The following is a 55,597-nucleotide window of genomic DNA, read 5'->3' as shown; positions in this document are numbered from 1 at the left end:
CCGGCGGGCGATCACGGCGACCGGCGCGCCGAACTCGGCCAGCCGCAGTGTCTCCAGTTCGCGGGGCGTCAGCGGGCACGCCGGCAGCGTCAACGCGTCGGCGGCCAGGGACGGGTCGACGTACCGGCCGCCGGCATGTACCCGGCGGATCACGTCGGCGAGCGCGCCACCGGGCGAGCCCTTGGGCAGGAAGCCCCGGGCACCGGCGGTCAGCGCCTGCCGCAGGTGACCGGGCCGGCCGTGTCCGGTGAGAAGCACCACGGCGCACTCGGGCCGGACGCGGGACAGCTCGGCGGCCACCGCGATGCCGTCCAGGCCGGGCATCTCCAGGTCGACCACGGCCACGTCCGGGCGGTGGGCGAGCGTCGCGGTGACCGCTGTCGGCCCATCGGGGGCGTGTGCCACCACCTCGATGTCCGGCTCCAGGTCGAGCAGCGCGCCGACCGCGACGCGGATGAGATCCTCGTCGTCGGCGAGCAGGACGCGGATCACGTCGGCACCGGCACGGTGGCCTCGAGGGTGAAAACGGTGTCCTCGCGGCGTACCCGCAGTTCGCCTCCGGCAGCGGCGAGCCGGTCGGCCAGGCCGCGCAGGCCATGGCTGTGCGCGTCCGGGCCCCGGTCGTCGGCACCGTCGTTGACCACCGTCATCCTGGCCACGTCGCCCTCTCGGCCGATACGGATCCGGCACCAGTCGGCCCGGCTGTGCCGCAGCACGTTCGTGCCGGCCTCGCGCAGCACCGCCGCCAGTTCGGTGGCGACGGACTGCGGCAGGTCCGCCGGCGGCGGCAGGACGGTGCACCGTACGCCGCAGGACCGCAGCACCCCCACGATCGCGGTGAGCTGTTCGTCGAGGTCGACGACGCGGTAGCCGTGCACGGTCTCGCGTACCTCGGTCAGCGCGGACGCGGCGAGTCGCTGGGCCTCGGCGGCCTCCCGACCGGCCCGCTCCGGGTCGATCGGGGCGAGGCGGGCGGCGAGTTCGGCCTTCAGGGCGATCACCGTGAGGCGGTGTCCCAGGACGTCGTGCACGTCGCGGGCGAAGCGCAGCCGTTCCTCGGCGGCGGCCAGCCGGGCCTGGGCGGCCTGGCCCTGCCGCGCGTCCACCAGGAGATCCCAGAACCAGACCTGGAAGCCGTTGAGAGCGGCGATGCCCACCCCGACCCCACCGGTCACCGCGAGGTGGCGCGCGACTGAACCGCCGGTCCATTCGGCGACGGCCACCGACACCAGCAGGACGGCGGCGGCCACCGCGAACGCGGCCCGCGGCCGGACGAGCAGCGGCGCCATACCGATCAGCGCCGCCCCGAGCCAGGCCCACGTCGGCCAGGCGCCGGCCGCCACCGGCCCCACCAGCGGAACGGTCAGCACGGCCGCCCCGGCCAGAGCCAGGTGGAAGCGGCGACGCCGGCGCGGGTCGAGCCACGGTGTCACGGCCGCGTACAGCACCGCGGTCTGGGCGAACACGAAGGCGAGGACGCCGGCCGCGCCGAGCGCCGCCCGACCCGGATCGGGCTCACGGGCGAGGCCGACCGCGGGCAGCAGGACACTCGCCCAGACGCCGGTGACGAGCGACAGCAGCGTCGCCCGGCGGGCACGGCGCAGCCGGCGGTCCGCCCGGACTGTGTCTGCCTCGCTCACCACGCGTCGATCCTAGGACCGCCCCGCGCACGGTCCACCCCTGCGAGATGTCACGGTCGGACCGTGCGGCCCGCACGAACTTCCGGTGACGGACACACCTGCCCCCTGCGCCGCGCCGACGGCAGGGTCGAGGCATGGAAGAGACACAGATGTACGCGAACACCGCACCCGTCGTACCGCTGCCCGAGCCGCTGCCGGCCACCCCGCCGGCGCCCCCGGTCCCGACGGCGACCGGGGGCGGCCGGGGATGGCTGTGGCACCTCGGCGAGATGGCGGTCGCCATGTTCGTCGGGATGCTGCTGCTCGGCCCGCTCTGGGACGCGGCCGGCACCGTGCTCGGGATCGGCGCGACGCTGGGCCGCCCGGAGGTCGCCGCGCTGGTGATGGCCACCAACATGACCATCGGCATGACCGTGTGGATGCGCTACCGAGGACACCACTGGCCCGCATGCGTCGAGATGGCCGCCGCGATGTACGTCCCGTTCCTGCTGCTGTTCGTCCCCTTCTGGACCGGTCTGCTGGACGGTGACGCACTGATGCGCGGCGGACACCTGCTGATGGTGCCGGCCATGGTGCTGGTGGCGCTGCGCCACCAGCACCACACACCGACGGCGGTACGCCACCACCCGGCCGTGGTGGCGCTCGCCCGACGCTGGCCGGCCGGCCTCGCGCTGCTGGTGACCGTCGACATGTGGGTCGACCCGGGCGTGCTCAGCCCGTGGACGATGCTGGTGCTGCCCGGCGGGTACCTGCTGATCGGCCTGGCCCGGCGGACGCTGCGCGGGCCGGGTGTGCTCGCCACCCAACTGGCCGGCCTGGCCGTCTGGGTCGCGCTGACGCTGGCGGCGGTCGCCGTCGGGGGGCGGACCGCGGCGTGGCTCGTGGCGCTGGGGTGGCTGGCACACGCCGGCTGGGACGTCATCCACCACCGCACCGGGCGGGTGGTGCCACGGGGGTACGCCGAGTTCTGCGGGGTGCTCGACGTGGTGCTGGCCGGCGTCATGATCCTGGCCATCCTCACCACGGGTGCCTGACGCGCACGGGGCGCCGGGCGTGTTGTGCCGGTCGGCGCAGCGGCACCGACGGGGTGATGAAAGGCTTGGCACATGAGTTCCGCACCTGCACAGCACGACGCACCGACCGCCAGCGAGCCCGACGTGACCGCGTTCACGGACCTGGGGCTACGCGACGAACTGCTGGGCGCGTTGTCCGCCCTCGGCTACGAGGAGCCGACGCCCATCCAGCGGGAGGCCATCCCACCGCTGATCGAGGGTCGGGACCTGCTGGGTCAGGCCGCCACCGGCACCGGCAAGACGGCGGCGTTCGCGCTGCCGCTGCTGCACCGGATGCCGGCCCACCGCGACGGCGGGGACCCGGTGGCGCTGGTGCTGGTGCCGACCCGGGAACTGGCGGTGCAGGTGTCCGAGGCGTTCCACCGGTACGGCAAGGACCTGGGCGCACGGGTGCTGCCGATCTACGGCGGGCAGCCGATCGGCCGGCAGTTGCGGGCGCTCGACAGCGGCGTCGACGTGGTCGTGGCCACCCCCGGGCGCGCGCTGGACCACATCGCCCGGGGCACCCTGCGCCTGAGCGGCCTGGCCACCGTCGTGCTGGACGAAGCCGACGAGATGCTCGACATGGGCTTCGCCGAGGACATCGAGGCGATCCTGGAGCACGCACCCGCCGAGCGGCAGACGGTGCTCTTCTCGGCCACCATGCCGTCGCGGATCGACGGGATGGCGCGCCAGCACCTGACCGAGCCGGTACGCATCGAGATCGGCCGGGAGCAGCCGGTGGCGGGCGAGGCGCCCCGGGTCCGGCAGAGCGCGTACATCGTGACCCGCGCGCACAAGCCGGCCGCGCTGGGCCGGGTCCTCGACGTGGAGTCGCCCACGGCGGCGATCGTGTTCTGCCGCAGCCGCGAGGAGGTGGACCGGCTCACCGAGACGATGAACGGCCGGGGTTACCGCTCCGAGGCGCTGCACGGTGGGATGAGCCAGGAACAGCGGGACCGGGTGATGGGCCGGCTGCGGGCCGGCACGGCGGATCTGCTGGTGGCGACCGACGTGGCGGCCCGTGGGCTGGACGTCGAACAGCTCACCCACGTGGTCAACTACGACGTGCCGTCGGCGCCCGAGTCGTACGTGCACCGCATCGGTCGGGTGGGTCGGGCCGGACGCGAGGGCGTGGCGATCACCCTCGCCGAGCCGCGCGAGCACCGGATGCTCAAGACCATCGAGCGGGTGACCGGCCAGCGGATCACCATCGACAAGATCCCGACCGTGGCGGACATGCGGACCCGCCGGCTGGAGCTGACGCAGGCGGCGCTGCGCGAGAGCCTGCTGGAGGACGACCTCGACCCGTACCGGGTGATCGTGGAGACGCTGACCGACGAGTTCGACCTGATGGAGGTCGCCCTCGCCGCCGTGAAGCTGGCCCACGAGGTGACGTCGCCGGGCTCCGACGACGAGGAGGAGATTCCGCAGGTTCCGGTCCGCGCCCCGCGCGAGGGTCGCCCGGAGTTCGGTGGGCGGGGCGGCGATCGGCGCGGTGGCGGCCGGCCGCGCGTCGGCGGCAACACCGTCCAGGTCTTCGTCGGCCTGGGCCGGCGGGCCGGCGTACGCCCCCAGGACCTGGTCGGCGCCATCACCGGCGAGACCGGCATCCGGGGCCGGGACATCGGCTCGATCGAGATCGCGGACCGGTTCTCCCTGGTCGAGGTGCCGCAGGGCGTCGCCGATGAGGTGATCTCCGGGTTGCGCCAGAGCACGATCAAGGGCCGCAAGGCGACCGTGCGCCGCGACCGCGGACGCGACGAGCGCTGAGCTGAGCCGTCGGCGACCGCCTGGGTACGGCGGTCGCCGACGGGCCCTCACAAGGAGTACGGGCCGAAGCGTCCCCACGCCACCACGGCGGCGAGGACGAGCAGCACCGCGCAGGTGATCGCGCCCTGGATCTCCAGCCGACGCTCGGCCGCCGTGTCGCGCTTCTTCCGGTCGCGCAGGTGCACGAGGATGCCGCCGATCATGACGATGACCAGCCCGACGGCGGCCAGCGGCGTGAGGACGGTGGCGATGCCGGTGAACGCGGGCAGCACGAGCCCGAGGGCGGCGGCCACCTCGACCGCGCCGAGGGCCTTGACCTGCGACGGCGGGACCGGGTCCACCCACCGCATCATCTCGCGCAGCTTGTCCTTCGGTTGGGTCAGCTTGGCCAGGCCGGCGCCGGCGAAGACGACAGCGAGCAGGATCTGGATGATCCCGAGCACGAGATTCACGGGGTTACCTCCGGGGGCACCGCCTCGCGGCGGAGAGGTGGTCGACGCTTCGAGCGGAACACTAGCCTTCGATGCGTGGACGCCGATGACCCCCGCCGTCGACGGACGGCGGGGGTCACCGTGGTGGACTGTCAGACCGTGAAGAGCGCCGGTCCGTCCAGCGCCTGGACGTCGGCCGGGCGCAGCGCCAGCGCGAGCACGTCGGCCACGTCGGCCAGGGTGTGCACGGTCAGCGCCTCGCGCACCTCGGCCGGCAGGTCGTCCAGGTCCGGCTCGTTGCGCGCCGGGATGATCACCTCGGTGAGGCCGGCCCGGTGCGCGGCGAGCAGCTTCTGCTTCACCCCGCCGATCGGCAGCACCCGACCGGAGAGGGTCACCTCACCGGTCATCCCGAACTCGGGACGGACCGGGCGGCCGGTGACCAGCGACGCCAGGGCCGTCACCATGGTGATGCCGGCGCTCGGGCCGTCCTTGGGCACCGCGCCCGCCGGGAAGTGGACGTGGATCCGCCGCCCGGCCAGGGCGTTCGGGTCGATGCCGAGCCGTCGCCCGTTGGAGCGCAGGTACGACAGCGCGATCTGCGCCGACTCCTTCATCACGTCACCGAGTTGACCGGTCAGGGTCAGTCCCGGCTCGCCCTCCATGCTCGTCGCCTCGATGAAGAGGACGTCGCCGCCGGCGCCGGTCACCGCGAGCCCGGTGGCGACACCGGGAACCGCCGTACGCTCGGCCGACTCCGGGGTGAACTTCGGCCGCCCCAGATAGCCGCTGAGGTTGTCGGTGTCGACGCGTACCGGCGACGGGTCGGTCGCCAGCGTCACCGTCACCTTGCGCAGGATCTTGGCCAGGGCCCGTTCGAGCTGCCGGACACCGGCCTCGCGGGTGTACTCCCCCGCGATCAGCGCGAGCGCCGCGTCGGCGACGGTCACCTCGTCGTCGGTCAGCCCGGCCCGCTCCCGCTGCCGGGGCAGCAGGTGGTCGCGGGCGATGGAGACCTTCTCGTCCTCGGTGTACCCGTCCAGCATGACCAACTCCATCCGGTCCAGCAGCGGGCCGGGGATGGACTCCACCACGTTGGCGGTGGCGAGGAAGAGCACGTCGGACAGGTCCAGGTCGACTTCCAGGTAGTGGTCCCGGAAGGTGTGGTTCTGGGCCGGGTCGAGCACCTCCAGCAGGGCGGCGGCCGGATCACCGGCGTAGCCGGCGGCCAGCTTGTCCACCTCGTCGAGGAGCACGACCGGGTTCATCGAGCCGGCTTCGCGCAGGGCCCGGACGATCCGACCGGGCAGCGCGCCCACGTAGGTGCGCCGGTGACCGCGGATCTCCGCCTCGTCGCGGACGCCGCCGAGCGACACCCGGACGAAGTTACGCCCGAGGGCCCGCGCCACGGACTCGCCGAGGCTGGTCTTGCCGACCCCGGGAGGGCCGGCGAGGGCGAGCACCGCGCCGGAGCCTCGACCGCCGACCACGCCGAGGTTGCGCTCGGCACGCCGGTTCCGCACGGCCAGGTACTCCAGGATGCGGTCCTTCACGTCGGACAGACCGGCGTGGTCGGCGTCGAGCACCTCCCGGGCCGCGGCCAGGTCGGTGTTGTCCTGGGTACGCGTGCTCCACGGCATCTCGAGCACGGTGTCCAGCCAGGTACGGATCCAGCCCGCCTCCGGGGAGGCGTCACTGGCCCGCTCGAGCTTGCCGACCTCGCGCAGGGCCGCCTCGCGGACCTTGTCGGGCAGCTCGGCGCTCTCCACCCGGGAGCGGTAGTCGGCGGAGCCGTCCGGCTCGTCCTCGCCCAGTTCCTTGCGGATCGCGGCGAGCTGCTGGCGCAGCAGGAACTCCCGCTGCGACTTCTCCAGGCCCTCGCGGACGTCGCTGTTGATCTGCTCGGTGACCTCCTGCTCGGCCAGGTAGTCCTTCACCCAGCCGACCAGCAGCTCCAGCCGGGCGGTGACGTCCGGCGCGGCGAGCAGTTCGGTCTTCTGCTCCAGGGTCAACCACGGCGCGTAGCCCGCCGAGTCGGCCAGCTCGGAGAGGTCGGTCATCCGCTCCACGGCGTCGATGACCTGCCAGGCGCCCCGCTGCTGGAGCACGGAGGTGACCAGGGCGCGGTACTCGCGGGCGAGCTCACGTGCGCGGCCGGCGGGAGCGGGTTCGTCGAGTTCGGTCGCCTCGACCCAGAGCGCCGCGCCGGGACCGGGCACGCCGGAGCCGATGCGCGCGCGGGACAGGCCACGGACGACGGCGGCGGGCTCACCGTCGGGGAGCCGGCCGACCTTCTCGATGGTGGCGACCACGCCGATCGGGCCGTACTCGCCGTCGATCCGCGGGACGGCCAGCAGCTTGCGGTCGCCGGTTGTCCGCGCCGCGTCGATGGCGGCCTGGGTGGTCGGGTCGAGGGTCACCGGGATGACCATGCCGGGCAGCAGCACGGCGTCGGTCAGGGGCAGTACCGGAAGAGTTGCCATCGAACACCTGCTATCCATTGAGTTGAGCGTGTCTCACTCAAGTAACAAAGCGTTCCCCTTGTTCCGGCGTGTGACCCAGGCCACTGTCCGGAGCCCGGCGGCGAGCCGGCAGCAGCAGCTCGCGAACCGCCAGGCCGCCCCCGGCCAGCGCTACGGCCACGGGGATGGCCAGGCTGGTCAGCGCCAGCGCGAGGACCACCCGGGCAGGCAGTCCGACTCCGACGGCGAGCGCGGTCAGCACTGTGCAGACGGCCAACTTCACCCGGGTACGCGACAGCGGGACCGCTGCGGACTCGCGGGCGGGCGCGACGACAGACATGCGCTTCTCCTCGTCTTCTCCGGTGAGCGGGCGGTCTCGTCGGGCCGCCCGTGCGGGACCCGGACGACCCGACGGGACAAGCTCAGGTGAGCCTGCTCTTGACGGTGTTCACGACGCCGCCGGCCGGGTCCGGGTTGGTGCCGTAGAGCCGCGGGTCACCGGGCGGCAGCACCGGCTCGGGGGCGTTCGCGCGCGGGTTGTCGTCGTACCGGAACTCGCCCCTGCCGTCCGGCGCGGGCCCGGACGCCCACCGCCGCTGGGCGGCGTCGACGCCCGAGGAGAAGCCCAGGTAGGTGTAGCCGAACTCGTCGGTGAACTCCGCCGAGTCCGGAAAGGCCTCCGGCACCGGCATCTCCTCCAGGCCGTCCTCCTTGAGCTGCTCGATGGCCGCCAGCCAGATGTTCTGGTGCATGGTGTCGCGGGCCAGCAGGAAGCGCAGCATCTGCTTGACCCCGGGATCGTCGGTCATGTTGAACAGCCGGGCGACCTGCAACCGGCCCTGCGCCTCGGCGGTGACGTTGAGCTGGAAGTCGGCCAGGAGGTTGCCGCTCGCGGTGACGTACGAGCCGTTCCAGGGCACCCCGCTGGCGTCGACGGGCAGCGCCCCGCCCCCGCCGTGGATGAAGTGCGCCGGGTTTGACCCGGCGTAGACCGCCCCGCCCCCGGGGTTGTCCGCGACGGCCTCCGACAGCGCCAGCGGGGCGCTGTCCAGCAACCGGCTGATCATTGTCACGATCATCTCGACGTGGCCGACCTCCTCGGTGCCGACGTCGAGCAGCAGGTCCTTGTACTTACCGGGGAGTCGGCAGTTCCAGCCCTGGAAGAGGTACTGGTTGGCGACGGTCATCTCGCCCCACTTGCCACCCAGCACCTCCTGCAGACGGCGGGCGAACGCGGCGTCCGGAGCGTCCGGCTTGGCCTCGAACTGCAGGTCCTTGACGTGGCTGAACATCCGACCTCCTCGGCACCGGGTTGCTGGCGCCAAGGACGATTCCCATCCCGCTGACCCGGCCGGGCCAATGCGTGTCCCGCACGGGTCAGCGCAGCGGTCCGACCGCCGGCAGCAGCACCTCCAGCGCCACGCCCCGCGGGCGCAACCGGTGCGCCCGCAGCGCTCCCCCGTCGGCGGCCACCAGGTGCCGCACGATCCACAACCCCAGCCCGGACATGCCGACCACGGGGGCCGGACGGCGCAGCGCCACCAGCAGCCCGTCGTCCACCCGCCCCTCATTGGTGACCACGATGCTCAGGCCGGGGCCGCGCAGCGCGGCGTAGAGCCCGACCCGCCCGTTCGCCGGCCCGTGCCGCAGCGCGTTCTCCACCAGGTTTCCCAGCACCTGCCGGGTGCGGCCGGCCGGTACCGGCCAGCAGGCCGCCCGTCGGGTGGCGCGGACCCGACGCCGGCCCGCCGGCACGAACGCGGCCGCCTCACGCAGGAGGCCGGCCAGGGGCACGGTCGCTTCCGGTTGGGCCACCGGCGTCAGCGCGCCGGCGCCGGCCGTCGCGTCGCGGAGCAGGCCCTGCAGATGGACGGCCTGGTCGCGGGCCAGCGCGATGACCGCCCGCCGGTCCGCGCCGGTCAGCGGCCGGTGGTCATCGGCCAGCGCCCGGGTCAACGACGTCAGCGCGCTGACCGGGGTACGGAACTCGTGACACAACACCCGCAGCAGCAGGTCCGCGTCGACCTCCGGTGGGATGCCCGGTCCGGACCCGGCGCGTCGCAATCCTCGCAACCGGCCCTGCCACACCTGGCGTGCGCGCATCCATCCGACTCCCCCCGATCGGTGCATACCCGCATGATCGGTACCCGCTGGGGAACGGCCCAGACATGCCGGACGCCCCCAACCTCAGACTCGCTGTCGTGGACGATCACCCCCTGTTCGTCCGTGGCTTGGAGCTGCTGCTTCCGGTGACCACCGACGGACGCGCCGAGGTGGTCGGCTCGACCGGCGACGCCGCCGCGGCGGCGGGCATGATCAGTCGTTGCCATCCCGACCTCGCGCTGGTCGACCTGCACATGCCACCACCCGGCGGCGTCCGGGCGGTGGCCGCCATCCGGCGGACCACCCCCCGCGTACGGGTGGTCGCCATGTCCGGCTCGACCGACCCAGCGCCCGCACTGGAGGCGCTGCGGGCCGGCGCGGAGGGATTTCTGCCGAAGACCAGCGAACCGGAGGAGCTGCTACCCCCGCTGCTGGCCATCCTCGACGGCTGGGCAGTCCTGCCGGCGGAACTGCTGCGCGCCCTCCTCGGACCCGCCCGGACGGCGTCCGTCGACCTCGACGCCGAGGAGCGCCGTCTGCTGCGGGCGATCGCGATCGGGCGCAGCACCGTCGACATCGCCGAGGAACTGCACGTGTCGGAACGGACGGTGAAACGAATGACCGCCGCTCTGCTGCGCAAGCTGCGGGTCGCCAACCGGGCGGAGGCGGCGGCGGTCGCCGGCCACGCCGGTCTGCTCACCGATTGACACCGCACCGGGACCTGCGATTACGGCCAGTTCGCTGTTTTGTGGCCCACTCAATCGCGACGCGCCGAAATGAATGGCACGCACATTGTTGCGGATTCCCCGGGTGATAGGTCAGACTTTGGAAACATCCCGCCACACACAGGGAGTAATCGGCAATGGCGAGAAAAGTAATCACGGTGCTGACCGACGACCTCGACGGCGGGAAGGCCGATCGGACGGTCGAGTTCAGTCTCGACGGCGTCGCGTACACCATCGACGTCTCGGACGAGAATGCGGGTGTCCTGCGTAAGGCGCTGGACCCATACATCAATGCGGGCCGGCGGATCGGCCGAGGCCCGGCGGAGAACGCGCGGGCAGTTCGGCGGCCGGGGCGACCCACCGGCGCGGGAATGGACCGCGAACAAAACCGGGCGATCCGGGAATGGGCCGTCAAGAACGGCTACAAGATTTCCGAGCGGGGCCGGATCCCGGTCGAGGTCGTCGAGGCGTACAAGAACCGCTGACGCACGGCACAGCGACGGGGTCCCGCCAAAACGGCGGGACCCCGTCGCTGTGTGCGCGGCCGGCCACCCGGGGTGCTGTCCACCCGGGTGGCCGGCCGCTCATCGACCGGTCAGTTGACGGTGACGCGGATCGAGTCGAACGCCGGGGTCTGGTTGGCCCGCTCCATCATGGGCAGACGGTGCGAGCCGTCACCGGCCCAGACCGAGCACTGCGCGGTGCCCGACTCCGGCAGACCCGGGATCTGGATGGTCACCTCGTCCGGCTGGGCGCCACCGCGGCCGTCCTCGGTGGCGACGAAGAACGCCGGCACCTCCTGCGGCTCGGGCGGCGCGGTCAGGCTGTCCAGCATCCGGCAGGCGGTGTGGAAGTGACCCCGGACCAGGCCCTGGGCGTTGAGCAGCGAGCTCTCCACGTAGTAGCCACCCTGGCCGGCCGCCAGGAACCGGTCCCGGACCAGGTTCTTGGTGCTGACCCGCAGGGTGAAGGGCTGGTTGCGGCCGACCTGCTGCGGGAACTGGGTGATCAGCAGCGACGGGTTGTTGGCGGCGGCGCCGACCTCACCGAACTCGGTGCTCACGCAACGGTTGCCGAGCTGGAAACCGTTGTGCGGCTCCAACTTGCTCTCGTCGCAGTTGTTGGCCAGCACACCGAGGCCAGCGCCGGGAGCGTTGCCGCCGTTGTTGCCACCGCCGGTGTTCCCACCGCCGTTGTTCCCACCGCCGTTGTTGCCACCGCCGGTGTTCCCACCGTTGTTGGTACCGCCGCCGGTGTTCCCACCATTGTTGCCGCCACCGTTGTTGTTACCGGTCGGCTGCACCTGACACTGGGCGAGTTGCGCCAGGCCCTGCGGGCGGGGCCCGACCCGGTCGATGGCGGTCGTGATGCGGTCCAGCACCGCCTTACGCTTGTCGGCCAACGGCCGCAGAATCGCGTTGTCGATGAACGCCTTACCCTTGTTGCCCTCGGCGGCGAGCCGGCGGTCGGCCTCGGCGATCTGGGTCTGCAACTGCGCGAGGTTACGGTCGACCTCGGCACGCGCCCGCTCCGGCACCTGCGGCAGCTTGGACAGAACATCCGGACAGGCGATGGCCGAGCCGGTGCCGACCGTGCCGTCCTTACCGTCCTCGCACTCCGCGACCGACTCCTGACCGTCACCCCAGTGGTTGCGCACCCACCGACCGTTCTGCCACGTACGGCTGGTCGAGGTGCCGCTCGGCGCGGTCGAGCCGGGGCTCGGTTCCACGCATTGCCCGGCGACGGGCCGGGGCTTGTTCGTCCGCCGGTCCTGGGCCGACGAAATCTGGGTGACGGCGACTACTCCACCGAAGACCACCAGCGTGCCGACAACGGCCAGCAGACGCTTGCTCCGCGCGATGCCGGGTGACCGGCGCGCCCGAGTGGACCTGCGCATCGAATTGCTCTCCTTCTCGATCCGGTAGTGGATTCCTGCCCTCGGCGGACCGACGGATGTGAGATGGCACGCCACGGTGGCGGCCACCGCGACCTACCCGGTAACGTGTCGACGGCCGACGATGCCCTTTCCGCACCGTCGCCCGCGCCCGATCGACGCGGTTGGGGAGATCCTCTTCATTCGCGCAGGAGTACGGGACGGCGACGGGGAAGGTTCAACCACCCCACAGAAAAATGCTCGGCACCCGAACGGATCGGGAGCCGAGCGGTCTTGGGCAGCGGAGAGTCGCGGTCAGTCCACGCAGAGGTGATCGAAGGCGAAACCGCCCACCAGCTCGTCGCGGCGGCGGCTCAGCGCGGCGATCTCGGCGGTGAGGTCCGCACGCGCGAGCAGGCCCGGGTCCGCCGACCGGGCGACGCGCAGCCGCTCACCGATCGCGACGGCCGCCAGGTCCTCGGCCAGGCGGGCCTCGTCGACACCGCACGAGAATCGCTGCGCGGTGATCGACACTCGCTCGACGAGGCAGCCGTCCAGGCGCGGCTGGACCCAGCTCCATCCCTGCGCCGGACCCTCGATCCAGCGCACGTGCAGCCCGCGCACGATCGGGTCGGCGAGCTGCCCGGCCACGTACGCCTCGACGGCCGCCGCCCGGGTCAACGCGCCGAGGTCGTTCACCGGGCCGGTCCGCCCGTCGGGCAGCCGACCGAGGATGTCGCGGAAACCCACCGGGGCGGGCTCGTCCCCGGTGCCGCCCGCCGCGTAGGCGCGCGCGTCGAGCACGTACTCGATCAGACGCCGGCCATGCTCGGCGGCCCGCAACGTCGGCGAACCGATGCGCAGCACGGGCAGGCCGACGGCCGCGCCCACGGCGTCGGCGAGCCGCTCGGCGCGCTGCTCGGCCGACCCGGGCAGCGGGACCGGTCCGATCGTCACGGCGACGACCGGCCGCTGGGTGTCGGGCGCGCAGACCACGAGGTCGAACGCCGTTCGGCTGGCCGAGCCCCACTGGCTGCCGGTCACACCCGGCGGACGCCCCTGCACCAGTTCGCTGAGCCGACGCGTCCCGTACACCCGGTGGCCGGCGCGGCTGAACAGCGCGTCGCGTCCACCATCGGCGGGCAACGCCCGCAGCCAGCCGCGCTCGTCGGTGCTCGTCATCTGCCTGATCCATCCGCCGGTCGGTCGAACCGCGCCGAGTCTAGGCGGTCGATCACCCGTTCCGGTGGCGCGGCCCGCCGGCCGCCGCGCTAGCGGCAGACGGCCGTGACGACGACGGGCGCCTGCGGCAGGGTCGGCGGGTGGCAGCCCCCGGGCGTTGTCGGCCGCCACGCCGCCGCGACGTTGTAGAACCAGTCGTCCGGCACGTACGCGGCCCATTGGGACAGGTCGTTGCCGCCGTTCAGGCCACTGGCCAGCGCCACGCTCCGGGAACCGCTTCGGAGCGCGGCCAGCAACTGCTGCATGCCGACCGTCGGATAGCCGAGCGCGGCGCACGCCTGGTCGCCCGAGCGCCAGCACGTCCAGGCCAGTGCCGGGTCGGCGATGGCCCGATCCGGGTACGGGGCCGTGAACAGGTCGAACACCACCGTCTCATCGAAGATGGCCTGACCGACGCTCTGCCAGAACTCGATCGCGTACGCGGCGTCCGGCATCGGCTTGGCGCAGACGGCGCGTTCGTCCCGGCAGGTCGCCCCCGGCCCGGTGTAGCGGCCGTGGCTCCAGGCGAGCGCGACGATGGGCGTGATGCCGGCGGTCGTCAACCGTTGTGTGTACGCCACGATCTCCTGCCGGTACGGCTCCCCGCCGTAGCGGGGGTCGACGTACGACAGGCCCAGCCAACAGGCCTCGTTGAGGGGGATGTACACCGCCTGCACGCCGCGTGCGGCGAGCCCGGCCACGGCGGTGGCGTCGACCGGGCCGTCCCAGATGCCGCGCCCCTGCACGCAACGGGCCTCCGCTCCGGTGCGCGCGAGCGGCGTCAGGCGTCGGGGCGCCGCCGTGTCGATGACCGGGGAGATGCCCCAGAGCTGGTCGCGCACCACGCTGACGTACGGCGCCTGCCGCTCCTCGCCCGGTGTCAACACCCGTACGGAAACGCTCCTCTCGCTGCTCAGCGTCGCGCCCTGGTCGTCGTACACCTGGGCATTCACGGTGTAGAGGCCGGCCGGCAGATCACGCCACCGTGCGGTGTACGGCGCGGTGGTGTCGGTGCCGAGCGAGATCCTGTCCGACCAGCTGCCCCAGCCGAAGAACTCGACGCGGGTGATCCGTCGGCCGGGCGCGGCCGTGGCGGCGGCTTCCACGGTGATGGTGGCCGGGGCGAAGAAGTGGTCGCCCTCCTCGGGCTTGATGATCCGCACGGACGGACGGTTCGGGTCGGGGGTGGGGCTGGGCGACCCGCTCGGCCGCGGACTCGGCGAAGTCGGCGGTGGGCTCGACGGGGGCGGAGGCGCGGGCACGGAGGTCGTGCAGGTGACGCCGTTGAGCGTGAATTCCTGCGGCTGGCTGGTCCAGACCACCCCGTGCGTCATGGCATACGGAAAGGACACCGTCTTGTCGGCCGGCAGCGTGACACCGGGCAGGTTACGGATCGTGACCTGCGCGCCGTGCTGTTCCCAGAGCACGCCCTCGACGTTCTTGATCTGCTCGGTCGGGTAGCGCAGCGGGAACCGCAGCGTCCACTCCGCGAGCGGCCGACCGAAACTGTGCACCCTGAGTTCGCCACGCAGCATCGACGAGTACCGGGCGTAGACCAGGAGCTCCGCCGCGCACCCGCTGGCGGCGGAGGCCGGGAGAACCACGGCGAGAGCACCCGTGACGGCGACGAGCGCCACGACAGCCAGCGAGACAACCCGATTTCTCATCAACGACCCCCGTCATCGATATTCGTCACTGGAATCGTCGCCCCGGCCGGTGTCGGACGTCAAGGCGCGCAGGGCTGCGTCGCCACCCCGGGGAAGGGCGTCGACGCCCTTCCCCGCCGCTGGCCGCGCCCGGGTACACGCATGGCGGCCTCCTCAGACGCGTATTACAACCGGGTAGAAGCGCGTGAAGGGGACACGGACCACGCCACGTCGGCAGCCGACTGTGACCTGTATCACACTGCTGTCGCGTTCCAGTCGACCTGCCGGGGTGTATCCAGCGAGGTCGCCCGAAGCGGATCGGCTGGGAGGTCGGAGCATGTCGCGACAGCTGCGGTTCGGCGCCCTCGCCGCGAGCGGGCCGCGTCCCCGCCGACGCGAGGGGGAGCATCCGCGCCGGCCCCGGCACCCGCGACCGGCCGGCGAGCCGACCATCCGCCGTCGACCGACCACCGATCGGGCGGAACGACACCACCGGCTTCCCGGGCGGCCCACCTCCACCCGGGCCACGCCGGCCGGCGACGCGCTGCCTGGCGCCGAACCACCGCGCCGCGACACGGACGCGGCAGCGCAGGTCGGTCGGAGCGCCGTCGCCGCCGCCGGCCGGGTGCCGGGCATCCGCGACGTCCGCCCGGTCACCGTCCGCGTGGACGACCGGACCGTGGGCCTCGACCTCGACCTCATCACCGAGTACGGACACCACCTGCCCGCCGTCGCCGACGCGGTCCGGCGCGCGGTCGCCGACCGGGTGTACGCCGACACCGGCCACACCGTCGTCGCGGTGACGATCACGGTGCGGGATCTCGTGGTGCCCGGCTCGGACGAGGCCACTCTCCGCCCCTCGACCACGCGGGGAGAGCTGACCATGGCGACCGTCAACCGGGCGGCCTCATTCCTGCTCGGTGTGGTCCTGCTCGCCGGCGGCGCCCTGCTGGCCGCGCAGGCGCTGCTGGTGACGCTCGGTGTACCGACGCCGCTGCTCGTCCGCCCCGGCTGGCACGAGGCGCTGACCAGCACCCGCTGGGCCGATCCGGGCGTGCGGGTGGCGGCCGGTGCGGCCGTCCTGCTGGGCCTCGTCGTCCTGGCCGCTCAACTGCGTCGGTGGACGCCGGTCCGGCTGCGGGTCGACGAACGCGACGGCTGGCACCTGCGCCGACGGTGTGTGGAACGTCGACTGACCGAGGCGGTGGACACCGTGCCGGGCGTACGCCGGACGAGAGTGCGCGTCCGACGGCACGGCGACCGGTGGCGCCCCCGGCTGCACGCCACCGGCGACCCCGCGGCCCGCGCCGAGGTCGAGTTCGCCGTGCGCCAGGAGCTGCGCCGGCTCGCCCGCCCGCGCGTCGACCGAGTCGAGATCCGACTGCTGCCCTCCCGGGGACCGGCATGACCGACGCCGCACATCGCCTGCTGTGGACGATCGTCGCGCTGCTGCTGGTGGCCGGTGGGGCGACCGCGCTGACGATCGGCGCCGGCGCGCTGTCGGGCGGCGACCCGGTCCTGCTCGGCGGCGGCCTGGTCGACGCGTGGCGGCTGGCGACGCCCTGGAGCACCCTGGCCGCCGCGGTGGCCGGGCTGCTGACCGCCGTCGCCGGCCAGCGCCTGCTGCACCGGACGGTACGCCGACCCGACCGGCCCCTGCGGGGCATGCTGAGCCACGCCGGGAACCGTCCCGGTCGCACCCGGCTCGCCACCGAGGTGCTCGTACGCGCCCTGGAACGGGACCTGGTCCGGGCGGCCGGGGTACGCCGCGCCCGGGTCGTGCTCACCGGCCCGCCACCGCGACCCGACGTGTGGGTCCAGGTGGACCTGAGCAGCGACGCCCCCGCCGCGCGGGTCCGCGAGCACGTCCACGCCGCCGTCCGCCGGTTCGCCACGACGGCCGGCTGCGCACCCGCGCACCTCGACGTGACGGCCCGGATCGAGCCGGACCGGCCGTGAGCCGAGCGTCCGTACGGGTCAGCGCGCGGCCCGACGGCCGACCACCCCGCCGCGGTGCCACCCGGCCCAGCCGTCAGGGGTCCAAGGTCCCGGGCCGGTGCGGTCCGGTCGGCCCTGCCGCCCCGAGGGGCCGAGGGCGTCCACTGGAGGTGCCACCGGGAAGCGCGGTGCGAGGCTGAGAAGGGACGTGGACACCATGACCACGACGATCGACCGGACCACCGCCGGGACCCCCGCTGCGGCGACCGACACCACCCGAGCAAAGGCCGCCCGGTACGTCCTGGCGGGCACCCGGATGGCGCTCGGCTGGATCTTCCTCTGGGCATTCCTCGACAAGCTGTTCGGCCTCGGCCACGAGACCGAGTCGAAGAACGCCTGGATCAACGGGGGCAGCCCCACCAAGGGCTTCCTCACCTTCGGGGTCGCCGGTCCGTTCAAGGACATGTACACGAACATCGCCGGCGCCGCCTGGGCGGACTGGCTGTTCATGGTCGGCCTCGCCGGGATCGGCGTCGCGCTCCTGCTCGGTGTCGGCATGCGGGTCGCGGCCGTAGCCGGCGGACTGCTGCTGGTCCTCATGTGGACCGCCGTCCTGCCCCCGGAGAACAACCTCTTCATGGACGACCACCTGATCTACGCCGCGGTGCTGGCCGCCCTGGCGCTGGTCAACGCCGGCGACACCTGGGGCCTCGGGAAGGTGTGGGCGAAGCTGCCGATCGTCCGGCAGGCGCCCTGGCTCCGGTGAGCCCCTCCGACGCGGGCGTCACCCTCCGGGGTGACGCCCGCGAACGTGCGCGTGCGCCCGTGGGCCCGTGGGGAACCGTGTCGATCATCCGCAGTCGGTTCACGGGTGTGGCGTACATCGGCCGTCGGCGATCCGGCAGGATCGACGGTGACCGGACACATCACCGCAACACGGCAGGAGATCCCGCATGAACCAGGCAGCAGGCGCCCGATCGGGCAAGCCCGAGGTGGGTCCGATCGAGGGTGCGCCGCCGGCCGACCTCGTGATCGAGGACATCACCGTCGGCGACGGCCCGCAGGCCGAGCCCGGCCAGTTGGTGAGCGTCCACTACGTCGGCGTGTCGCACTCCACGGGCGGCGAGTTCGACTCGTCGTGGAACCGGGGCGAGGCGTTCGAGTTCCCGCTCGGCGGCGGTCAGGTCATCGCCGGCTGGGACCAGGGCGTGGCCGGCATGCGCGTCGGCGGCCGGCGGCGTCTCACCATCCCGCCGCACCTGGGGTACGGCGACCGTGGCGCCGCCGGCGTCATCAAGCCGGGCGAGACGCTGATCTTCATCGTCGACCTGCTCGGCGTGCGCTGACCGACACCTCGCGGGGGTCGTCCGGCTCGACGCCGGGCGGCCCCTTCGCACGTCAGACCCGGGCGACAGCAGGTCGGCGTCAGACGGCCCCGCTGCCTAGCACGTCAGCGCCCCCCGGCCTTCGGTCACGGCGTGTCCAGTCAGACGGCCCCGCGCCTCGGCACCTCAACGGCGCTCGGCCGCTCGGCGCTCGGCCAGGTCAGGGTCAGGGTCAGGCCGCCAGCACCAGGTCACCGGGCGCGGCCGGCGGACGGCGGACGGGCACGGCCAGATCGGCCGGCGCCGCACGACGGGCGGCCTCGACCACCCGGGCGGGCTCGAGGATCGGCATCACCCGGTGCAGGCCGGTGGCGCGCAATACGCGGGCCACCGCCGGCGTCGGATCGACCACGACCAGCTCGCCGCCCCGGGCCCGGACGCGCAGATGCGCGGCCAGCAGGGCCCGCACCCCGGCGGCGGAGAGCAACCGGAGCCCGGACAGCTCGAGCTGGACGACCGGACGCGCCGGCGCGGACCACAGCGCGGACCGGAACACGGCCACGGTGGCGATGTCGACCTCACCGGCCACCCGCACCTGGACCGCCTGGTCACCCACGCTGACCTGCACGTCGATCCGGTCGCTGCGCTCTTCCATGCCCTGAAATCTAGCCCCCACCACCGACAGTTTCGCCCGTCCGGGGAGTGATTCCGGGTACGTCCAGGGTCATCCCCCAGACTTCCCCTCATCCGCCCGAGGGTGGAGGCCAGGGGCGTCGGGGTCGGCCGAACGACCAGGTGGCGCGCCGTACCGGGCACGCCCCGCATCAGCGTCGGAGAATGGGGCGATGGTGATCCCCCGCCCCCGGCCGCCACGGTTGATCCGGCCCGTCCGCGAACCGGCCACCGTTCCGCCTCCGCTTCGCGGCGTGTGGGCGGCCACCGATCGCCGCCTCGACCAGGTCGACCTCCTGCCCCTTCCCGACGGCGCCGTCGGGCCCGAGGACGTGCTCGTGGACCCGTCCGGTCGGGTCGTCAGCGGCGACGAGGACGGCAACCTCTGGTGGTGGCCGGTCGACGCGCCGGCCGGCACCCGGGGACGGCTGCTGGCCGAGACCGGCGGCCGGCCGCTCGGCATCGAGCTGGACCCGTCCGGGGAGGCCCTGGTCGTCTGCGACGCGTACCGCGGGTTGCTACGGGTCACGCCGGACGGAACGGTCCGCGAGCTGACCGGGACGGCGCCGCCCGTGCACCTGGCCAACAACGCGACGGTGGCCCGCGACGGCACCGTCTACTTCACCGACTCGTCGGACCGGTTTCCGGTCTCGCACTGGAAACGGGACCTGCTGGAGCACCGCCCCAACGGCCGGGTGCTGGCCCACCACCCGGGCAGTGGGCGCACCGAGGTCGTGGCCGAGGGGCTGTACTTTCCCAACGGCATCGCCCTGACGCCCGACGAGTCGGCGCTGATGCTGGTGGAGACCACCACCCACCGGCTGCTGCGCGTCGAGCTGAGCGGCGGGGTGCGGGTGCTCGCCGACCTGCCCGCGTACCCGGACAATCTCTGCGCCGTGGGCGACGGCACGTACTGGATCGCCCTGCCCAGCCCCCGCGTGCCCCTCGCCGAACGGCTGCTGCCGCACCCACGGCTGCGCCAGCTCGCCGCGCTGCTGCCCGACGCCATGCAGCCGCAGCCACGCCGCTACGGGCTGGTCGCGCTCGTCGACGGCGAGGGCACGGTCCGTCGTACGCTGCACGGCCCGGCCGGGCACTACCCGATGATCACCGGGGTACGACAGCACGGCGACCACCTCTGGTTGGGCAGCCTCACCGGGTCCGGCGTGGCCCGCGTACCCCTGGGGTGACGAGCCTGGCCCGCGCCCGACGCCCCCGGGCGGCGGCCGGCCCCGACGGCGGCGGTCCCCGCCCCCGCGAAGGCGAGCGGGCCGGCCCACCGCGTGGGTGGACCGGCCCGAAGGGTGTCTGTCAGCGGCCGCTCACCGAGGGCGCCGGGGCGGGCGACCCGCCGGCGACCGCCCCCGGATGCGCCGGGGCGGCCGGCGCGGGCTTGAGCCCCGGAGGCACCGGCAACGCGCTGCCCCGGACGAACTCGTCCCAGCTCACGTTCCACGCCGTCCAGCCGTTGCCGGGCTGCAACTCGACCTCGGTGCCCTTGACGGTGACCAGGTCGCCGACCTGGGTCACGCCCATCAGCCAGTCGGCGGCGGTGGCGGAGACGTTCGCGCAGCCGTGCGAGGTGTTGGTGTAGCCCTGCTCGCCCTCCGACCAGGGCGCCGAGTGGATGAACTCGCCGCCCCAGGTGAGCCGCTGGGCGTCGTCGACGTCGACCACGTAGCCGCCGTTCGGCTCACCCCGGGTGTCGAAGGTGGTCCGCTCGTGCTTCTCCATGATCACCATCTTGCCGCTGGAACTCGGCGTACTCGGCTTGCCCAGGCTGACCGGGATCCGGCGGACCAGCTTGCCGTCGCGCAGCACCGACATCTGCTTCGTGGCGTTGTCGATCTCCAAGGAGACCTGCTTGCCGATCTTCGAGGTGGCGGTCCGCTCGGCGTCCCCCATCAGTTTCTTACCGATCGGCAGCCCCTGCAGACCGGCCCGGACGCTGATCGTCGTCCCGGGTCGCCAGAAATCGGGTGCCCGGTAATAGACCTGACTCCCGTCGTCCAGCCACGACCAGGTGCCCGGCTGCGGCGGATTCGTCTTCACGAACAACCGGCGCTGCACATCCGCCCTGGCCTCTTTCGGAATTGCCGGGTCGAACGCCACCGTTACCGGCATGGCAGTACCGTACGTCCGGTTGCCGACGAAATAGAGCGTGCTGGTCACCTGCGGCTTCGTCGACGTGGCCATCGTGGTGAACGTGGTGGTCCGCGTCGTCGTCGCACCCGAGTCGCCGGTCGCCGTCACCTCCGCGGTGTACGTGCGCCGGGGCTGCAGCGGCGCGCTCGGCACCCAACCCGAGCCATCCTCACGCGGCTCCGCCTTGACCTGCGCGCCCTTGTCGTCGGTGAGTCGGACAGCCGTGACCCGTCCGCCCTTGACCACCGTGCCGACCTCGGCGCTGACCGGGATCTCGCGGGTCTTGTCGCCCGGCGTGACGGTGAGTTCCGGCGGCGCGGCGTGCCGCTTGGCCGGCCCGGCCACCGGGTCCCGACCGATGGTGCACCCGCCCAACACGAGCGGTGCGGCCGCGACAGTTACCGCCAACAGCGTCAATCGCCGCCTAGACGTCATGTTCAGTCCCCCCGTTTTCGGCTTCCCTCACTCATATTCTGGCCGCCTCGACGGGAGCATTCAGGGCATTCGGAGATAATCGCGAGCGCATTTATCGACGCATTTTCCGCCACTGAGCCGCTTGCCGAGAAAGCGCACCACTGCCGGTTGTGGGTGCTCTCCGGCCGCCCGCATGCCCGCCGACCCCAACGTCCGGTCCGACCACGCCGCCGCCACTCCCGCCCCTATCGCCCTAGGTGCACGACTGCCGCAGCAGGCACACGACCGGCCGGACCGGTCTGGCCTGGGCTGGGCTGGGCTGGGCTGGGCTGGGCTGGGCTGGGCTGGGCTGGTCAAGATCCGCACAACTTCCCCGATGTTGCTGCCTCCGGCCGGCGGGAGGCAGCAAGATCCCCGATGTTGCGCGGATCTTGGCAGCCCCACAACTCATGAGCAGCAGCTGAGCCCGCCCGAGGGAGCAAGTCCCGCGCCCCACCCCACCCGGGCGCGCCGATCTTGCACTTTCGGTTGCCGTTATCGGCAGGCAAGTCCGGTATGTCGGCGCAGAAAGTGCAAGATCGGCGCGGCGGGTGCGGGGCGTGGAGTCTGGGGTCGCGCACCTGGTGGGCGGACTTTTGTCAGGTGGAGCGAAACTTCTGCTGATCGTGAGGGAGCTTTGCCTTTGTCCATGGTCAAGGGTAAGGTCGCTTTCCAGATAGAGGGTTGCCCATTCGTCGATCAGCCTGCCTGCCGCCCCTGCCGGGGTCGGCCGCGGTCCGCCCAGAGGGTCGCCGACCGCGGAATAACGCGTCGTCCACACCGTCCACGCCGGAGCACATCTCCGGCCGGTTCGGCGCGTCCCGGTACGGGCAGCCGGTTGACCGCTGCCGACGGCACGCCATCCGTCAGGAAGGAACCACCACCATGGATCACCAGGCCAACCGCTCGGAGTCGACCGGGGCGTCCGAGTCGGTCAGTCGGCGAGGGTTGCTCCGCGCCGCGACCGTCTCCGCCGCCGCTGTCGGCGCTGCCGGGCTTTTCGCCGGCCCGGCCAACGCGGCGCCCGCCGGTGACACCGCCGCCGCAGGTCAGTCCCACGGCCGGCGTCGGGTGCCGGTGGACCGCATCAGCATCCAGCTCTACACCCTGCGCGACCAGCTCGCCGCCGACCTGCCGGGCACCCTCGCCGCCCTGCGTCGCATCGGCTACCGACGGGTGGAGCACGCCGGCTTCGTCGGGCGTACGGCCGCGGAGTTCCGCGCCGCGCTCGACGCCGCCGGGTTGCGGGCCACCTCCGGGCACACCGGTATCCCGCAGCCGTTCGACGCCGCCACCTGGGAACGCGCCCTGGCCGACGCCAACACGCTGGGCTCCAAGAAGATCGTGCACCCGTACTTCGGTCGGGACGCCGAGGGCCGCCCGTACCGGGACCCGGCCATCTACCGGGCCCTGGCCCGGGACCTCAACCAGGCCGGCCGGCTCGCCGAGCGTGCGGGCCTCGACTTCGGCTACCACAACCACCAGTTGGAGTTCGTGCCGCTGACCGACGGCTCGACCGGCTTCGAGATCCTCACCGGGCAGACCGATCCCCGGCTGGTCCACTTCGAGCTGGACCTCTACTGGACCTGGCGGGGAGCGCACGACCCGGTCGACGTGATCCGGGAGAACCGGGGGCGGATCCGTCAGGTGCACGTCAAGGACCTGGACGTCGAGGGTGGCTTCGCCGATCTCGGCAACGGCGTCATCGACTTCGGTCGCATCTTCGCCCACGAGCGCGAGGCGGGCATCGAGGAGTACATCGTGGAGCGCGACGACGCGGGCACCTCGCCGCGGGTGCCGGCCGACGCCCTCGAGACCGCCCGGGTCGGCTTCGACTATCTCGCCTCGCTCCGGTACTGAGCACCGTGAAGGGCTATTTGATGAACAGAACCGCATTCGCGTCCGCCCTGCTCCTGGTGACCGCCGGCCTGGTCGCGCCGACGACGGCGGCGACCGCCGCGCCGGCTCCGCCACCGGACAGCAGCTTCCAGAAGGTGACGCTCAACGACTTCCCGGGCGAGCCGATGAGCCTCGCCGTCCTGCCCGACCTGCGGGTGCTGCACACCTCCCGGACCGGCGAGGTACGCATCCACGACCCGCGCACCGGGCTCAACACCCTCGCCGCCGACATCGACGTGTACCAGCACGACGAGGAGGGGTTGCAGGGCATCGCGATCGACCCGAACTTCGCCCAGAACAAGTGGGTGTACCTGTACTACTCACCACCCATGGACACCCCGGTGGACGACCCGGCCACGCCGGACGTCAACGAGGGGGACGCGCCGGAGGTCGGCACCGCGGCGGACTGGCAGCGGTTCAAGGGCGCGCTGCGGCTGTCCCGGTTCAAGCTGGAGGGGATGAAGCTCAACCTCGCCAGCGAGCAGCAGATCATCGACGTGCCGACCGACCGGGGGATCTGCTGCCACGTCGGCGGCCAGATCGACTTCGACAGCAAGGGCAACCTGTACCTGTCGACGGGTGACGACACCAACCCGTTCGCCTCCGACGGCTACGTCCCGATCGACGAGCGGGCCGACCGGAACCCGGCGTACGACGCCCAGCGCACCGCGGCCAACACCAACGACCTGCGCGGCAAGCTGCTGCGCATCAAGGTGAAGTCCGGTGGCGGGTACACGGTGCCGGCGGGCAACCTGTTCAAGCCGGGCACCGCGCAGACCCGACCGGAGATCTACGCGATGGGGCTGCGCAACGCGTTCCGCTTCGCGGTCGACCGGCGCACCGACGACGTGTACGTGGGCGACTACTCCCCCGACGCCTCCACGGCGAACCCGCAGCGCGGGCCGGCCGGGCACGGCCGGTGGATGGTGGTCGACAAGCCGGCGAACTACGGCTGGCCGTACTGCGTGACGCCGACCATCGCCTACCGCGACTACGACTTCGCCACCGGCGTGTCCGGTCCGAAGTTCAACTGCACGCGCCCGGTGAACGACTCACCGCACAACACGGGCAAGCGCGTGCTGCCGCCGGTCGAGGCCCCGCAGGTCTGGTACTCGGCGGCCGCCTCGGCCGAGTTCCCGCAGCTGGGCACCGGCGGCATCGCCCCGATGGGTGGCCCGGCGTACGACTACGACGGGACCAGCACGTCGCGTACCCGGTGGCCGGCCTACTACGACGGGGTGCCGCTGTTCTACGAGTGGACCCGGGACTACATCAAGGAGTTCCGCCTCGACGCCGACGGCGACGTCACGGACATCCGGCCGGTGGCGCCGTCGATCGTGGTGGACAACCCGATGGACATGGAGTTCGGTCCGGACGGCGCGCTCTACGTCCTGGAGTACGGCGACGGCTACTTCGCCGAGAACCCGGACGCGCAGTTGTCGCGGATCGACTTCGTCCGGGGCAACCGGACGCCGATCCCGAAGATCAGCGGTACCCCGACCGTCGGGCAGGCCCCGCTGACCGTCGCGTTCTCCAGCGCCGGCACCACCGACCCGGACGGCGACAAGCTGAGCTACGCGTGGGACTTCGACGCGGACGGTTCGGTGGACAGCACCGACCCCAATCCGTCGTGGACGTTCCAGGAGAACGGCTCGTACACGCCGACGCTGAAGGTGACCGACCGCACCGGACGCTCGGCCTCGGCGACCCTGCCGCTGGTGGTCGGGCCGACCGCGCCGGTCATCGAGTTCGTCGCCCCGGTGGCCGGGCAGCCCTTCCAGTTCGGGCAGACGGTCGCGTACGAGATCAAGGTCACCGACGACCTTCCGGTGGACTGCTCGCGGGTGAAGGTCACCTACGTGCTCGGCCACGATGAGCACGGGCATCCGCTCTCCACGGCGACCGGCTGCTCGGGCACCATCCCCACCTTCCTCGACGGTGGGCACAGCGGCGCGGACAACCTGACCGCGGTGTTCGTCGCGGAGTACACCGACGCGCCGACGGAGCCGGGCGTGCCGCCGCAGAGCGCCACGGCGACCGTGGTGCTCGATCCCACGCCGGTGGCCGGCCTGGCCGGCTGACCTGTCGACAGTGACGGCGGCGGCGACCGGAGACACTTCCGGTCGCCGCCGCCTCGCGTCGCGGCCCGGGGCCTGCCGGCCGGAGGGCACCTCGCTCCGGTCGACGCGAGCGCCGGTCAGCTCCAGTCGTTGTCGACGTGGTTGTCGCGCCAGCGTCCGCCCACCGGCGGGGTGTCCAGGCACATCCCGTCGTCGGCGTTGCCGGCCAGGTCGTTGTCCTCGACCCGGCAGTCCACGCAGCTCCCCCGACCGGTGATCCACAGGCCGTGGGTCTGGGTCCGGTCCTCGTGGTTGTCCCAGATCCGGTTACCGCGGATGGTGGCCGAGTCGAACGCCGCGTCGATGGTGATGCCGGCCCGCCGCTCGGGTGCGGCGGACAGCTCGTACCCGCACCCCGGAGGCGGGATGTCCCCGCTCCACGCGCTGATGCCGTCGGGACGCACCGGGGCGAGGGTGAGTTCGTCGCCGGTGTTCGCGGCGACCATCGCCACGGCCCGCCCCACCCGCAGGACCTTGCCGCGGTGACCGTCGTGCGGCCAGTTCGCGGACCGGTCCACCACGGACCGTTCGGCGTAGCGGACGGTCTCGCCGCTACCGCTGGCGGCCTGCGCGTACTGTCGGCCGTTGTTGCGGATCCGGTTGTTGAGCAGCACCGCGTCGGTCATCTGGTGGCCGATCCGGATGGCGTCCAGCCCGTTGCCCCAGAAGTCGTTGCTCTCGATCACCACGTCCCGCACCGGGCCCTGGTAGCCCCGCCCGAGGTCGTACGCGTGGTAGCCGTGCTGACCGTTGCCGCTGATCCGGTTGCCCCGGATGGTGTACGGGCCCGGGGTGTTGCCGACGCTGACCCCGTCGCGGATGTTGCCGTCGATGACGCAGTCGGCGACCAACCCACCCCGCCCGGCCACCCCGGCGGTGCCCTGGGCGGAGATGTCGAAGCCGGCCTCCAGGTTGCCGGCCATGGTGCAGGCGGAGACGATGAGACCGTCGGCGCCCCAGTCGGAGATGCCGAACCGGTTGCCCTGGCTGTGGCAGCCGATGATGCGGTAGCCACGCGGCGGCGTCCAGTAGTCCTTCTGCAGTTCGAGGAAGATGCCGTTGGTGCCGTTGGCGAGGGTGGTGCAGTTCGCGATGGTGAGGCGCTCCACCGAGCCCCACCCGCCGATGCCCACGCCGATCCCGGCGCCGCCGATCTGCTCGCCGTTGTCCAGTCGGCCGCAGCCGACCACGACCACGCCGTCGATCAGCGAGTCCTGCAGGAAGTCGCAGCCCAGCCCGGTGGCGGCGGTGTGGTGGATGTAGAGGTTGCGGAACACGCCGCGCACCACGTACTGCAGGCCCAACCCCTTGGCGAGGTAGTTGTACTCGGCCATCGCCACGCCCGAGCCGTCGATCTGGAAGTCGGCGAAGGTGCAGTCGGCGATGTGGCGGTCCCGGTCGGCGCCGTGCTGCACGGTGGTCCAGAACGCCAGTGGGGTCGGGTCGGCGCGGTTGCCCTCGTTGCTGAGCATGAACCGGGTCGCCGCCGGGCCGGCCCCGACCAGCGAGACGCCGCTGCGCCACACCGTTCCGGCGTCGCGGATCGAGTAGATGCCGGGCGGGCAGTAGATGACGCGGGCCCGACCGTCCGAGGCGTACCCCGCACCGAGGCGGTCCACGAGGGCGGCCAACGCCGGCTGGTCGTTGGTCGCGCCGTCACCGGTCAGGCCGTACTCCCGGGCGTCGCAGTAGAGCGGCGCGCCGGCCGCGGCGGGCCGGCGGACGCGGATCGAGTTGAGTAGCAGCTCGTTCGCCACGGCCACGGGTCGGCTCCCTTCGACGCGTCCGGCGCGTACCGGCGGGGCCGACTTCCCGGTGACACGGCCGGGAAACCCCGGGGCACGCGCCGGCCCCGACGCCGCGCGGGCGACGTCGGGGCCCAGGGGGTACGCGTCAGACGGCGGCGATCAGCAGCGCCGGGCGCTCCACGCAGTCTGCGACGTGCCGCAGGAAGCCACCGGCCACCCCGCCGTCGCACACCCGGTGGTCGAACGTGAGGCTCAACTGGGTGACCTTGCGGACGGCCAACTGCCCGTCGACCACCCACGGCTTGTCCACGATCCGCCCCACTCCGAGCAGCGCCGCTTCGGGGTGGTTGATGATCGGCGTGGAGCCGTCCACGCCGAACACCCCGTAGTTGTTGAGGGTGAAGGTGCCGCCGGTGAGCCGGGCCGGCGCGAGCGTCCCGGCCCGCGCCGCGGCGGTGGTCTCCGCCAGCGCGGCGGCCAGTTCGGCGGTGGTGAGCCGCTGGGCGTCCCGCAGCACCGGCACCAGCAGGCCCCGGTCCGTCTGCGCGGCGATACCCAGGTGCACGCCGGCGGACTGGACGATCCGCTGGCCCTCGGTGTCGACGCGGGCGTTGAGCTGCGGGTACCGGCGCAGGCCGCTGAGGCAGATCCGGGCCAGCAGGGCCAGGATGCTTACCGGGGCGTCGGGCGTCGCCGCGTTGATCGCCGCACGGGTCTCCAGCAGCCCGGTGGCGTCCACGTCGACCCAGATGGTCACCTCGGGGATCTCCCGCCGGCTGCGGGAGAGCTTGTCGGCGATGACCTTGCGGATGCCGGTGAGTGGGATGACCACGTCGCCGTCCCCGGTCGGGGCCAGGGCGACGTGGGGCTCCGGCACGGCGGCGAGCCGGGGCGCGGTCGAGGCCGCCTCCACGTCGGCGCGGCGGATCACGCCGCCGGGTCCGGTGCCCCGCACGGTGGCGAGGTCGACGCCGCGCTCGCGGGCCAGCCGGCGCACGATCGGCGAGATGACCAGGGCACTCGACGACTGGGCACCAACCGTCGCGCCACCGTCGGCGGCAGCGGAGTGGGAGGCCGGACTCGCGCCGGGCCGGTCAACCCCGACCGTGCCGGTACCGGCCGGGCCAGTGACGGCCGAGCCAGTGACGGCCGAGCCAGTGACGGCCGAGCCAGTGACGGCCGGACCGACACCGACCGGACCGGCGGCGGCCGAGCCAGCGCCGATCGCGCCAACCTCGCTCGCGCCAACGCCGGTCGGGCCGGTGGCGGTCGGCGCGGCGTCGGTCGGGTCGGGGGCGAGGGTCAGGCGCGGCCGGCGGCGACGGCGCGTCGCGCCGCCGTGCCCGGTGCCGTACCCGATCAGAACGTTGCCGGAGCCGGCCCGCTCCTCCTCACGGTAGGTGGCGTGCCCGGCGGGCTCGTCGCCGCCGCCGTCCAGCGGCGCGATGGTGATCAACGGCTGGCCGACCGGGCGTACCTCGCCGGCCGCGCCGTGCAGGGTCACGACCCGTCCGGCGTACGGGCAGGGCACGTCGACGACCGCCTTGGCGGTCTCCACCTCGACCACGCTCTGGTCCACCTCGACGACGTCACCGACGGCGACCCGCCACTCGACGATCTCGGCCTCGCTCAGCCCCTCGCCCAGGTCGGGCAGGAGGAAGACCTGGGTCCGCTCGACGGTGGTCATGCCGCCGCCCAACGCGCGTCGGGCTGGTCGTCCCACTGCAGGCGGGCGACCGCGTCGAGGACGCGGTCCACGCCGGGCAGGTGGGTGTGCTCCAGCATCGGCGCCGGGTACGGGATGTCCAGCCCGGCCACCCGCAGCACCGGCGCGTGCAGCGCGTGGAAGCAGCGCTCCTGCACCCGGGCGGCGATCTCCGCGCCGACGCCCGCGAAGCCGGGCGCCTCCTGGATGACCACGCAGCGACCGGTGCGCCGGACCGAGGCGGTGATGGTGGCGTCGTCGAACGGCACGATGGTGCGCACGTCGACGACCTCCAGGTCCCAGCCCTCCTCGCGCGCGGCCTCGGCGGCCTCCAGGGCGACCGGCACCGCCGGTCCGTACGCCACCAGGGTGGCGTCGCGGCCGGGCCGGCGCACGACGGCCCGGCCGAACGGCTCGGTCCGCGTCGGCAGGGCCGCGTCGGCGCTGGCGAAGTAGAGCTTCTTGGGCTCCATGAAGACCACCGGGTCGGGGTCGTCGATCGCCTCCCGCAGCAGGGAGTACGCGTCGTCGACGGTCGCCGGGGTGACGACCTTCAGGCCGGGGGTGTGCGCGTAGTACGCCTCGGACGAGTCGCAGTGGTGCTCCACCCCGCCGATCCCACCCGCGTACGGCACCCGGATGACGATGGGCACGCTGAGCGCGCCCCGGGTGCGGTTGCGCAGCTTCGCCACGTGCGAGGCGATCTGCTCGAACGCCGGGTACGCAAACGCGTCGAACTGCATCTCGACGACCGGCCGCAGCCCGGACATGGCGAGGCCGACGGCGAAGCCGACGATGCCGGCCTCGGCCAGGGGCGTGTCGAAGCAGCGGTTCTCGCCGAAGCGTGCCTGGAGGCCGTCGGTGATCCGGAAGACGCCGCCGAGCGCGCCGACGTCCTCGCCGAAGACGACGACCTTCTCGTCGGCGGCGAGCGCGTCGGCGAGCGCGGTGTTGAGCGCCTTCGCCATGGTGGTGGCCATCAGGCGTCACCCTCCTCGTCGCGTGCGGCGGCCAGCTCGGCGCGGATGAGTTCGCGCTGCTCGACGAGCTGCGGGGTGGGCTCGGCGTAGACGTGGTCGAACAGGCTCAGCGGGTCGACCGTGGGCTGGCTGTTCATCCGGGCGCGCAGGTCCGCGGCGTACGCCTCGGCCTGCTCGGCGACCTCGGCGACCGCCGCGTCGTCGAGCACCCCACGGGCGCGCAGGTAGGCCTGGAGGCGGGCGACCGGGTCCCGGTCCCGCCAGGCGTCGACCTCGGCGCCGTCGCGGTAGCGGCTGGCGTCGTCGGCGTTGGTGTGCGGCTCCATCCGGTAGGTGTGCGCTTCCACCAGGAACGGCCCCTTGCCGGCGCGGGCGTGCGCGACCGCGCGGGTGAGCACGGCGAGCACGGCCACCGGGTCGTTGCCGTCGACCTGCTCACTGGGCACCCCGTAGCCGATGCCCTTGTACGCCAGCGACGGCGCGGCGGTCTGCCGGGACAGCGGGACGCTGATGGCGTACCTGTTGTTCTGCACGAAGTAGACGACCGGGGCTTTGAACACGGCGGCGAAGTTGATGCCCTCGTGGAAGTCGCCCTCGCTGGTCGCCCCGTCACCGATGAAGGCCAGCGCCACGGTGTCGCGCCCCTGGTACGCCTCACCGTGGGCGAGGCCGGCGGCGTGCACGCACTGGGTGGCGAGCGGGGTGCACTGCGGCGCGGTGTGCACCCGGGTCGGGTCGTAGCCGCAGTGCCAGTCGCCGCGCAGCAGGGTGAGAACCTCGACCGGATCGATGCCTCGGGCAACCAGCGCCATCGATTCGCGGTAGGTGGGGAACACCCAGTCGGTGTCGCGGACGGCGAGCGTGGCGGCCACCTGGCACGCCTCCTGGCCCCGGGACGACGGGTAGACGGCGAGGCGACCCTGCTTGGTCAGCGCGGTCGCCTGGGTGTCGAACCGGCGGCCGAGCACCATCCGGCGGTACAGCTCCCGCAGCGCCTCGACGGGCGGCTCCGGGTAGTCGGTACGGGCCGGCAGCGGCGTGCCGGTCTCATCGAGCAGGCGGACCGGTTCGGCGTCCGGCAGCAGCGGACGCGCCGGGTCGGGCGGGGTGACCGTCCGACGGGCGCGCGGGGATGCCCTGCGGACCGCCTGGGGTGTGGTCGTCACGGCGGGACCTCCTGGGACGTGTGGTGAGCCTATGCTTCCGCCTGACGGATGATTGACTCAAGATCCACGAAGAAGGCGGGACGTCTGGCATGCGGAAGGCAGATCGGTGAGCCAGGAGACCGGAGACGGGGTGGGCCAGGCGACCGGAGCGGGACGATCGGTCCGAGCCTTGGACGAGGTCGACCGGCGGATCGTGGACGAGCTGGTCCGCGACGGGCGTACGTCGGTGCGCACGTTGGCCGAACGGATCCACATCTCGCGCACCAACGCGTACGCGCGGGTCGAGCGCCTGATGCGCGACGGCGTGATCACGGGGTTCCGGGCACAGGTCGCGCCCGAGGCGGCCGGGCTGGGCACCTCGGCGTACATGGCGTTGACGATCGAGCAGAACACCTGGCGGGAGGTGTCGGCCGAGCTGGCCCAGGTGCGCTACGTCGAGCACGTCGCGCTGCTCAGCGGCGAGCACGACGTGCTGGCCCTGGTCCGGGCGCCGGACAACGCCGCCCTGCGGGACGTCGTACTCGACCGGGTGCAGCGCATCTCCGGGGTGCTGTCGACAAGGTCGTGGCTGGTCTTCGAAGAGTTCGAGGGCACACAGAGCCCCTGGGCCTGAGGTGTAAGGAAGGGCCCCCTATTACCGCCTGGTGTCTAATAAGGGGCCCTTCCTTACACCTCGGGCGGAGCCTCCAGGCGCTCGCGGTCGGCTAGGGCCAGCAGCGGCTCCAGCGAGTGCCGGTCGCCGTCCAGGCCGGCGTGCGGGTCGCCGCGCTCGGCGAACCGGGCCGGCACGGTGAGCACGTCGAAGTCCTCCGGACGGGCGTCGTCCAGCTCCGCCCAGTCCAACGGCGCCGACACCAACGCTTGCGGCGTCGGCCGGATCGAGTACGCCGACGCCATGGTGTGGTCGCGGGACATCTGGTTGTAGTCGACGAAGACCGGCCGGTCCCGCTGGTCCCGCCACCAGGTGGTGGTGACCAGGTCCGGCAGCCGACGCTGCATCTCCCGCCCCAGCGCGAGCACCGCCCGGCGGCACTCGCCGAAACTCCACCGCGGCTCGATTGACAGGTACACGTGCAGGCCCCGGCCGCCGGTCGTCTTCGGGTAGCCGGTCATGCCCAGCTCGGCGAGGAACGCGCGCACCTCCCGGGCCACCGGCACCACCTGCTCGAAGCCGACGCCCGGCAGCGGGTCGAGGTCGATGCGCAACTGGTCGGGGCGCTCCACGTCGCGGGCGGACACCGGCCACGGATGAAACCGCAGGGTGCCCAGGTTGGCCGCCCAGATCACCACGGCCAGTTCGCTCGGCGCGACCTCGTCGGCAGTCCGGCCGCTGGGGAACGTGATGTGCGCGGTGCGCACCCACTCGGGCGCGCCCGCCGGCAGCCGCTTCTGGTAGAACGCGTCGCCGCGGTTGGTCTGCCGGGTGGCGATCGTCGCCCCCTCGAAGACGCCGCGCGGCCAGCGTTCCAGCATGGTCGGCCGGTCGCGCAGCGCCCGTAGGATCCCGTCGCCGACCGCCAGGAAGTAGCGGACCACGTCCAGCTTGGTCAGCCCACGTTCCGGAAAGTACGGCTTGTCGGGGCTGGAGACGCGGACCAGCCGCTCCCCCACCCGGATCTCCTCCGCCGCCGTGGCCACGCCCCCGAGGGTACGACGTGGGGGGCGGACCCGGTGGGCTACCGACCGGTGACCAGCGTGGCGTGCTGCTGCGGCGACGGGCCGCCGACCGACTGCGTCGCGGACAGCTCGGCGCCGGAGTGTTCCCACAACTGCTCGTCTCGGTGTGCAGATCGTCGCTCGGCGACCAGCCGAGCACCTCGGCGGCGAGCCTGACGTCCAGCCGCCGCCAGGTCGACTCGGCCGGGCCGGTCTGCTCGGCCTCGACCAGGTCGGTCGGCACCCCACTGACGTCGATGAGGAGCTGGGCCATGTCACGGACGCTGGCGGCGACCCCGCGACCGATGTTGATCACGTAGCCGGCCGCCGCGGGCCGGGTCGTGGCCAGCAGCACGGCGGCGGCCACGTCGCTCAGGCCCACGAAGTCCCGCCGCGGGCCCGGCGAGCAACTGCGCGTCGTTGAGCCTTCACCTGCCGCCCGGCGGAGTTGATCACCAAGTCCGGTTCGAGGTCACGCAGCAGCGCGGTGATCTCGTCGACGTCGGCGGCGGCGGCGGCCAGATCCAGGGCGCGGACCGTGACACCCGCCCCGATGTCACGCGGGGTACGGGCGCCCCGCGATGACGGTGTGCCCGGCATTGGCCAGCGCCCGGCAGATGGGGCGGCCGAGGAAACCGGTGCCGCCCAGCACCACCACCCGCCGCGACCCGCCGGCCGCCGGCTGCCGCTGCGCGACGATCATGACCGCCCCCGGTCGTGGTCGCTCATCGGCCCGGCCCGAACGCGTGCCGCGACAGGCTCTTCACACCGGTCATTCGGCCGGCGAGGATCGCCGTCGGCAGCAGCGTGATGGCGTGCAGCCGGGACGACATGTAGCGGCGGGCCGCCCGGGCCGCCCGCGGCCAGCCCTGCTCGTCCATCCGCCGGGCGACGTCGACGAAGAACGCCCGTGCCTCGGTGAACCGGGTGCCGGCGATCGCGTCGGCGGCAGACTTGCTCACCGCGTGCCGCCGGTACTGGAAGCACAGGGTGGTGTCGATCGCCATCTGCTCGCCCCGCTGGATGAGATCGATCACCAGCGCGAGGTCCTGGATGACCTGGAGCTCCTCGCGGAAGTTGACGGCCTTGAGCGCGTCCGTCCGCCAGCAGATCGACGGGAAGTATAACCAGCAGCCGCGCAGCAGGCTGGCCGCCAGATCCTCGCCACCCATCAGCGTCCGGGACTCGACGCGCGGTGCGTAGAGCCGCCGCTTGGCCTCGTCGACGATGGTGTTGACCACCGTGCCGTCGGCGTCGATGATCTCGACTCCCGGCTGCACCATGCCGACGCCCGGGTACTGCTCGATCACCGACCGCACGGTCGCCACGTAGTTGGGGTGCATGATGTCGTCCGTGCCCATCATCACCAGGTACTCGTGTTCGGCGAGGCCGACGCACTTGCGGAAGTTGCCGGTGATGCCGAGGTTGCGCTCGTTGCGCTGGTAGCGCACCCGCTCGTCGGTGATCTGCGCGAACCACTCCGGCACGCCCGGCTCGGTGCCGTCGTCGACCACGGTCAGCCGCCAGCCCGGGTCGGTCTGTGCCAGCACGCTGCGCACCGCCGCCTGCATGAGGGGCACGCTCCCGTAGTACGGCAACATGATGTCGACAATCATCTGCTCCCCGGACCTTACTGTGCGTGGTGGACGTGCGCGACGAGCGCGGGCCACATTATCAGTCATCCCACGCGAATCCCGTACCGGCGAGCCGGCCTGCCGGGCCGTCGCGACATTGCCCCGGGACGCCGGGCCGACGGGTCCGACGACGTCTACGCCGAGGGCTATCATCGTCGCGCCCGAACCGCACGCCCCCGGATTGGACGCAGATGCCAGACCGTGCCGTCATCACGGATGCGCCTCAGGCGCAGAACGACGTGGGCTCGCCCCCGCCGGCCGCCGAGCCGGCCCGCCGGCGACTTCCGTTCGCCCGCCGGCTGGCGCTCAGTGTCTGGTTCTGGCCGACGGCATTCGCGGCCCTCGCGGTCGGCTGGCGACTCGGCAGCCCGGAGATGTGGCAGGACGAGCTGGTCAGCATCGACCTGGCGAACCGCTCCACCAGCCAGATCCTGAGCATGCTGAAGAACGTCGACGCCGTGCACGGCGCGTACTACCTGTTCATGCACGGCTGGGCAACCGTCTTCGGCAGCGGGCCGACCAGCGTGCGGGTGCCGTCGGCGCTGGCCATGATCCTGGCCACCGCGTGCGTGGCGCTGGCCGGGCGACGGATCTTCGGCCAGACAGCCGGGATCGCCGGCGGGTTCACCTTCGCCCTCGTGCCCACGGTCACCCGTTTCGGGCAGGAGACCCGGTCGTACGCCTTCGTCGTCCTCGCCGCCGCCGCGGCCACGCTGTTCCTGCTCCGGGCCTTGGAGCGGCCGGGGTGGCTGCGGTGGGCGCCCTACACGCTCGCCGTGGCCGGTATCGGCCTGGTGAATGTGGTGGGGCTCACCCTGCTGATCGGGCACGGCCTGGCCGTGCTGATCCACTGCTGGCGGGAGCGTCGTTGGTGGTCGGTGGTCTGGTTCGGGCTCGCCGCGTTGGCCGGCGTGGGCATCGCCGCCCCGGTGATCCTGCGCGGCATGAAGCAGGCGGGCCGGCAGATCAGCTGGATCCCGGACAGCGCGCCCTGGACGGTCTGGGAACAGGTCCTCGGCTCGGTGTTGCTGGCCTTCGCCGTCACCGCGCTGGCCGTGGTCGGTGTGCTGACCCACCTGCGCCGCGGCACCGCCGCTCGGACCGTCATGTTCGCGCTCATCGCCGCCGTGCCGCTGCCGGTTGTCCTGCTGGCCTCCACCGGCGACATCAACTACTTCTTCTCCAAGTACCTGCTCTTCGTCCTGCCGGCCTGGGCGGTGCTCGCCGGCGCGGGCGTCGCCGCGTTGCGCCGCGTCCCGCTGGTCGTGGTGGGTCTGGTGGTGCTCGCCGGCCTGAGCGTGCCCGGCCAGCTCGCACTGCGCGCCGAGTACTCGCACAGCTGGTACACCTATCCGCAGAAGCGGGCGTTCGCGCCGTTCGGGTACTCCGAGGCGGCGCGGGTGGTCGAGTCCGGTTACCAACCCGGCGACGGGCTGGTGGCCGGTGGCGCCTGGTGGTGGGCGGCCGAGGACGGGGTTCGGTACTACCTTCCCAAGGACGTGAAGCTGCGCAACGTCTTCGAGCAGCGTTCCGCAGCCCAACGCAATGAACTCTTCAACGCGGCCTGCACCAACCCCGCCCGTTGTCTGCACGACGAGCCGCGACTGTGGGTGCTGCTGCCGGCGGTCACCGACACGCCGCTGGCCAGCCTGCCAAAGAAGCAGTCCGCCGTGCTCACCGAGCGCTACGAGGTGGTCCGGGTCGACCACGTGACCGGGATGACCGTGGCCCTGCTGCAACGGCGCGGCTGAGTCGACGCCCGGCCCGGCGCGGCACGGTTACCCCGTGCCGCGCCCGGGTACCGGGGTCGGCATGGCGGAACTGTCGACGCTCTGGATCATCCGGCACGGGGAGAGCACCGCGAACGTGGCGGCCACCCGGGCCGAGGAGGCCGGCGCGGACGTGATCGCCCTGAGCCACCGCGACGCCGACGTACCGCTCTCGGACACCGGCGAGGAGCAGGCGCGGGCGACCGGCCGCTGGCTCGCGGGGCTGCCCGAGGACCGGCGACCCGAGGTCGCGGTGGTGTCGCCGTACCTGCGGGCGGTCTCCACGGCCAAGCTGGCGCTGCACGGCACCGGGATTCCGGTGAGCCGTGACGAGCGGCTGCGCGACCGGGAGCTGGGCATCCTGGACGGCCTGACCGGGCACGGGGTGCGCCGGCGGTTTCCCGACGAGGCGAAGCGCCGTGAACGGCTGGGCAAGTTCTACTACCGACCGCCCGGCGGTGAGGCCTGGACCGATGTGGCGCTGCGTCTGCGGACGCTCCTCGGTGACCTGCGCCGCGACCACGAGGGCCAGCGGGTGCTGCTGTTCGGCCACGACGCGCTGGTCTTCCTGCTGCGCTACCTCATCGAGGGATTGACCGAGCCGGAGCTGATGGCGTTGACCCGCGAACACGTGATCGCGAACTGCTCGGTCACCGACTGGTCGGCCGACGAGCAGGGCCGCCTGCGGCTGGGCGGTTTCAACGAGGTCGGCCACCTGCACCGGCAGGGCGCCGAGGCGACCAGGGAGGACGAGATCCATGCCGAACCGGTCTGAGGTAAAGGTGATCACGCCGGCGCTGCTGCGGGACTGGGCGCTGCCGGTGCCGGCCGGGGGCAAGGAGAGTCGGGGCACCGTGCTGGTGATCGGCGGCTCCCGCTTCACCCCCGGGGCGGTCCTGCTCGCCGGAGTGGCCGCGCTGCGCGCCGGCGCCGGGGTGCTCCAGCTCGCCCTCGCCGAGTCGACCGCCGCCACGCTGAGCATCCAGGTGCCCGAGGCGCTGGTGGTGGGGCTGCCGGAGACGCCCGACGGCACGGTGGCCGCCGACCGGGCCGGCCAGCTCGGTGAGTTGGCCGGCGCGGCCGACGTGGTGGCCCTGGGTCCGGGGTTGACCGGCATCGACGAGACCTCCCGACTGCTGGACCTCGTCCTGGAGGCGGCCGGTCCGGACACCCCGCTGGTCCTGGACGCGTACGCGCTGGGCGCGCTCAGCCACGAGCCGAAGCTGCTGGTCGGCTCCGGCCGCCCGGTGGTGCTCACCCCCAACGTCACCGAGGCCGGCCACCTGCTGGGCCGGGACCCGGGTGACGACCTGAGCGCCGAGGCCGCCGAGTTGGCGCAACGGTACGACGCGGTGGTCTCGCTCTACGGTCACGTGGCCGCCCCGGACGGCCGCGGATGGCGGGAGGAGAGCGGCGACGCCGGCCTCGGCACGTCCGGCAGCGGGGACGTGCTCGCCGGCCTGCTCGCCGGGCTCCTGTCCCGGGGCGCCGACCCGGCGCAGGCCGCCTGCTGGGGTGCGTTCGCGCACGCCGTGAGCGGCCAGCGGCTGATTCCCCGGTACGGCCGGATCGGTTTTCTGGCCCGGGAACTGCTCGACGAGATCCCGCGCACCCTGGCCACCGTCTGACCAGGCGAGGTGAGCCGGGTTCGCCTGTTTCGTCACTCCGGCTCGGGGTACCGGATCGACACCAGCCGAGCTACCGAACAAGGGGGCACACCGGTGTCGACCGATGCCATCGTCCTGCTCAAAGAGGACCACAAGGAGATGCGCCGTCTGTTCAAGGCCTTCCAGGACGCCGAGGAGGGACCGGCGAGCCAGCGGCAGAAGCTGGTGGACCAGATCCTGGAGGCCCTGACGGTGCACACCTACCTGGAGAACGAGGTGATGTACCCGGAGGTCCGCCGGCTCCTGCCCGACCTGGAGGACGACATCCTCGAGTCGTACGAGGAGCACCACGTGGCCGACCTGCTCTGCCTGGAACTGGCCAGCATGGACGCCAAGGACGAGCGCTTCACCGCCAAGACGACGGTGCTGATCGAGAACGTCACGCACCACGTCGAGGAGGAAGAGGAGGAGTGGTTCCCCAAGGTCCGCGAGGCGTTGGGCCGTAAGCAGCTCCAGGAGATCGGCGAGAAGATGATCGCGCTGCGCGCGGACGCGCCGCGTACCCCCACCCAGCCGAAGGCGATCAAGAAGGCGCGCGACGCGGTGACCGCCTGAGGCGAGGCGTTCGCACCGAGGGGCCCGGCACATCGCCGGGCCCCTCGTCGGTTCGTTGGCTCCGTCGCCCGAGCCCGGCTCGGCCATCCGGCGGTGCCGCTCGGACCTGCGCTGGTCCGGGATGATCTTCCCGGCGGCCGGCTGCACCTTGCTGATCAGTGAACCCGCCGTGACGGCCTGGTCACCCCTCATCACCTCGGCGTACTCGCGTCGGGAGGTCGGCCGGGTCGGCCGGGTCGGGCGGCGCCGGCCCGGTAGGATCGGCGCGGGCCGTTACTGGCGCGTTGGGATGGAGAACCATCGGGGAGCGGCCCCGTCACGAGGACGTTTGCCGTGCGCCTGGGCCTTCCGCACATTCGTAGGAGGTCGCATGTCGCGCAACGCCGAGTCCACCGCATTCCGGAGCGCCCTCGAGGTGATCCGGGCTGTCGAGCCGCGGGTGGCCGACGCCATCGGCGCCGAGCTGACCGACCAGCGGGAGTCGCTCAAGCTCATCGCCAGCGAGAACTACGCCTCCCCGGCGACGCTGCTGGCGATGGGCAACTGGTTCAGCGACAAGTACGCCGAGGGCACCGTCGGCCGCCGCTTCTACGCCGGCTGCCAGAACGTCGACACCGTCGAGGCGCTCGCCGCCGAGCACGCCCGGGAGCTGTTCGGGGCCGCGCACGCGTACGTGCAGCCGCACTCGGGCATCGATGCCAACCTGGTCGCCTTCTGGGCGGTGCTCGCCGACCGGGTGGAGTCCCCCGCCCTGAAGAAGGCCCAGGTACGCCAGGTCAACGACCTCACCGAGGCGGACTGGTTCGAGCTGCGCCGCGAGCTGGGCAACCAGCGGATGCTCGGCATGTCCCTGGACGCCGGCGGCCACCTCACCCACGGTTTTCGGCCGAACATCTCCGGCAAGATGTTCGACCAGCGCAGCTACGGCACCGACCCGGCCACCGGGCTGATCGACTACGACCGGGTGGCCGAGGCCGCCCGCGAGTTCAAGCCGCTGATCCTGGTCGGCGGCTACTCGGCGTACCCCCGGAAGGTGAACTTCCGGATCCTGCGGGAGATCGCCGACTCGGTCGGCGCGACCTTCATGGTCGACATGGCGCACTTCGCGGGCCTGGTGGCCGGCAAGGTGTTCACCGGCGACTTCGACCCGGTGCCGCACGCGCACATCGTCACCACCACCACCCACAAGTCGCTGCGCGGCCCGCGCGGCGGCATGGTGCTCTGCCAGCCGGAGCTGGCCGACCAGGTGGACCGGGGCTGCCCGATGGTGCTCGGCGGCCCGCTGCCGCACGTGATGGCCGCCAAGGCCGTCGCCCTGGCCGAGGCCCGCCGCCCCGACTTCGCCGACTACGCCCAGCGGATCGTGGACAACTCGCAGGCCCTCGCCGACGGGCTGCTGCGTCGGGGCGCGAAGCTCGTCACCGGTGGCACCGACAACCACCTGGTGCTGATCGACGTGTCCGGCTACGGGCTCACCGGCCGGCAGGCCGAGCAGGCCCTGCTCGACTCGGGCATCGTCACCAACCGCAACTCGGTCCCGCAGGACCCGAACGGCGCCTGGTACACCTCCGGCATCCGGATCGGCACCCCGGCGCTGACCACTCGCGGGCTGGGCACCGCCGAGATGGACCAGACGGCGGAGCTGATCCACACCGTGCTGACCCAGACCACGGCCGGCGCGAACGCCGACGGCACCCCGTCCAAGGCGAAGTACACGCTCGACGCCGACCTGGCCGACAAGATCTCCCGCCAGGCCGCCGACCTGCTGGCCCCCCACCCCCTCTACCCCGCCGTCGACCTAACCTGACGGCCTCCCCACCCCCCACCCCCACCCCCGCCGCGGACGACCGCGTCGATCATGGAGTCGTGGTGCCCGAATCAGGGCGAGTGGCGACCTTCGTCCACCACCACAACTTCATGATCGACGCGGACGGGGGTGGGGGCGGGGGCGCGGGGCGGGGCGGGGCGGGGGGGCGCGGGGCGAGGGTGGGGGTTAGTTCAGGGGGCGTTTTAGGTGGTAGCGGTGGACTTCGGTGCTGCCCTGGACGTTGTTGACGTCCTCGGCCGCTGAGACCAGCTCCCAGCCCTCGCGGCCGGCGCGGTTGAGGTGCGCGATGGCCGTGTCGCCGTAGGCGGTGATGTCCTTACGGGACCCGTCCGGGCCGTACCAGACGAACGAGACGGTGAAATTGCGACCCTGTCCCTGATAGCGACGAACGAGCAGGGCGTACTCCCAGGCAACCATGCGGCCCATTATGACCGTCCACGCAGGAGCTCGTCGGTGACGAGGGCGGCGAGTCGGTCCAACCCGACGTCGATCTGCTCCGGCGTCACCGCGCTGACCGACAGCCGCAGCGCGCGCACCGGCGCGGTGTCGTCGTAGAAGTGCGCCATCGGCGTCCACAGCACGCCGTAGTCCCGCCCCGAGATGTCCAGCAACGCGTCGTCGACGACGAACGGCACGGTCACCACCACGAAGAACCCGCCGGCCGGCACCGTCCAGCGCACCTCCGGCCGGTCCGCGAAACGCCGGGCCAGGCCGGCCACCAGGTGGCGCAGGTTGCGGGCGTACGCGGCCCGCTCCCGGGTGTTCGCGGGCACCAGGCTGCACCCGTGCTCCAACAGCCGCCCACCGATCACCGCCTGCGCGAGCGGTGAGGTGTTCACGGTGACCATGCTCTTGATCATGGCGAGTTGGTCGGCGAGCGGCCCGACGCGGCCGTCCGGTCCGGCCACCCGCTGGTCGGCGACCACGTAACCGACCCGGGCCCCGGGCAGCACCGTCTTGGCGAAGGAGCCGAGGTAGACCACCCGGCGGTCGGTGTCCAGCGCCTTCAGCGTGGGCGGGCGCGGCCCGTCGGCGACGGCGAACAGCCCGTACGGGTTGTCTTCCAGCAGCAGCAGGTCCTCCTCGGCGGCCAGCGCCAGCAGCCGCTGCCGGTCGGCGACGTCGATGCTGGTCCCGGACGGGTTGGCGAAGTCCGGCATCACGTAGCAGGCGCGGGGCCGTAGGCCCGCCTGGCGGGCGCGGCGGGCCTGGGCCCGCAGGTCGCCCAGGTCCACCCCGGACGGTCCACCGGCGACCGGCCACACCGGCAGGTCCACCAGCCGGGCCGCCCCGGTCAGCCCGACATAGGTCGGCGCGACCGCCAGCAGCACGTCCGTCGGGCCGGTCCGCAACGCCCGCAGCACCAGGAACATGGCCTCCTGACACCCGACGGTCACCACCACGGTCTCCGGGTCGACCGTGATCCCCTCGTCGAGGGCGAGGTTCCGGGCGACCAGGTGGTGCACGATGCCCTTGGTCCGGCCGTACTGCATCAGCAACCGGCGTGCCTGCTCGGGCGAGTGCCCCCGCTCGTCGACGAGGTGCCGGTGGAACGTGTCCAGGTGCCGGTGCACCGCGGCGACGTCGAGGAACTCCTCGTACGGGCGGCCGGCCGCGAGCGACACCGCCGCCGGATACCGTTCGGACACCTCGTTGAGGAAGTTCATCGAGGTCAGCGCCGGGTCCCCGAGCGCGGGGTGCAGATCGGCGACGGTGAGGTCGGCCGGTTCGGTGGCGTCCACCGGCTCAGCCCGTCCGGAGGGTCCGTAGCCCGGCCGCCGCCGCCGGGTCGGCGCAGCCGGCGAGGGTGAGCGCGTCCCGCACCTCGGCGGCGAGCAGCGCCAACGCGTCCTGCGCGCCGCGCCGCCCCCCGACGGCCAGCGCCCAGAGCAGCGGCCGGCCGACCAGGACGCCCGCCGCGCCCAGCGCCAGCGCCCGCAGCACGTCGGTGCCGCCCCGGATGCCGCTGTCCAGCAGCACCTGACCACCGTCGCCGACCGCGTCGACGACCTCCGGCAGCATGGTGACGCTGGCCGGGGCGCCGTCCAACTGCCGGCCTCCATGGTTCGACACCACCACCGCGTCCGCCCCGATCCGTACCGCCTCGACCGCGTCACGGGGGTCCAGCACCCCCTTGACGACCAGCGGCAGGTCGACGTGCTCGCGCAGCCAGGCCAGATCCGCCCAGCGCAGGGCCGCCTCGAACGACGCGTCGGTGTGCGCGGCGATCGCCGAGACGCCGGGGACGCCCGCGTGGGCGAGCGTGTCCCTGCCGTACGGCAGGTTCGCGGCGACCACGTCCGGCGGCAGCCGGAACGCGTTGCGCAGGTCGCGGGGGCGTCGGCCGAGCACCGGGACGTCCACGGTGACGACCAGGGCACGGCAGCCCGCTGCCACGATCCGGTCCAGCAGGTCGCGGACCAGGGCCCGGTCCCGCAGCCAGTAGAGCTGGAACCAGACGTGGGCGCCGGTCGCGGTGATCTGTTCGATCGGCGTGCTGCTCAGCGTGCTCGCCACGAACGGCACGCCGGCCGCGCCGGCCGCCGTCGCGAGGCCTGCCTCGCCGTCCGGGTGTACGAGCCGCTGGTAGGCCATCGGCGCCACCCCGACCGGCAGCGCGTACGGCTCACCGAGCAGCCGTACGCCGGTGTCCACCGCATCCCTGCCGCGCAGCACCCGGGGCAGCACGGCGATCCGGTCCAGCGCGGTGCGGTTGGCGGCCAGGGTCACCTCGGCCGCGCCGCCGCCGGCGACGTAGTCCCACACGTCCGGGGCCAGCACCGCCCGAGCCTGTTCCTGGTAGTCGGCGAACGTCACCGGCCGGTCGGCCAGCACCCGCTCAACCACCGCGTACCCCCGTGCCCTCCGGCTGGGCCGGCGCCGCCTCCCGATTCGACGACACACCGAACCGGTCCCGCAGGAACGCCGAGGCGCTGTCCTGCGCGTGCCGGCCGTCAGTGAACACGCCGGGCATGGCGAAGAACCCGTGGATCATGCCCGGGTAGTGGTCGGCACGGACGGTCACGCCGGCGGCGTCCAACCGCTCGGCGTAGCGCTGCCCCTCGGCGCACAGCGGGTCCAGCTCGGCGGTGATCACCAGGGCCGCCGGCAGGCCGGACAGGTCGTCGGCGCGCAGCGGTGACGCCAGCGGGTCCCGCGACTGCTCGGCGTCGGTGAGGTAGTGCGTGCGGTACCAGGCCACCGAGTGACGGTTGAACAGGGTCGGGTCGTCGCCGACCGGGCCGGACGGGTCGCCGCCGATGTCGGTGTTCGGGTAGACGAGCAGTTGCGCGGCCAGCGCGGGCCCGTCCGTGCGGCAGAGCAGGGTCACGGCGGCGGCGAGGTTGCCACCGGCGCTGTCCCCGCCCACCGCCAGCCGCGTCGGGTCCACACCGAACCGGTCGGCGTTCTCGGCGATCCAGACGGTCGCGGCGTGGCAGTCGTGCACGGCGGCCGGGAAGGGGTGCTCCGGGGCGAGCCGGTAGCCGACGGTCACCACCTGACAGGGCACCGCGTTGGCCAGCCGACGGCAGATCCCGTCGGCGGTGTCAATGCTGCCGAGGGTCCAGCCGCCGCCGAAGAAGTACAGCAGGGTGGGCAGCGGACCCGACCCGGCCGGCCGGTACACCCGGATGGGCAGGTCACCACCCGGACCGGGAATGTGCTCGTCGCGTACCTCGGCGACCTGCTCGACCGCGCCGCCGCCGGCGCGGATCGCGGCCAGGTCCGCGGCGCGCGCCTCGGCGAGGGTCTGCGTGTACAGCGGCGGCGTGCCCGCCGCGGCGCGGGCGGCGCGGTAGGCCGCCACCTGCGGGTGCAGGGCCATGCTGATCTCCTATCCGCCGGTGCTGACCAGCAGCTTGTCGATGCCGCGCAGGAAGAGGCTGCCGCTGTACGTCGGGGTCTCGGTGACCGCGAGCCGGGGGAACCGGGCGAACAGGCGGGGCAGCGCGAGGCGTCCCTCCAGCCGGGACACCGCCGCGCCGAGGCAGAAGTGCAGGCCCACCCCGAAGGCCAGTGACGGCGGTCCGGCGCGGGTCGGGTCGAAGACGTCCGGGTCGGGGAACCGCGCCGGGTCCCGGTTGGCCGCGCCGATGATGATGAGCACGTTGTCCCCCTCGGCGACCGGCACGCCGGCCAGCACGGTGTCCTCGGGCGCGGCCCGGGCGAGGAAGTGCACCGGGCTCTGCAGGCGCAGCACCTCGTCGACGCACCCGGCGGCGAGGGCCTCGTCGGTGGGCAGCGCGGTGACCGCCCCCGGGTGGGCCAGCAGCAGCGGCAGGCCGTTGCTGAACATGTAGACGGTGGTGACGAAGCTGGCGTTGAACAGCACGATCAGGTTACTGATCAGCTCCTCCTCGGTCAGCTCCACCTCGCCCGAACCGACCGCCTCGACCAGGGCGCTGATCAGGTCCTCGCCGGGCGTACGGCGGCGGTGCGCCAGCAGCTCCCGGTAGAACGCCCGCAGCTCCTGCGCTGCGGTGTTCGCGGCGGCCAGCCGCTGCGGGGTCTTGCCGGCCACGTCCAGGAACTCGTCGATACGCTCCACCCGATCCCGGTACCAGGTCAACTCCCCCGCCGGGATGCCGATGAACTCGGCCATGACCAGCGCCGGAATGGGGTACGCGAAGTCGGCCACGAAGTCGACGACACTGTCGCCGGCGTCGGCCATCCGGTCCAGCAGCTCGTCGACGACGCGCAGGATCACCGGCTCCAACGCGCCGAGACGACGGGGCGTGAACGTACGCGAGAAGACGTGCCGCATCCGGGTGTGGTCGGGCGGATTGATGAACATCATCGACGTCTGGAAGGTGCGCAGGATCTCGTGCTCCTCCCAGCCCGGCGGTGGCTGTTTGGTCCACCGTGGATCGCGCAGCATCGCGTCGATCAGGTCGTAGCCGACCGCCACCGCCGCCACGGTGCGGTGCTCGGCGCGCGGCGGCACCGCGCTGACCGGCCCGAGCCGGTGCAGGCGGGCGTACCACGGGTACGGATTTTGGCGGCCCTCTTCGCTGTAGAGGCCGGTGAGCAGGTCCTGCACCGTCACGACGTACTCCTCCCCAGGATGTCGGTGCTCCGGGGGCGGCGGGGTGGCCCGCCGCCCCCGGCGGTGTCACAGACCGAGCAGCCGTATCGGCACGGCGTCGGCCATCGCCTTGTTGCCGGCGTCGTTCGGGTGGATGTGGTCACCCGAGTCGTACGCGGGCAGCAGTTGGCTGGGCTTGGCCGGGTCACGCAGCACCCGGTCGAAGTCGAGCAGTCCGTCGAACTCTCGGCTGCCGCGCAGGTACGCGTTCACGGCCTGCCGGGTGGCCTCCTTCTCCGGCGTCCACACACCTGGCGCGCCGTGCCCCTCGTACGGCGTCAGCGTGGCCACCAGGCTGGTCAGGCCGCGCTGCTGGAGCTGCTGGTTGATCTGCCGCAGGGTGGCGATGATCGCCTCGGACGAGTCGTTGGACATCCAGATGTCGTTGATGCCGAGGTGGGTGACGACGGTCCGCACCCCGGTCTGGGCGAAGACGTCCTCGTTGAGGCGGGCCGCCGCGTTCGGGCCGAGCTGGAAGTAGCCGGGGTAGTCGCCCGCGCCCGGCTCGGTGCCCTCGTGGTTGAGGCGGTTGCCGGCCAGGCTCAGGTTGAGCACGCCCGGGGTGCGACGGTCGGGCCGGTCGGCGAGCAGCCGGTCGGCGAGCAGGTCGGGCCAGCGGCGGTTGGCGTTGACGGTGCTGCCGTTGCTGTCCCCGATGGAGTCGCCGAGCACGACCAGCGCCCCGGGGGTGCCCTTGCGCTGCACGTCGACGCCGGACAGGAAGAACCAGCAACAGTTGGGCCGGATGGTGAAACCGGCTCCGTCGGCCGCCCCGGTCAGGTCACCGGCGCCGATGAAGTTGGTCTGCTGGGACTGCCCGTGGAAGGTGGTCGGCCCGGTCGGCGTCGGGAAGTGCAGGGTGATCACCAGGTCGCTGTCGTCGGCGACGGCGAAGGTCAGCGGGTCGCTGAGCAGCTCGGCGCCCCGGTTCATGGTCGCCGAGGCGGCGCCGGTGAAGGTCAGCGGGCGCAGCGAGGCCGGGTCGATGTCGGAGACGTCGTCGACGGTGGCGGTGTTCGGTCGGGCGACGGTGGCGCGACCCACCCGAACGGACTGTTCGCCGTAGAGGTTGCTCAGTCGTACGCGCAGCGCCGGGCCGCCCACCGAGACGTGCACGACCATCCGGACGCTCTGGTCGTTCAGACCGGTGTTGGTCAGGCCGACCGAGTTGCCCCGGGTGACCGCCGCGGCCCAACTGCCCGCCCACTCGCCCCGGTCCGGACGATCGGCGACGGTGGAGGATCCGCCGGCGATGGCGACGACGGCGGGTGTTCCGGTGACCAGTAGCGCCGCGAGGGCGGTGACGACATGCCATCTCTTCGGGGTCGACATGGAACCTCCATCGTGTGGCAGCCCAGGGCCGTCCGCTGACGGCTCCCGCCTGGACGATGGTCCAGAAACCTAGCCGCCGCCGATGACGGGCGTCAATCAACTGATCGACGCGATCAAATGTCCGCCGGGCCTGCGGTTTCGCCCGTCGGCCCGGTCCCGGCACGTCTCCGTCGGCCTAGGCTCGCAGGCGGCGGCGGTGCGGTCGCCGAACGCGCGCCCACCGCCCGCGACGTCACCGGGAAACCGACCCGGAGACCGCCGCTCTCCTGCGATGGGGGTTTGCCGGATGACTGACGGACCCGGGCACGCGACCTATGTGGACCGGGCGCTGGACCTGTTCGCCGACTTCGGCGATCGGGAGGCGCTGGTCGGCGGTGGCCGCCGCCTGACCTACACCGAGGCCGCCGCGCGGGTACGCGCGATGGCCGCGACGCTGACCGGGCACGGCGTACGGCCGGGCGCGGCGGTGCTGGTGACCATGGCCAACGCTGTGGAGGGGCCGCTGCTCCAGCTCGCGCTGCACCTGCTCGGGTGCCGGACGATGTGGGTCGCCCCGGTCACCGCCCGCCGGGAGGTCGACGAGTTCGTCCGGCTGGCCCGCCCCGACGCCCTGGTCTACGACGCCCGCGACCCGGCCAGCCTGGGGCCGGAGCTGGCCGCCGCGCTGCCCGGCGTACCGGTGTGCTGCCTGGGCCCCGGCGGTGCGGGCCCGGACCTCACCGCCGACCCGGGCGGTTCCGTGCCACCGACGACGGAGGTCCCCGCGCCGGAGTCGTTCCTCCAGACCAGCGGCACCACCGGCGCCCCGAAGCTGGTGCACCACACCGAGAGCTTCTACGCCCAGATCCTCACCCTCGCGGCCGACTTCCGCGCCGCCGGCTTCCCGCTGCTGCGGCACCTGTCGCACTCGCCCATGTGGTTGGCCAGCGGCCAGATCACCACCCTGTTCAACCTGTTCACCGGCGGCGTGCTGTTCCTGCGCGACGACTGGGAGCCGACGGCGTTCGTGGCGACCGTGCAACGGGAGCGGATCAACTCCACCTTCGTGACCCCGCCGATGCTCTACGAGCTGCTGGACCATCCGACGCTGGTGGACGCCGACTTCTCGGCCATGTTCATGTTCAACGTGGGCGCCGGGCCCGCCGCGCCCGCCCGGCTGCGCCAGGCCATCGCGCGGTTCGGCCCGGTGCTGCGCATCGTGTACGGCCTCAGCGAGGCCGTCGTGATCACCGCGCTGCCCGGCCTGACCGACGACCCGGAGCACCCGGAGCGGCTGCGCTCCTGCGGGCGTCCCTACGGCGACGTGCGGATCGAGATCCGCGACGACGACGGCGTGGTGTTGCCGCCGGGCCAGGACGGCGAGGTGTGGGTGCGGAGCCGGCTGAGCTTCGCCGGGTACCACGGGCAGCCCGAGCTGACCGCGCAGACGCTCGTCGACGGCTGGGTGCGCACCCGCGACATCGGCCACCTCGACGAGGACGGCTACCTCTACCTGGTCGACCGGGCGCACGACATGATCGTGACGCACCGGCGGAACTGGGCCATCTTCTGCCGCCCCATCGAGGACGTGCTGGCGGGGCACCCGCAGGTGCGGGCGGCCGCCGTGATCGGCGTGCCGGACGACGAGGTCGGCGAGGCGCCGTACGCGTACGTGGTGCCCGCGCCGGGCGCGACGGTCACGGCGACGGAGTTGATCGACCTGGTGGCCGCCGACCTGAACGAGATGTGGGCGCCGGTCGGGGTGCAGTTCGTCGACCGGTTACCGGTGAACCGGTCGGTCAAGGTGGACAAGCGGGCGTTGCGCGCCGAGTACGCCGCGCGGCGGGCGGCGGCGGTCGGGGCGTGACCCCCCGCCGGCAGTTGGTCGTCCTGGTCGGCGCGGACCTGATCTCCAACCTGGGCACCCGCATCTCGGTGGTGACCATCCCCTGGCTGGTGCTGGTCACCACCGGCAGCCCGACGAAGATGGGTCTGGTCGCGTTCGCCGAGACACTTCCGTACCTGTTGTCCAGTGCCCTCGGCACGCCCTGGGCGGACCGAATCGGCCTGCGCCGGACGTCGATCCTCTGCGACGCCGGCAGCGCCCTGGCGATGGTCGTCGTCGCGCTCACCCCGTGGCTGGGCTTCGCTCCCCTGGTGGCGCTGGTCGCGGTGGCCGGGGCGCTGCGCGGCATCGGCGACCGGGTCAAGCACGTCATGTTCCGGCCGGTCGCCGAGGCCGCCGGGGTGCCCCTGATCCGCCTCACCTCGGCGTACGACGGGTTGAGCCGGGTGGTGACGCTGTTCGGCGCGGCCGTGGGCGGTGTGCTGATCGCCGCGTTCGGGGTGACCCAGGCGATCCTCATCGACGCGGCCAGCTTCGCGATCTGCGCGCTGCTCATCGGTCTCCTGGTTCGCCCGCCGGCCGCCCCGGCGACGCCCGCCGCGCCGGTGGGCTACCTCCGCGCGCTGCGGGACGGCTTCGGCTACCTCGGTCGGGACCGGCCGCTGCTGGGCATGCTGGTGGTCGTCTCGGCGCTGAACATGGTGGCCAACGCGAGCGTGGCCGTCTACATCCCGTTCTGGGTCGCCCGCGAACTACACGGTCCGAGCGGGCTCGGGCTCGTGCTCGCGGCCTTCTCGGCGGGCGCGCTGCTGGGCAACGTGGCGTTCACCGCGCTCGGGCCCCGGCTGCCCGGCCGGCTGACGTTCCTGATCGGGGCGACGGTCGCCGGCACACCCCGACTGGTCGCCCTGGCGATCAGCGACGAACTGCCGGTCGTCCTCGTGGTGACCTTCCTGTCCGGGATCGGCATCGCGGCGGTCAACCCGCTGCTCGGGGTGGCGCTGTACGAGCGGGTGCCACCGGACCTGCAGACCCGGGTGCTCGGCATCGCCGGTTCGCTGGCCTTCGTCGGCCTGCCGGTCGGCGCGCTCCTCGGTGGCTGGTCGGTGGACGCGTTCGGCCTCACCCCGGCGCTGCTGCTGATGGCGGCGGCCTGCCTGTCAGTCACCGCGCTGCCCCTGCTGGCCCGGACGACCACACCGTCGCGGCCCACCCCGGTCACCACGTCCTGACCGCGAAACTGGGTTGCGCACGGGGAACGGCGCCCGCAGGCTCGGGCGGATGAGCGCACCCGCACCGCACACCGACGAGCCGGCCGCCCCACTGATCGACGCCGCGTTGGCACGGCACCTGGTCGCCGAGCAGTTCCCGTGCTGGGCCGACCTGCCCGTACGCCCCGTCGAGGTCGGCGGCTGGGACAACCGCACCTTCCGCCTGGGCGACGAGATGACCGTGCGGCTGCCCAGCGACGAGGGGTATGTAGCTCAGGTCGCCAAGGAACAGCGATGGCTGCCGATGCTCCGCGCAGCCCTCCCGTTGGAGATCCCCGTGCCGCTGGCCCAGGGCCGGCCGGGAGCGGGCTACCCGTACCCCTGGTCGGTGTACCGCTGGATCGACGGGCACACCGCGCGCCCCGAGCGGATCGACGACCTGACCCGGTTCGCGACGGACCTCGCCGCCTTCCTGCGGGCCCTGCGCGCCGTCGACGCCGCCGACGGCCCCGCGGCCGGCCCGCACAGCTTCTGGCGGGGAGGACCGCTGTCCACCTACGACGCCGAGACCCGGGCGGCGATCGAGACACACCGCGACCGGCTCGACGTCGACCCGGTCACCGCCATCTGGCAGGACGCGCTCGATGCCACCTGGTCGGGCCCGCCGGTGTGGTTCCACGGCGACGTCGCGTACGCCAATCTGCTGGTCCGCGACGGCCGGCTCGCCGCCGTCATCGACTTCGGCTGCTGCGGCGTCGGCGATCCCGCCTGCGACACGGTGATCGCCTGGACCCTGCTGCACGGCGACAGCCGGGCCGCCTTCCGCAACGCGCTCGACGTCGACGCGGGCACCTGGGCGCGCGGGCGCGGCTGGGCCCTGTGGAAGGCGTTGATCACCCTGGACGGTCCCGACCCCGCCGGTTCCCGCCGCGTGATCGACGAACTGCTCGCCGAGCGCCCCTGAGCGTCAGCGGCCGGCCGCCGCCGGGGTGGCGTGTTCGGCGTGGCAGCGCGGGCAGCGCAGCCGCGACGCGACGGTCCGGGGCACCCGCAGCCGTTGACCGCAGGCGCAGGCGAACACCGGCTGGGCCGACCGCAGGTACTCCTCGCGCGTCCGCCGGGGCCAGCTCCCGTGGCAGCGGTGGCAACGCTTCGGCGGGTAGCTGTGGTAGTGGGCCAGCCCGAACGCGCCCAGGAGCATGACGGTGGCGACGACCGGCAGTCCCAGCAGGACCACCAGGGCCGGCATCACCGCGCCGGACACCACCGCGCCGACCACCGTCAACAGCAGCACCGGCACGCCGAGCAGCAGACCGGCGAAGCCCCAGGTGAAGGTGAGCAGGGACGGCACGAAGAGCGGCCACACCCCGCCGGGCGTCCAGCGGGCCACCCCGTACCCGCCGCAGCGCGGGCAGTTCGGCGAGGCGGCGTGCGGCACCGACCCCAGCGCCTTCGGCGCGAGCCACTCGACGACCCTCTTGAGGATCTCCTCGACGATTTTGCTGGCCAGTTGCTGCAGGAACGATGTGAGCACGCTGCCACCTCCCGACCGCCGCGTCCCACCGTCATCGTGACCGGCCGCCGCCACCGGCCCCGGCCCAGCGCGCCGACGCCGCCGCCAACGACGCCTTTCCGACACGCCATCGTTCGTCCTGCGTTCGCCGCACGGCCGTCCGGGCGTCGACGGCGGCGGCTAGCGTCGTCCGTCGTCACCGGGACGTTCCGCCCACCAGCGCCAGGAGGCCCGTCGCGCATGACGTCGTCATCCACCCGTCGCACCAGCGCCGAGGTCGTCGCCGTACACCGGATCGGCGACAGCGCGCCGCACAGCGCGTTCACCGACCTCGTCCGGCATGCCGGTACGTGGTTCTGCGCGTTCCGCGAGGCCGACGGCCACCTCTCCGACGACGGCGTGATCCGGGTGTTGACCTCTACGGACGCGCGGGCGTGGAGGTCCGCTTCCGTCATCCGGGCGGCCGGCGACCTGCGCGACCCACGGTTCGTGGCACGCCCCGACGGGCGGCTGCAACTGCTGGCCGCGGCCCGGACCGGGACGTTCACCACACTGTCCTGGATGTCCGACGACGGCCACGCCTGGGGTGAGGCCACGCCGGTCGGTGAGCCGGACGTGTGGGTGTGGCAGGCCGCCTGGCACGACGACGCCATGTACGGCGTGGGTTACGCCACCCGGGGGCCGAGGTTCGCCCGGCTCTACCGCAGCGTCGACGGGCTCGACCTGCGGCCGTGGGTGCCGACGCTGTTCGAGGGTGGCTACCCCAACGAGTCCGGGTTGGCCTTCGCCCCGGACGGCACCGCGCACTGTCTGCTACGCCGCGACGGCGACGACGCCACCGCGCGGCTCGGTCGGGCGCACCCGCCGTACCGCGAGTGGACCTGGACCGACCTTGGCGTCCGGGTCGGCGGCCCTTCGTTGCGGCGGCTGCCCGACGGGCGGCTGATCGCCGGCGTACGCCTGCTCGACGGCGACGTCCGCACCGCGATCTGCGCCGTCGACGAGGAGCGCGGTGAGCTGACCGAGCTGGTCGCGTTGCCCTCCGGCGGCGACACCAGCTACCCCGGTCTGGTGTGGCACGACGACCGGCTGTGGGTCAGCTACTACTCCTCGCACGAGGAGCGAACCTGCGTGTACCTGGCCGAGGTGAGCCTGGCCGAGGAGGCGGTGGTCGGCTAGCGTGCCGGCATGCCATCGACGCCGAGCGAATCGACGGACCCGTACTGCCTGCGTCCCGGCGAGGCCGCCGAACTGCTGCACGACCACCCGTGGCGACGGTTCGTGGCACTCGGCGACAGCGTCGTGGAGGGCATGTGCGAGCCGACACCGGGCTACCCGGACGTGCAGTGGGTCGACCGCCTCGCCGCCGAGCTGAGGGCCGTACGCCCCGAGCTGGCGTACGTGAATCTGGGCCGGCGCGGTCTGCGCGCACACCAGGTACGGGCCACCCAGCTCGCTCCCGCGCTCGTCGCCGAACCGGACCTGGCGCTGCTGGTCTGCGGCGGCAACGACGCCTTCCATCCGGCGTACGACGCGGACGCGGTCGACGTCGAGCTGACCGCGATGATCGAGGCGTTGCGGGACGTGGGCGCGGACGTGATCACGATTGGCATGTTCGACGTGTCGCACAGCCCGGCCGTCCCCGAGCACATGTGGGCCGGCCTAGGCGAGCGGATGCGCCGCCTCTCCGCCCACACGGGACGGTTGGCCGAACACCTCGGAACAATCCACGTACACCTCACCGACCATCCGCTCACGGCCGACGCGACCCTCTACAGCACCGATGGCCGCCACGGCAGCGGCCGCAGCGACGCGATAGCGACGGCCGAAACCCTCCGTGCCCTGTCCCGCCACCTCCGAGGCTCACCCCGACCTCGTTGATCATGAAGTTATCGCCGCCGTCATCGGCGTGTCGAGGCAACAACTTCATGATCGACGCAGAAAGGACCGGGTTAGTTGTACAGGAGGATTCCGGTTAGGAGGACTCCGTGGGCCAGGTTGAGGATGCCGTCGCCACCGGGGTAGCCGACCCGCGCCAGGCCGCCGGAGGCCGTTCGGCCGAACAGGTACGGGGCCAGGCTGTACGGGACGTCGGCCGTGACCGTCTCGCCGGTCTCGATCTGCACGAAGTCCATCGGCACCCGGTCGGCCGGCAGGTACTGCTGCAGGATCGCCCCGCCCCGGTCGACGGCCGCCCGCAGACCCTCGACCCAGTCCGACGGGCTCAGCTCGGGGCCGATCAGCACACCGTGCCCAGCCGAGCCGTCCGCCGGCTTCGCCACCAGCGAGGCCTGCTCGGCGATCGCCCGGTCGAGCACCGCGACGGTCAACGGCACCGTGTACGGCACGTGCCGGCGGATCAGCGTCCGGTCGTCGGCGGGCAGGGTGTCGACGTCCTCCCACAGCCAGGCGAAGGTGGTCTTGTTGCCGAGCAGCCAGGCCGCCGACGACACGTACATCGGCAGGGTGCCGGCGGCGAGGGCGCCGGCCACCGCGTCCAGACCGGCGGTCGGGGTGACCCGGTTGGGCACGAACAGCCGGAACAGCGCGTCGACCGGCGCGCCGTCCACGACCAGGCGGTCGTCGGCGTCCAGGGTGGCGCTGGACAGGGGCGCGATGACCAGGTCGAGGCCGAAGTCCCGGGCCCGGACGGCGAGCGGGCTGAGGATCCGGATGAACGTCTCCGGATCGTCCAGGCCCGGGTAGTCGGCGTCGAAGTCCATCAACAGGGCCAGCCGGGCGCCCTCGGGCAGGTCGAGTTCGTCGCGGATCGCCACGAACCGCTGGTCCAGCAGGGACGGCGCGGCCCGGAGCGGCAGGCCGTCGAGGAGCCCGTGCTCGGTGTAGAGCTGCGCGAACCGTTGGATGACGGTGTCTGCGTCGAACCCTCCCCCGAGGCTGCTGTCGATGTTGTACTCCACGAACTTCGGCACGCCGTCGGTGAAGATCACATCCGGCCGGTACGCGGCCAGCAGCGCCTCGGTCAGCGGCTCCGACTCGTCCAGCAGGCGGGTCTCCCCCGCCGGAACGCCGAGCAACCGGCGCAGCTCGCCGGCGGTGTCCACCCGGCGGCGGCAGGCTTCCAGGATCAGTTGGGCCAGCCGGTCGCAGACGTCGTTCAGCTCCCGCCAGGTGTCGGCGGCCAGCACCGGGGGGCGGGCCAGCCGCCACTGCTTGTTGTAGGTGGCCCGGCCGTGAAAGACGCGCTCCCAGGCGGCTGCGCCGGTGGCCACCATGGCCCGGCGGGCCGGCTCGGGCAGGTCCGTCCACGCTCCGTCAGCCGACGGCCAGGGATAGTTCGGGTCGATCATGAGCCGTCCTTCATGGTCAGGTGGATGGCGGTGGCGAGCTGCTCCCGACCGGGCTGCACGGCCCGGTCCAGGGCGGGGGCGAACGGCAGCACCGCGCCGTCGGGTCGGGTCACCCGGCGCGGTGGGGCGAGCAGCCGTACCCGCTCGACGACCGAGGCGATGACCTCGGCGGCGAAGCCGCAGGAGCGGTTGGCGTCGTCGATGACGACGAGGCGGCCGGTACGCGTCACCGACTCACAGACGCCGTCGATGTCGAACGGATAGAGGGTGCGCGGGTCGAAGACCTCCACCGACACCTCGTCGGCCAGCTCGTCGGCGACGGCGAGCGCGTCGTGCACGAGGTGCCCGACCGCGACCACGGTGACGTCGTCGCCGGGTCGGTGCACCCGGCCCCGCCCCAGCGGCACCGGTTCCAGCTCGGCGACATCGTCCCGGACGTCCATCGCGCCGGCCGGCGCGAACACGACCACCGGGTCGTCGTGCCGGATCGCGGTGACCAACAGGCCGTACGCGTCGGCCGGGGTGGACGGTACGACGGTGACCACGCCGACGTGGGCGAAGAGGCTGTACGGGTGGTCGGAGTGCTGCCCGGCCCAGCCGGTGCGCGACCCGGAACCGGGCACCAGGTAGGTGACCGGCACCGCGCACTGCCCGCCGGTCATCAGCGGGAACTTGTGCGCGTGGTTGACGATCTGCTCGAAGACGAGGAACAGCAGCGACGGGATCTGGAACTCGATCACCGGCCGGAGCCCGGCCAGCGCCGCCCCGGTGGCGAAGCTGGTGAACGCCTGCTCGGACAGCGGTGTGTCGCGGACCCGGTCGGTCCCGAACCGCTTGGCGAGCCCGGTCGTCACCAGCGACGCGCCGACCTGGACGTCCTCGCCGAGCAGGAACACCGTCTCGTCGCGGGCCAGCTCGTCGGCGAGGGCCCGGGTCAACGCCCGCCGGTACGACAGTCGGGGCACCTCAACCACCTCCGGTGCGGACGGTCAGGCCGCTGGCGTACAGGTACGCGAGCGCGTCGGCCGGCTCGGGGTGCGCGCTGGCCAGGGCGAACCGCACCGCCTCGTCGAGGGTCGCCTCGACCTCGGCGTCCACGGCTGCCCGGTCGCCGTCGGTGAGCCGGGCGCCCT

At 72.8% G+C, this 55,597-nt stretch carries 52 protein-coding genes and 1 riboswitch (2 of these 53 running past the window's edge); of the genes, 23 read left to right on the top strand and 29 right to left on the bottom strand.

Annotated elements, in window-relative coordinates; all coding sequences use genetic code 11:
• Positions 1-492: the 5' portion of a response regulator transcription factor gene (locus tag AB0B55_RS05010; protein ID WP_357118929.1), read on the bottom strand. 114 nt of this gene lie to the left of the window's left edge; only the first 492 of its 606 coding nucleotides appear in the window; its start codon is at positions 490-492; the stop codon falls past the left edge of the window.
• Positions 489-1,643, bottom strand: coding sequence for a histidine kinase (locus AB0B55_RS05005; RefSeq protein WP_357170482.1), 1,155 nt, complete (start codon positions 1,641-1,643; stop codon positions 489-491). Before AB0B55_RS05005 ends, AB0B55_RS05010 begins: the two co-directional genes overlap by 4 nt.
• A 131-nt stretch (positions 1,644-1,774) precedes the next feature.
• Between AB0B55_RS05005 and AB0B55_RS05000 the strand changes: the two genes are divergently transcribed.
• Both AB0B55_RS05000 and AB0B55_RS04995 read left to right on the top strand, forming a co-directional pair.
• A complete protein-coding gene (locus tag AB0B55_RS05000; RefSeq protein WP_357170479.1) occupies positions 1,775-2,674 on the top strand; it encodes a DUF6010 family protein in 900 nt (299 codons plus the stop codon).
• A 72-nt stretch (positions 2,675-2,746) separates the two neighbouring features.
• Positions 2,747-4,465 carry a DEAD/DEAH box helicase gene (locus AB0B55_RS04995; RefSeq protein ID WP_357118938.1) on the top strand — a complete coding sequence of 573 codons (1,719 nt, stop codon included), beginning with the start codon at positions 2,747-2,749 and terminating at the stop codon, positions 4,463-4,465.
• A gap of 47 nt (positions 4,466-4,512) precedes the next feature.
• Here the strand turns inward: AB0B55_RS04995 and AB0B55_RS04990 are convergent, their stop codons facing one another.
• From AB0B55_RS04990 to AB0B55_RS04970, 5 genes are all read right to left on the bottom strand, one after another.
• Positions 4,513-4,917: a DoxX family protein gene (locus AB0B55_RS04990; protein ID WP_357118941.1), complete on the bottom strand. Its 405-nt coding sequence runs from the start codon at positions 4,915-4,917 to the stop codon at positions 4,513-4,515.
• A gap of 131 nt (positions 4,918-5,048) precedes the next feature.
• Complete coding sequence (gene lon / locus AB0B55_RS04985) at positions 5,049-7,379, bottom strand: endopeptidase La (RefSeq protein ID WP_357170476.1); 2,331 nt, start codon at positions 7,377-7,379, stop codon at positions 5,049-5,051.
• 37 nt (positions 7,380-7,416) lie between these two features.
• Positions 7,417-7,698, bottom strand: coding sequence for a hypothetical protein (locus AB0B55_RS04980; protein WP_357170473.1), 282 nt, complete (start codon positions 7,696-7,698; stop codon positions 7,417-7,419).
• 82 nt (positions 7,699-7,780) lie between these two features.
• Positions 7,781-8,650: a manganese catalase family protein gene (locus AB0B55_RS04975; protein ID WP_357170470.1), complete on the bottom strand. Its 870-nt coding sequence runs from the start codon at positions 8,648-8,650 to the stop codon at positions 7,781-7,783.
• Between the two features lie 85 nt (positions 8,651-8,735).
• Entirely contained in the window at positions 8,736-9,461 is a 726-nt protein-coding gene (locus AB0B55_RS04970) for a HAMP domain-containing sensor histidine kinase (RefSeq protein WP_357170466.1), read from the bottom strand.
• Positions 9,462-9,559: 98 nt separating this feature from the next.
• Here AB0B55_RS04970 and AB0B55_RS04965 point away from each other — a divergent pair, with 98 nt between their 5' ends.
• Positions 9,560-10,168, top strand: a complete 609-nt coding sequence (locus AB0B55_RS04965; protein ID WP_357118955.1) for a response regulator transcription factor — start codon at positions 9,560-9,562, stop codon at positions 10,166-10,168.
• Between the two features lie 155 nt (positions 10,169-10,323).
• Positions 10,324-10,671, top strand: coding sequence for an Lsr2 family protein (locus AB0B55_RS04960; protein WP_357118958.1), 348 nt, complete (start codon positions 10,324-10,326; stop codon positions 10,669-10,671).
• A 110-nt stretch (positions 10,672-10,781) separates the two neighbouring features.
• Here AB0B55_RS04960 and AB0B55_RS04955 read toward each other — a convergent pair whose 3' ends face one another.
• The 3 genes from AB0B55_RS04955 to AB0B55_RS04945 all read right to left on the bottom strand — a co-directional run bounded on the left by AB0B55_RS04955 (position 10,782) and on the right by AB0B55_RS04945 (position 14,947).
• The gene (locus tag AB0B55_RS04955) at positions 10,782-12,083 is read right to left on the bottom strand and encodes a hypothetical protein (protein WP_357170463.1); all 1,302 of its coding nucleotides are present in this window, start codon (positions 12,081-12,083) and stop codon (positions 10,782-10,784) included.
• Between the two features lie 291 nt (positions 12,084-12,374).
• Positions 12,375-13,241, bottom strand: coding sequence for a hypothetical protein (locus AB0B55_RS04950; RefSeq protein WP_357118964.1), 867 nt, complete (start codon positions 13,239-13,241; stop codon positions 12,375-12,377).
• A gap of 89 nt (positions 13,242-13,330) precedes the next feature.
• Positions 13,331-14,947 (bottom strand): Ig-like domain-containing protein, encoded by a 1,617-nt coding sequence (locus AB0B55_RS04945; protein WP_357170460.1) that lies wholly within the window; start codon positions 14,945-14,947, stop codon positions 13,331-13,333.
• Between the two features lie 316 nt (positions 14,948-15,263).
• On the opposite strand from AB0B55_RS04945, the gene AB0B55_RS04940 reads away from it, so the two are divergent.
• The 4 genes from AB0B55_RS04940 (at position 15,264) to AB0B55_RS04925 (ending at position 18,210) form a co-directional block, all read left to right on the top strand.
• Entirely contained in the window at positions 15,264-16,334 is a 1,071-nt protein-coding gene (locus AB0B55_RS04940) for an Asp23/Gls24 family envelope stress response protein (protein WP_357170457.1), read from the top strand.
• Entirely contained in the window at positions 16,331-16,885 is a 555-nt protein-coding gene (locus AB0B55_RS04935) for a hypothetical protein (RefSeq protein WP_357170453.1), read from the top strand. Before AB0B55_RS04940 ends, AB0B55_RS04935 begins: the two co-directional genes overlap by 4 nt.
• 196 nt (positions 16,886-17,081) lie before the next feature.
• A complete protein-coding gene (locus tag AB0B55_RS04930; protein ID WP_357118976.1) occupies positions 17,082-17,630 on the top strand; it encodes a hypothetical protein in 549 nt (182 codons plus the stop codon).
• 187 nt (positions 17,631-17,817) lie between these two features.
• Complete coding sequence (locus tag AB0B55_RS04925; RefSeq protein ID WP_357118979.1) at positions 17,818-18,210, top strand: FKBP-type peptidyl-prolyl cis-trans isomerase; 393 nt, start codon at positions 17,818-17,820, stop codon at positions 18,208-18,210.
• A gap of 211 nt (positions 18,211-18,421) precedes the next feature.
• Here the strand turns inward: AB0B55_RS04925 and AB0B55_RS04920 are convergent, their stop codons facing one another.
• Positions 18,422-18,844 (bottom strand): STAS domain-containing protein, encoded by a 423-nt coding sequence (locus tag AB0B55_RS04920; RefSeq protein WP_357170451.1) that lies wholly within the window; start codon positions 18,842-18,844, stop codon positions 18,422-18,424.
• Positions 18,845-19,034: 190 nt separating this feature from the next.
• On the opposite strand from AB0B55_RS04920, the gene AB0B55_RS04915 reads away from it, so the two are divergent.
• Positions 19,035-20,051, top strand: a complete 1,017-nt coding sequence (locus tag AB0B55_RS04915) for an SMP-30/gluconolactonase/LRE family protein (RefSeq protein ID WP_357170448.1) — start codon at positions 19,035-19,037, stop codon at positions 20,049-20,051.
• Positions 20,052-20,172: 121 nt separating this feature from the next.
• Here the strand turns inward: AB0B55_RS04915 and AB0B55_RS04910 are convergent, their stop codons facing one another.
• Positions 20,173-21,441, bottom strand: coding sequence for an Ig-like domain-containing protein (locus AB0B55_RS04910; RefSeq protein ID WP_357118988.1), 1,269 nt, complete (start codon positions 21,439-21,441; stop codon positions 20,173-20,175).
• Between the two features lie 903 nt (positions 21,442-22,344).
• Here AB0B55_RS04910 and AB0B55_RS04905 point away from each other — a divergent pair.
• Positions 22,345-23,319, top strand: a complete 975-nt coding sequence (locus tag AB0B55_RS04905) for a sugar phosphate isomerase/epimerase (protein ID WP_357170445.1) — start codon at positions 22,345-22,347, stop codon at positions 23,317-23,319.
• 20 nt (positions 23,320-23,339) lie between these two features.
• Entirely contained in the window at positions 23,340-25,439 is a 2,100-nt protein-coding gene (locus tag AB0B55_RS04900; RefSeq protein ID WP_357170443.1) for a PQQ-dependent sugar dehydrogenase, read from the top strand.
• Positions 25,440-25,555: 116 nt separating this feature from the next.
• Here AB0B55_RS04900 and AB0B55_RS04895 read toward each other — a convergent pair whose 3' ends face one another.
• From AB0B55_RS04895 to pdhA, 4 genes are all read right to left on the bottom strand, one after another.
• Positions 25,556-27,235 (bottom strand): right-handed parallel beta-helix repeat-containing protein, encoded by a 1,680-nt coding sequence (locus AB0B55_RS04895; RefSeq protein ID WP_357119465.1) that lies wholly within the window; start codon positions 27,233-27,235, stop codon positions 25,556-25,558.
• Between the two features lie 136 nt (positions 27,236-27,371).
• The gene (locus tag AB0B55_RS04890; RefSeq protein WP_357118997.1) at positions 27,372-28,913 is read right to left on the bottom strand and encodes a dihydrolipoamide acetyltransferase family protein; all 1,542 of its coding nucleotides are present in this window, start codon (positions 28,911-28,913) and stop codon (positions 27,372-27,374) included.
• A complete protein-coding gene (locus tag AB0B55_RS04885) occupies positions 28,910-29,914 on the bottom strand; it encodes an alpha-ketoacid dehydrogenase subunit beta (protein WP_357170592.1) in 1,005 nt (334 codons plus the stop codon). Before AB0B55_RS04885 ends, AB0B55_RS04890 begins: the two co-directional genes overlap by 4 nt.
• On the bottom strand, positions 29,911-31,110 hold the full coding sequence (pdhA, locus tag AB0B55_RS04880; RefSeq protein WP_357170590.1) for a pyruvate dehydrogenase (acetyl-transferring) E1 component subunit alpha: 1,200 nt from the start codon (positions 31,108-31,110) through the stop codon (positions 29,911-29,913). Before pdhA ends, AB0B55_RS04885 begins: the two co-directional genes overlap by 4 nt.
• 97 nt (positions 31,111-31,207) lie before the next feature.
• Here pdhA and AB0B55_RS04875 point away from each other — a divergent pair, with 97 nt between their 5' ends.
• The gene (locus AB0B55_RS04875; RefSeq protein WP_357119474.1) at positions 31,208-31,690 is read left to right on the top strand and encodes an Lrp/AsnC family transcriptional regulator; all 483 of its coding nucleotides are present in this window, start codon (positions 31,208-31,210) and stop codon (positions 31,688-31,690) included.
• A gap of 53 nt (positions 31,691-31,743) precedes the next feature.
• Here the strand turns inward: AB0B55_RS04875 and AB0B55_RS04870 are convergent, their stop codons facing one another.
• Entirely contained in the window at positions 31,744-32,715 is a 972-nt protein-coding gene (locus AB0B55_RS04870) for a DNA primase small subunit domain-containing protein (protein ID WP_357170440.1), read from the bottom strand.
• Between the two features lie 17 nt (positions 32,716-32,732).
• On the opposite strand from AB0B55_RS04870, the gene AB0B55_RS04865 reads away from it, so the two are divergent.
• Positions 32,733-33,053, top strand: a complete 321-nt coding sequence (locus AB0B55_RS04865) for a hypothetical protein (RefSeq protein WP_357170437.1) — start codon at positions 32,733-32,735, stop codon at positions 33,051-33,053.
• Positions 33,054-33,289: 236 nt separating this feature from the next.
• Here the strand turns inward: AB0B55_RS04865 and AB0B55_RS04860 are convergent, their stop codons facing one another.
• Both AB0B55_RS04860 and AB0B55_RS04855 read right to left on the bottom strand, forming a co-directional pair.
• Positions 33,290-33,436, bottom strand: coding sequence for an NAD-dependent epimerase/dehydratase family protein (locus AB0B55_RS04860; RefSeq protein WP_357119002.1), 147 nt, complete (start codon positions 33,434-33,436; stop codon positions 33,290-33,292).
• A 22-nt stretch (positions 33,437-33,458) separates the two neighbouring features.
• Positions 33,459-34,349: a glycosyltransferase gene (locus AB0B55_RS04855; protein WP_357119005.1), complete on the bottom strand. Its 891-nt coding sequence runs from the start codon at positions 34,347-34,349 to the stop codon at positions 33,459-33,461.
• Positions 34,350-34,558: 209 nt separating this feature from the next.
• On the opposite strand from AB0B55_RS04855, the gene AB0B55_RS04850 reads away from it, so the two are divergent.
• From AB0B55_RS04850 to AB0B55_RS04830, 5 genes are all read left to right on the top strand, one after another.
• A complete protein-coding gene (locus AB0B55_RS04850) occupies positions 34,559-36,118 on the top strand; it encodes a glycosyltransferase family 39 protein (RefSeq protein ID WP_357170434.1) in 1,560 nt (519 codons plus the stop codon).
• A 61-nt stretch (positions 36,119-36,179) separates the two neighbouring features.
• Complete coding sequence (locus AB0B55_RS04845) at positions 36,180-36,911, top strand: histidine phosphatase family protein (protein ID WP_357170431.1); 732 nt, start codon at positions 36,180-36,182, stop codon at positions 36,909-36,911.
• A complete protein-coding gene (locus AB0B55_RS04840; RefSeq protein ID WP_357170427.1) occupies positions 36,895-37,764 on the top strand; it encodes an NAD(P)H-hydrate dehydratase in 870 nt (289 codons plus the stop codon). Before AB0B55_RS04845 ends, AB0B55_RS04840 begins: the two co-directional genes overlap by 17 nt.
• Positions 37,765-37,857: 93 nt before the next feature.
• On the top strand, positions 37,858-38,358 hold the full coding sequence (locus AB0B55_RS04835) for a hemerythrin domain-containing protein (protein WP_357119014.1): 501 nt from the start codon (positions 37,858-37,860) through the stop codon (positions 38,356-38,358).
• Between the two features lie 262 nt (positions 38,359-38,620).
• A riboswitch (ZMP/ZTP riboswitch) is annotated at positions 38,621-38,710 on the top strand.
• Between the two features lie 18 nt (positions 38,711-38,728).
• Positions 38,729-40,165 (top strand): glycine hydroxymethyltransferase, encoded by a 1,437-nt coding sequence (locus AB0B55_RS04830; RefSeq protein WP_357119020.1) that lies wholly within the window; start codon positions 38,729-38,731, stop codon positions 40,163-40,165.
• Positions 40,166-40,351: 186 nt separating this feature from the next.
• On the opposite strand, the gene AB0B55_RS04825 is transcribed toward AB0B55_RS04830, so the two are convergent.
• The 6 genes from AB0B55_RS04825 to AB0B55_RS04800 all read right to left on the bottom strand — a co-directional run bounded on the left by AB0B55_RS04825 (position 40,352) and on the right by AB0B55_RS04800 (position 46,604).
• The gene (locus AB0B55_RS04825) at positions 40,352-40,612 is read right to left on the bottom strand and encodes a hypothetical protein (RefSeq protein WP_007460594.1); all 261 of its coding nucleotides are present in this window, start codon (positions 40,610-40,612) and stop codon (positions 40,352-40,354) included.
• Positions 40,612-41,928, bottom strand: a complete 1,317-nt coding sequence (locus AB0B55_RS04820; RefSeq protein WP_357119024.1) for a PLP-dependent aminotransferase family protein — start codon at positions 41,926-41,928, stop codon at positions 40,612-40,614. The genes AB0B55_RS04825 and AB0B55_RS04820 overlap by 1 nt, the downstream gene beginning before the upstream one ends.
• Positions 41,929-41,932: 4 nt before the next feature.
• Complete coding sequence (locus AB0B55_RS04815; protein ID WP_357170422.1) at positions 41,933-43,033, bottom strand: alpha-hydroxy acid oxidase; 1,101 nt, start codon at positions 43,031-43,033, stop codon at positions 41,933-41,935.
• Complete coding sequence (locus AB0B55_RS04810) at positions 43,026-44,012, bottom strand: alpha/beta hydrolase (RefSeq protein WP_357170418.1); 987 nt, start codon at positions 44,010-44,012, stop codon at positions 43,026-43,028. Before AB0B55_RS04810 ends, AB0B55_RS04815 begins: the two co-directional genes overlap by 8 nt.
• A gap of 9 nt (positions 44,013-44,021) precedes the next feature.
• Complete coding sequence (locus tag AB0B55_RS04805) at positions 44,022-45,233, bottom strand: cytochrome P450 (protein ID WP_357170415.1); 1,212 nt, start codon at positions 45,231-45,233, stop codon at positions 44,022-44,024.
• Between the two features lie 66 nt (positions 45,234-45,299).
• Entirely contained in the window at positions 45,300-46,604 is a 1,305-nt protein-coding gene (locus AB0B55_RS04800; protein WP_357170412.1) for an SGNH/GDSL hydrolase family protein, read from the bottom strand.
• Between the two features lie 286 nt (positions 46,605-46,890).
• Between AB0B55_RS04800 and AB0B55_RS04795 the strand changes: the two genes are divergently transcribed.
• From AB0B55_RS04795 to AB0B55_RS04785, 3 genes are read left to right on the top strand one after another with little or no spacing between them, the layout of a single operon-like run.
• Complete coding sequence (locus tag AB0B55_RS04795; protein WP_357170409.1) at positions 46,891-48,450, top strand: AMP-binding protein; 1,560 nt, start codon at positions 46,891-46,893, stop codon at positions 48,448-48,450.
• Complete coding sequence (locus AB0B55_RS04790; protein ID WP_357119042.1) at positions 48,447-49,661, top strand: MFS transporter; 1,215 nt, start codon at positions 48,447-48,449, stop codon at positions 49,659-49,661. The genes AB0B55_RS04795 and AB0B55_RS04790 overlap by 4 nt, the downstream gene beginning before the upstream one ends.
• A 49-nt stretch (positions 49,662-49,710) precedes the next feature.
• Positions 49,711-50,604: an aminoglycoside phosphotransferase family protein gene (locus AB0B55_RS04785; RefSeq protein WP_357170406.1), complete on the top strand. Its 894-nt coding sequence runs from the start codon at positions 49,711-49,713 to the stop codon at positions 50,602-50,604.
• Positions 50,605-50,607: 3 nt separating this feature from the next.
• Here the strand turns inward: AB0B55_RS04785 and AB0B55_RS04780 are convergent, their stop codons facing one another.
• Complete coding sequence (locus AB0B55_RS04780; RefSeq protein ID WP_357170403.1) at positions 50,608-51,174, bottom strand: hypothetical protein; 567 nt, start codon at positions 51,172-51,174, stop codon at positions 50,608-50,610.
• Between the two features lie 219 nt (positions 51,175-51,393).
• Between AB0B55_RS04780 and AB0B55_RS04775 the strand changes: the two genes are divergently transcribed.
• Together AB0B55_RS04775 and AB0B55_RS04770 are read left to right on the top strand one after the other, a co-directional pair.
• Entirely contained in the window at positions 51,394-52,332 is a 939-nt protein-coding gene (locus AB0B55_RS04775) for an exo-alpha-sialidase (RefSeq protein ID WP_357170400.1), read from the top strand.
• Between the two features lie 9 nt (positions 52,333-52,341).
• The gene (locus tag AB0B55_RS04770; RefSeq protein WP_357170397.1) at positions 52,342-53,034 is read left to right on the top strand and encodes an SGNH/GDSL hydrolase family protein; all 693 of its coding nucleotides are present in this window, start codon (positions 52,342-52,344) and stop codon (positions 53,032-53,034) included.
• A gap of 71 nt (positions 53,035-53,105) precedes the next feature.
• Here AB0B55_RS04770 and AB0B55_RS04765 read toward each other — a convergent pair whose 3' ends face one another.
• The 3 genes in view from AB0B55_RS04765 to AB0B55_RS04755 are tightly spaced (at most 1 nt apart) and all read right to left on the bottom strand, a layout consistent with a single transcriptional unit that may run on beyond the window.
• Positions 53,106-54,464: a hypothetical protein gene (locus AB0B55_RS04765; RefSeq protein WP_357119057.1), complete on the bottom strand. Its 1,359-nt coding sequence runs from the start codon at positions 54,462-54,464 to the stop codon at positions 53,106-53,108.
• Positions 54,461-55,429, bottom strand: coding sequence for a transketolase C-terminal domain-containing protein (locus AB0B55_RS04760; RefSeq protein ID WP_357170394.1), 969 nt, complete (start codon positions 55,427-55,429; stop codon positions 54,461-54,463). The genes AB0B55_RS04765 and AB0B55_RS04760 overlap by 4 nt, the downstream gene beginning before the upstream one ends.
• Before the next feature lies 1 nt (position 55,430).
• Positions 55,431-55,597 carry the 3' end of a thiamine pyrophosphate-dependent dehydrogenase E1 component subunit alpha gene (locus AB0B55_RS04755; protein WP_357170391.1) on the bottom strand. 805 nt of this gene lie beyond the right edge of the window, so only the last 167 of its 972 coding nucleotides appear in the window; its start codon lies off the right edge, out of view — the gene reads right to left on this strand; it ends in the stop codon at positions 55,431-55,433.

This window comes from Micromonospora sp. NPDC049107 (assembly GCF_040648595.1).
Classification (GTDB): Bacteria; Actinomycetota; Actinomycetes; order Mycobacteriales; family Micromonosporaceae; genus Micromonospora.
This window is presented reverse-complemented; position numbering and strand designations above follow the sequence as displayed.

Excerpts from the sequence above, each read along its gene's own strand:
- AB0B55_RS04975 (WP_357170470.1), bottom strand. The coding sequence starts at position 8,650 with ATGTTCAGCCACGTCAAGGACCTGCAGTTCGAGGCCAAGCCGGACGCT.
- AB0B55_RS04825 (WP_007460594.1), bottom strand. The coding sequence starts at position 40,612 with ATGGGCCGCATGGTTGCCTGGGAGTACGCCCTGCTCGTTCGTCGCTAT.
- AB0B55_RS04850 (WP_357170434.1), top strand. The coding sequence starts at position 34,559 with ATGCCAGACCGTGCCGTCATCACGGATGCGCCTCAGGCGCAGAACGAC.
- AB0B55_RS04945 (WP_357170460.1), bottom strand. The coding sequence starts at position 14,947 with ATGAGAAATCGGGTTGTCTCGCTGGCTGTCGTGGCGCTCGTCGCCGTC.
- AB0B55_RS04900 (WP_357170443.1), top strand. The coding sequence starts at position 23,340 with ATGAACAGAACCGCATTCGCGTCCGCCCTGCTCCTGGTGACCGCCGGC.
- AB0B55_RS04775 (WP_357170400.1), top strand. The coding sequence starts at position 51,394 with ATGACGTCGTCATCCACCCGTCGCACCAGCGCCGAGGTCGTCGCCGTA.
- AB0B55_RS05000 (WP_357170479.1), top strand. The coding sequence starts at position 1,775 with ATGGAAGAGACACAGATGTACGCGAACACCGCACCCGTCGTACCGCTG.
- AB0B55_RS04920 (WP_357170451.1), bottom strand. The coding sequence starts at position 18,844 with ATGGAAGAGCGCAGCGACCGGATCGACGTGCAGGTCAGCGTGGGTGAC.
- AB0B55_RS04840 (WP_357170427.1), top strand. The coding sequence starts at position 36,895 with ATGCCGAACCGGTCTGAGGTAAAGGTGATCACGCCGGCGCTGCTGCGG.
- AB0B55_RS04915 (WP_357170448.1), top strand. The coding sequence starts at position 19,035 with ATGGTGATCCCCCGCCCCCGGCCGCCACGGTTGATCCGGCCCGTCCGC.
- AB0B55_RS04770 (WP_357170397.1), top strand. The coding sequence starts at position 52,342 with ATGCCATCGACGCCGAGCGAATCGACGGACCCGTACTGCCTGCGTCCC.
- AB0B55_RS04765 (WP_357119057.1), bottom strand. The coding sequence starts at position 54,464 with ATGATCGACCCGAACTATCCCTGGCCGTCGGCTGACGGAGCGTGGACG.
- AB0B55_RS04955 (WP_357170463.1), bottom strand. The coding sequence starts at position 12,083 with ATGCGCAGGTCCACTCGGGCGCGCCGGTCACCCGGCATCGCGCGGAGC.
- AB0B55_RS04995 (WP_357118938.1), top strand. The coding sequence starts at position 2,747 with ATGAGTTCCGCACCTGCACAGCACGACGCACCGACCGCCAGCGAGCCC.
- AB0B55_RS04905 (WP_357170445.1), top strand. The coding sequence starts at position 22,345 with ATGGATCACCAGGCCAACCGCTCGGAGTCGACCGGGGCGTCCGAGTCG.
- AB0B55_RS04860 (WP_357119002.1), bottom strand. The coding sequence starts at position 33,436 with ATGATCGTCGCGCAGCGGCAGCCGGCGGCCGGCGGGTCGCGGCGGGTG.
- AB0B55_RS04910 (WP_357118988.1), bottom strand. The coding sequence starts at position 21,441 with ATGACGTCTAGGCGGCGATTGACGCTGTTGGCGGTAACTGTCGCGGCC.
- AB0B55_RS04855 (WP_357119005.1), bottom strand. The coding sequence starts at position 34,349 with ATGATTGTCGACATCATGTTGCCGTACTACGGGAGCGTGCCCCTCATG.
- AB0B55_RS04785 (WP_357170406.1), top strand. The coding sequence starts at position 49,711 with ATGAGCGCACCCGCACCGCACACCGACGAGCCGGCCGCCCCACTGATC.
- AB0B55_RS04810 (WP_357170418.1), bottom strand. The coding sequence starts at position 44,012 with ATGGCCCTGCACCCGCAGGTGGCGGCCTACCGCGCCGCCCGCGCCGCG.
- AB0B55_RS04795 (WP_357170409.1), top strand. The coding sequence starts at position 46,891 with ATGACTGACGGACCCGGGCACGCGACCTATGTGGACCGGGCGCTGGAC.
- AB0B55_RS04800 (WP_357170412.1), bottom strand. The coding sequence starts at position 46,604 with ATGTCGACCCCGAAGAGATGGCATGTCGTCACCGCCCTCGCGGCGCTA.
- AB0B55_RS04950 (WP_357118964.1), bottom strand. The coding sequence starts at position 13,241 with ATGACGAGCACCGACGAGCGCGGCTGGCTGCGGGCGTTGCCCGCCGAT.
- AB0B55_RS04925 (WP_357118979.1), top strand. The coding sequence starts at position 17,818 with ATGAACCAGGCAGCAGGCGCCCGATCGGGCAAGCCCGAGGTGGGTCCG.
- AB0B55_RS04890 (WP_357118997.1), bottom strand. The coding sequence starts at position 28,913 with ATGACCACCGTCGAGCGGACCCAGGTCTTCCTCCTGCCCGACCTGGGC.
- lon (WP_357170476.1), bottom strand. The coding sequence starts at position 7,379 with ATGGCAACTCTTCCGGTACTGCCCCTGACCGACGCCGTGCTGCTGCCC.
- AB0B55_RS04935 (WP_357170453.1), top strand. The coding sequence starts at position 16,331 with ATGACCGACGCCGCACATCGCCTGCTGTGGACGATCGTCGCGCTGCTG.
- AB0B55_RS04930 (WP_357118976.1), top strand. The coding sequence starts at position 17,082 with ATGACCACGACGATCGACCGGACCACCGCCGGGACCCCCGCTGCGGCG.
- AB0B55_RS04970 (WP_357170466.1), bottom strand. The coding sequence starts at position 9,461 with ATGCGCGCACGCCAGGTGTGGCAGGGCCGGTTGCGAGGATTGCGACGC.
- AB0B55_RS04960 (WP_357118958.1), top strand. The coding sequence starts at position 10,324 with ATGGCGAGAAAAGTAATCACGGTGCTGACCGACGACCTCGACGGCGGG.
- AB0B55_RS04940 (WP_357170457.1), top strand. The coding sequence starts at position 15,264 with ATGTCGCGACAGCTGCGGTTCGGCGCCCTCGCCGCGAGCGGGCCGCGT.
- AB0B55_RS04980 (WP_357170473.1), bottom strand. The coding sequence starts at position 7,698 with ATGTCTGTCGTCGCGCCCGCCCGCGAGTCCGCAGCGGTCCCGCTGTCG.
- AB0B55_RS04830 (WP_357119020.1), top strand. The coding sequence starts at position 38,729 with ATGTCGCGCAACGCCGAGTCCACCGCATTCCGGAGCGCCCTCGAGGTG.
- AB0B55_RS04845 (WP_357170431.1), top strand. The coding sequence starts at position 36,180 with ATGGCGGAACTGTCGACGCTCTGGATCATCCGGCACGGGGAGAGCACC.